The sequence below is a fragment of the Deinococcus budaensis genome, assembly GCF_014201885.1.
Classification (GTDB): Bacteria; Deinococcota; Deinococci; order Deinococcales; family Deinococcaceae; genus Deinococcus; species Deinococcus budaensis.
The window spans coordinates 56,407-110,844 of record NZ_JACHFN010000010.1 but is presented as its reverse complement, the minus strand read 5'-3'; the positions used below and the strand labels follow the sequence as shown (position 1 = coordinate 110,844).

Genomic DNA, 54,438 nt, shown 5'->3' with positions numbered 1-54,438 from the left:
CCTGCCCGCAGAGCCGCAGCTACCGCCGTGAGGTCCGGGAAGGCTCGGCGCGGGTGGAGCAGTACACCCTGGCGGGCTGGCGGCCCCGGGCGCTGTTTCCGGCCTTGCAGGCGGCAGGCTTCGTCTCGGAAGGTGGGGAAAACGGCATCTACGCCGACGAGGACGAGTACGCCGACTTCCTGCGCCGGGGCGGGGAGCAGCTTCAGTACGTGGCCGAGCGCCTGCCGGGCGAGGTGACCCGCGTCACGCTGAGCGGGCGGCCCGCTGCCCCGCGCTGACGGTCCACGCCGAAAGGTTCTCCAGCGGCGCTCAGGTCTCCTGCTCCTCGCGCACCATCTCGACGTAGAGCGCCTCCACCCGCGCCCGCGCCCAGGGCGTCTTGCGCAGGAACTTGAGGCTGGAGGCCACGCTGGGGTCGTGCTGAAAGCAGCGCACGGGCACCCGCCGCGCCAGCCCGTCCCAGCCGTAGCGCCCTTCGAGCCGCTCCACGACCCGCTGGAGGGTGACGCCGTGCAGCGGGTCAGGAGAAGAAGAACCGGTCATCCCGCCATGATGCGGGGCCGGAGCGCGGGTTCACAAGCGGCTCCCCCCCTTCCCAGGCCCCGGCGCCCCGTGTGCGAACATGCCAGGGATGAATCCGCTGCTGCGTTCCATAATCGTGACGGGCCTGATGATCGCGGCCCTGAACGTGCTGTTCGCCGGGGTCGAGTACGGCTTCGGCAACTTGCCGCTGTGGTTCTGGCTGGCGCAACTGCTGCTGCTGCCCGCCATGCTGCTGCCCGCCCGGCTCTTTCCGCAGGCGATGGCGACCCGGCCCTACCTGCGCCGCGCGGGACTGTTCGCACTGGGCTGGACTGCCCCCTACGGCGTGTTCAAGCTCACGGGCGACGCGCTGCGCCCGGACTTCAGCCTCGACGCTTCCCTGATCGGGCTGGTGCTGCTGTGCCTGATCTTCGGGCTGATCTTCGCCGCGATTCGCAGGCCGCTGTAGGGAGGACCCGGAGTTGAGAAGGTGCCTCCCATGAGCGACGAGGCGCGGCCCCAGCGCATTCTGTTCGTCTGCACACGAAACAAGCTCCGCAGCCCCACCGCAGAGGCCCTCTTGCGCGCGACTTGCTGGTGTGGGCGGACGTGGGCCGTCTGCCTGGAGAAAGGAACCTCCCCACGCTCAAACTTCCGAGGAAGTCGCCCGCAGATTTCTCGGCGGGCGACCCATGTGGCAGGACGCTCTGACTCAGCGGCCCGTGCGGGTGAAGGTCAGGGTCTGGCCCCCTGCCTGGAGGGTCAGCCCGCCCGCCGTGACAGTCAGGGTGGGCCGGGCGCGCAGCAGCGCCTGGAGACCGGTGACTGCCTCCGGCTCGGGGCAGGCGCGCAGGGTGCCGACCAGCGGGCCGGTCAGGCTCAGCCGCCCGCCCACCAGCCGGTACTCGCCGCCAAAGCTGTTGCAGCCGTCGTTGCCGCCGAGGCGCGCGCCCTCCAGGCTGAGGGTCACCGGCTGAGGGGTGTGCGGGACCGGCTGGCCGTTGACCCCGGTCAGGCGGTAGAGGCCGTCGCGGGCGGTCGGGGCGGGCGCCGCCGGGGGGGTGGGGTCGCGCAGGGCCGCGCCGCCGGTCAGCCCCGCCCGGCGAAACACCAGCGTCTGTCCGGCCAGCGGGCCACTCGGCACGGTCAGGGTCAGCCCCAGCCCCTGCACGTTGACCCGCAGCCCGGGCGTGCCCAGCACGGTCAGGAACGTTTGCTCCTGGGCGTTCACGGCGGGGGCGCAGGCCATGCGGGTGACCGCGAGCGGCCCGAAGGTCAGCGCGTCGCCGCTGGCGCGGACGCTGCCGCTCAGGCGGTTGCAGCCGCCGCTGCCGCTCACCCGTCCCTGGGTCAGGGTCAGGCTGGGCGCGTTTCCGGCCAGCGGGCGCAGGGCCGTGCCGCCAGTCAGGGTCCAGTTGCCGTCCAGGTTCACGCTGGCCTCCGGGCGGGCGGATGAGGAGGTCCCGCCGCTCTGCCCCACCACCCCGCCCGACGAGAAGACCAGCCGGTCGTCCTGTCCTGCAAAAAGGGTCAGCACCGGCCCGCTGAGGCGGTAGCGGGTGACCCCCTCCAGCAGGTTCACGAAGCGGGCTTCGAGCGCCCCCGCGCCGCCCGGACAGGCCCGGCGGGTGGTTCCCAGGCTACCGAAGCGCAGCACGTCGCCGCGCAGGGCGTAGGGGGCGCGGTACACGTTGCAGCCGGTGGTGCCCGCCGCGACCCGGCCGTCAAGCCGCAGGGTGGGGCGCGCCGCCCCCGCTTCGGGCGCGATCAGCCTGCCCCCGTCGGTCAGGCCCGTCAGCGTCCAGGTCACCCCGGTCGGCGCCGGGAGGGACGGGGCCGACTGGGCGCCCGCGAGTCCGGCAAGCGCGAGGGCAGTCAGGGGCAGCAGCGGCGACAGGCGTCTCATAGGTCCCGTTCTACCCGGCGGGCCTGACGGGGACGTGAGGCCCCGCTGACCGGACGGCGGCCTCCCCGCGCCGGCTCAGCCGCGCGGGCCGGTCTCGAACACCGCGCGCCAGGGCTTGTACACGGTGTCCACCTGATCGGTGCGGGTGCCCGCCGCGTCCTTGATCGTGCGGGTGATGTGCAGCTGGTAGCCGTCTTGCGCCCAGTCCACCTGCCGCACGGCCCCGGCAGGCAGGTTGGGGTTGAAGACGTACTGGGCGGGCGGGTGCGGCGTGCGCGCCAGGATGGTGGCGGGGCTGACCGTGACCTGGCGCTGGGGCTTGATCCCCCAGACCTGCACCTCCAGCGTGCTGTTCGCCTCGTCGTTCAGGGTCTTGATAAAGATGGGCGCCCTGGTGTCGTTGTTCAGCCGCAGGTCGAGGCCGGGGTCGTAGACGGCAGCCTCGAAACCCACCTGCGGCTCGTAGTAGCCCACCCGGTAGGAGTGCTGGTGGCGCTCCACGACCGGCAGCCCGGCCTGGTACAGCGCCCGGAAGACGGTGGTGGACACCTGGCACACGCCCCCACCCAGCCCGTCCACCGTGCGCCCCCCGCTGATGATCAGGCCGCCCACAAAGCCGTTCTCGGACGTGATGCTGCCCAGCGCCGTCAGGAAGCTGAAGTCTTCCCCGGCGGGCACGACCATCCCGTGGATGCGGGCCGCCGCGTTGGCGACGTTGACCCGCCGCTCGGGGCTGCTGCCGAAATAGGTGCTCTTGCCACTGGCGATCAGCTTCAGCCCGGCAGGGTCGGGCAGCTCGGCCAGCGTGAGGGTCGGGCGGCTGACCTTGCCCGGCAGCGCGGCCGAACGGGTTGCCGGGTCCAGCACCGCCTTGCGAAAGGCCGCCAGCGCCGCCGGGCGGGCCGTGACGCGCCCGGCCCGCTCGGCCACCTTGACCAGCTTGCCGCCCTGGCCAGTGAAGCGGGCATTCTGCGCCGGGCGGTCCAGCTGGGCCGTCAGGCGGTCAAACGCTGCGCGCAGGGTCTGTTCGTCGGGTTCGATGCCGCCGGGACGGACCCAGTAGAGGTTGGCCACCTGAAGTGCCGTCAGCCCCGCGCGGCGGTCGGTGCCCTCCAGCCGCACCGTGAAGGGGCGCATCAGCGCGTTGCCGCGCTCGGCGTGCGGGCGCAGGGCAGCGGCGGTGTACCGCGCCTTCCACTCGGTCACGGGCAGGCTCAGGGTGGTCAGCGCGGGGTCGGCGGCGTAGCGGGCGGCGGCGGCGGGCGCGTCGGCCCGGCGGCCCGGCGCGTCGGGTGTCACCACGAACCGCTTGCTGGCCTTGTCGAAGACGATGGCCGCGTCGCGGGGCTGGGTGTTCAATTCGGCCGTCAGGCGCCCCAGCGCCGCGCGGGCCGCCGCCGGGTCCACCCGCGTGACCAGGGGCAGCTCCTGCACCGGGGCCTGGCCCACCAGCCCCCGCACCCGCTGCACCAACGAGCGGTTCTGGGTGGCGCGCCGGGCCGCTTCCAAACTCGCCCGCGCGTCGGCCTGCCAGCCCAGGCGCGAGGCTTCCACCGTCCAGCGGCGCTCGCCCGCCTGCACCGTCACCCGGGGCGGGGTCGCCGCACGCGCCGAGAGCGCCGCCAGCGCCTGATCTTGGCTCAGGCCCCCCACGTCCACGCCCGCCACCCGCAGGCCCGGCGCGAGCCTGTCCCCGCCCTCGGTCGCCAGACCCATGGCGAGCGCGCCGCCCAGCAAGGCGGCGGCCGAAAGACCCACTCCCCACAGCTTCATCACACCGGGCAGTGTAGGGAAGCCTGGAGCCGGGCGGGTGAATGCCGGGCACACTCGGCCGGGGGCGCGCCGGGGCAGGCCACGGCTCAGCCGCCCCGCCCCGGACCCTGCGCCGCCCCGGTTCTGTGGGGCGGGGCGCGCTCAGCGCCGCTCGGTGTCCAGGCCCAGCGCCTCGATCACGGCTCCGGCCACCCGCTTGGGCCGGTCTTGCACCGGGGCGACAATCCGCTCGCCGTCCTCGAGGTCCATCACGAAATGGTCGCCGTCCAGCCGCACCCGGCGCAGGATCTGCTCGTCGCCGTCCTCACGGGTGGAGGCGCACAGCTCGACGTAGGGCTGCATGGGGGTGCGGATCACCTTGGGCGCCAGCACCTCCTCGACCTGAAAGATGCCGCCGGAGTTGTTCATGGTCACGCTGATCAGCACCGGCTTGTCCCGCCCGCGCTCGATCACGACCTGATCGACCGCCAGCGCACTGATGGAGTGGATGTCCACGCTGCCCAGCGCAAAGGCCTTGCGCCCGCGCCCCTTGGTGATGTCGGTGCCGTCCGCGACCGCCGTGATGCCGCCTTCCAGTGTCAAGGGCGGCGGATTCAGGTCGTGGCAGTTGATCGCCCCCAGAATAAACGAGCGCACCTTGACCCGCTTGAAGGGGTCGGCGTAGAGCGGCCCCAGAATGCGGTCGAGAATCGGCAGCGCCAGCGCCACCCCGTGGCCCTCGTGGCCCACCCGGTGAATCTGGTTGCCGATGTCGTGCAGCATGGTGCCCAGGATCACCGCCAGAAACACGTCCTCGGCGTCTCCCACCCCCGATTCGATGATGTCGGGCCGCACCCCGGCTTCCAGCAACAGCTCGGTGATCGCCATGCTGGCCGCGCCCGTGATAAAGGCGTGGACGCGCCCGTGGTCGTTGTAGCCCAGCTTGCGCATGGTCACGTAGTTCGCCATGTCCCAGTGGGCCAGCGCCTCGGGGTCCCCGCGCAGCGCCTCGTAGGCGGCCAGCGCGCGCGGATAGTCGGCCAGGTCCGCCGAGATTGCCCCGTGCGCCTCCGCGATCAGCTTGGCGCGCGGGGTGGTGAACTCCACGACCCGGCCCGCGCTGGGCGCCTGCTCCAGCGGGGCGGCTTCCGCCTCGCCGTGACGCCCCTCCACGTCCCGCACGGTTCCGTCGGCCACGTTCAGCGTGAACTTGGACTCGCCCACCGCCTCTCCCTCCTGCACCGTCTGATTGGGCAGACCCGCGGCGCCCGCCGCCCCCGCCCCGTTCACAGGCTACTCACCCTTGAACTCCGCGCGGCGCTTGGCCAGGAACGCCGAGGTCCCTTCCCGGAAGTCCTGGGTCGCGACCAGCATCCCGAAGAGGTCGGCCTCGACCTCCAGCCCGGCTTCCAGGCTGGTGTCCATCCCGCGGCGCACGGCTTCCTTGACCAGCGAGAGGGCGATGGGCGCGTTTTTCACCATCTGCTCGGCCACCTCGCGCGCCTTTTGGAGGGGATCGTCGGCGACGTAGTTCACCAGCCCCAGCGCCAACGCCTCCTCGGCCCCGACCTGGCGGGCGGTGAGCATCAGGTCCAGCGCCCGGCCCGGCCCGATCAGCCGCGCCAGACGCTGGGTGCCGCCGAACCCCGGAATCAGGCCCAGCGTGACCTCCGGCAGGCCCAGCTTGGCGCGCGGGGACGCCACCCGCACGTCGCAGGCCAGCGCGAGTTCCAGGCCGCCCCCCAGCGCGAAGCCGTTGACGGCCGCGATCACCGGGATCGGCAGGTTGGCGATGGTCTGCATCACGTCCTGCCCGGCCAGCGCCAGCTCGCGCCCGGCGTACACGTCCCCCAGCTGCGCGAGTTCAGAGATATCCGCCCCCGCCACAAAGGCCCGGTCGCCTCCCCCGGTGATGATCAGCGCGCCGATCTCGGGGTTCTCGATGACGGCCTCGGTCGCCTGCGACAGCTCGCTGAGGGTATCGGCATTCAGCGCGTTGAGCGCCCCCGGCCGGTTGACTGTCAGCACCGCGAGCGGGCCGTGCTGGTCGAGTTGCAGGTGTTGGAAGTCGATCTCGTCGAGCATCGTCATGGGCCAATCCTGACACGGGCCGCGCGCAGGAAGAGGGAGGCGGGACGCAGTAGGTGGAGGAGGTAGCCGGGGGGACCGTCTCAGCGCCCGGCGAGCGCCGCCACGGCGCCGAGCGCCACCCGCACCATGCGGTCGACCCCCGAGGCGAGCACCCCGTCCGGCACAAGCTGGGGGTCCCCGATGTCGTTGCTGCACGCGGTCAGGCACCCGGCCCTCAGCCCGTGCTGGGCCGCAACCAGAAAGATCGCGCTGGCCTCCATCTCGAACCCCAGCACCCCGCGCGAGGCCCACAGCCGGGCGTGCTCGGGCGTACTGGCGTAAAAGGCGTCCTCGGTCATCACCAGCCCGACGTGGTGTGCCCACCCCTGCGCGCGGGCCGCTCCGACCGCCGCCTCCACGACCTCGAAGCTGGCGGCGGGGGCGTAGGGCGCGCCCCCCAGCAGTTGCCGGGTGGTGCCGTCGTTCGGGACGGCGGCGGTAGCGATCACCAGGTCGGCAGGCTGCACGGCGGGCGTCGCGCCGCCCAGGGTGCCCACCCGGATCAGCGTCCGGGCGCCCAGGCGCGCGAGTTCCTCGGTCACGATGGCGGCGCTGGGGCACCCCATGCCGGTGGTCTGCACGCTGATCCGCACGCCCCGGTAGGTCCCCGTGAACCCCAGCAGTTGGCGGTGCTCGGTGTACAGCACTGCGTCTTCCAGATACGTCTCCGCGATATGGCGCGCGCGCTGGGGATCACCCGGCAGCAGGACATATTCGGCAACGTCGCCAGGCTGGGCACGGACGTGAATCTGGGTCATGCGCGCGAGTATAGAGGGGGAGTCTGCCGCTCTCCTGGTCCCTCTGGCCCAGCCCGCTCGGCAACGGGCCGCAGAACCCTGCAGCGCTCCCCCGAACGGCCCCGCTGAGGGGGCATGAGCCTTTTCTCATGAGTTTGAAGCCTGAACCATGAGACAGCTTTCTCATTCTAAAGGGGTTTTAGGCTGCTGGCACGAGAGAGCAGCAACTCATTTAAAAACCCTCTCTTCTTAGATTGTACTCATTACAAAGAGGGCTTGGGGATTTTGAGAAGAATCTGGCACGTTTGGGGAACGTTCCAAGACTACAATTCACAGGACGCTCACGTGGCCTGCCTACGGTGTGACCATGCATCAGGACGGCGCCGCCGTGCCTGGGCGAACAAAGGAGAACCTCATGCGTAAGTCCCTGATCATCGCGTCCACCCTGGCCCTGAGCCTCGGCGCTGCCAGCGCCCAGACCACCCCGGCCACGCCCGCCACCCCCACGGCGCCTGCCGCCCCGGCAACCACCACCAGCGCGGTTCCCGCCCAGGTCGTCACCTTTACCGACGTGCCCGCCGGGCACTGGGCCAAGGACGCCGTCGACGTGATCGTGCAGCGCGGCCTGATTCAGGGGTACCCCGACGGCACCTTCCGCGGCAACCAGAACCTGACCCGCTACGAAGCGGCCCTGATTTTCTACCGCCTGCTCCAGAGCGGCGCGATCGGCAGCAGCACCCTGTCGCAGACGGATCTGGCGACCATCACGCGCGGCATGCAGGAAGTCAGCACCGAGCTGGCCGCCATCAGCACACGCGTGACTGACCTCGAGCGCCTCAGCGCCGAGCAGCAGGCGCGCATCGCCGCCCTGGAAGAGCGCATCAACGCGCTGGGCACGACCGGCACCGCCGGGGCCGACACCGCCGCGCTGACCGCCCGGATCGACGCGCTGGAAGCGGCCATCCGCAACATCCCCGCCGGTCCCCAGGGTCCGGCCGGTCCTGCGGGTCCCCAGGGTCCTGCTGGCCCCGCGGGCACGGCGGCGGTGGTCACGCCCCCCGCGACCGACACCACCGGCACGGTCACCACGACCCCCGCGCCCACCACGGTCATCATCGGTGACGTGGCTCCGGCCACCGACAGCGCCCGGGGCAACCTGTACGCCGGCGTGAGCGTCGGCGCGACGAGCGGCAACTGCTTCGTGCCCAACAGCAACGGCCGCGAGGTCAGCTTCTGCGCCAGCTTCGGCGGCATGGTCGGCAGCACCTCGGTCGTCGGCCCCTTCGGCGCCCGCGTCTCGGCCGAGTACCAGCCCGGCTTCAACGCCATCTCGGCGGACGTGAACGCCACCTACAACTTCGACACCGGCTCGAACATCCAGCCCTACGCGGGCCTGGGCCTGGGTCTGACGAGCAGCGACAGCCGCGCGGCGAACACGAACACCAACACCACCGACACCTACGTCAACGGGCTGATCGGCGCGGACTTCCAGATCACCAACAGCATCTCGGCGTTCGTGGAAGGCAGCGGCCGCTACTACCTCAGCAACAAGGGGACCGGCGCCCTCCAGAACACCGCCGACACTGGCGCGCGCGGCTTTGTCCCCGCCGTCAAGGCCGGTCTGAAGTTCTACTTCTGATCTTCGCCCCTGGCAAAAGAGGCCCCCACCGTGGGGCCTTTTTTTCGTGCCTACCCAGGATGCGGGCGGCGGGAGCGGCGCTAGACTGTGGCCATGCGACTCGTGCAGTTTCTCCAGGTGCTCTTGCTGCTGGCGCTGGGGGCCTACCTGCTGCTGGTCGCGCTGGAAAACCCCGGCCGGGTCCGGTTGCCGCTGCCGCTGGGACGGGCTGAGCTGCTGCTGCCGCTGGGGGGCGCGGTCGCGCTCTTCATGGGTCTCGGGGCTGCCTACGCGGCCCTGCTGCTGCTCCCCCCGCTGTGGCAGGCCGGGCAGCGCTCCCGCCGGGTGGCCCGCGAACGTGACCGGCTGGAAGGCCGCCTGAGCGCCGCCTTGCAGGCCCGGCTGGGGACCCTCTCCCCGGCTGTGCCCGCCGCCGGGCCCTCCGCGTCCGAGCGGCCGACGGGCGCAGCCGAGCTGGGGCCGAGCGTCCGGGAGAGCGCGTGAGCCGGCTCCCCGCCCGCCCCGAAGCCCGCTGGCTGCTGGCTCCCCCGGCCAGCCGCGAGGCGCTGCTGGAGAGCATGCGGACCTGGCGGGTCTCGCCGCCGCTCGCGCAGGTCCTCTCTGCCCGTGGCCTGACCCCGGCGCACCTCGACCCCCCGCTGGCGCTGACCCCCAACCCCGCGCTGCACGAGGCGGCCCGGCGGCTGGTCGCGGCCATCCGCGCGAACAAACGGCTGCGGATTCACGGCGACTACGACGCCGACGGCGTGACCGCCACCGCCACGCTGGTGCTGGGGCTGCGCGAGCTGGGCGCCGAGGTCCACGGCTTCATTCCCCACCGGCTCAACGAGGGCTACGGCATTCACCCTGACCGAGTCGAGGAGCACGCCGCCGCCTGTGACCTGCTGGTGACGGTGGACTGCGGGGTCACCAACCTGAAGGAGGTCCGCGCGCTGCTGGCACGCGGCACGGAAGTGATCGTGACTGACCACCACGCGCCCGGTCCGAACTTCCCCGACTGCCTGGTGGTCCACCCGCACCTGACCACCGGGTACGACCCCGAGCTGCACAACCTGACCGGGGCGGGAGTCGCCTACCACCTGCTGTGGGCCGTGCGTGAGGCGCTGGGCCTGCCCGAGCCGCGCGAGCTGGCGGGACTGGCGACCCTGGGCACGGTGGCCGACGTGGCGCCCCTGATCGGCGAGAACCGGGCGCTGGTGCGCGCCGGGCTAGAGGCGCTCGCCACCTCCACGCTGCCGGGCGTGCGCGCCCTGCTGGACGCCCGGAAAGTCGGGCGGCCCACAGCGCGGGACGTGGCGTTCTTGCTCGCGCCGCTGATCAACGCGGCCGGCCGGCTGGGCGAGGCCGACCTGGCGCTGCGGCTGCTGACCACTTCCAGCGAGCACGAGGCGCGCACCCTTACCGCCTACCTGGAAACGCGCAACCAGGAGCGCCGCGGCCTGCAAGACCGCATGTACCAAGAAGCCCTGGCGCTGGCCGACCCCCGTGACCCGGCCATCGTGGTGACGCGGCCGGACTGGCACGTGGGTGTGATGGGCATCGTGGCGAGCAAGCTGGTCGAGGCCTTTCACAAACCGGTGTACGTGGTCGCGCAGGGCAAGGGGTCGGTGCGCAGCACCCCCGGCATCAGCGCGGTGGGGGGCCTGCGCTACAGCGAGGACCTGCTGACGCGCTACGGCGGGCACCCGGGCGCCGCCGGGTTCGCACTGCCCGGGGAGAATTTTCCGGCCCTGCGCGAGCGGCTGCACGCCTACGCCCGGCAGTTTCCGCCTCCGGTCCCCGAGTGGCGGCTTGACGCGCCGCTGCCGACCCTGGGCGCGACCGCAGAGCTGGTGGCCCAGGCGGCGGCCTTTGAACCCTTCGGCACCGGCCATACCCCGCCGCTGTGGCATGTGCGCGAGCCGCTGACGGCGCCCCGGCTGGTGGGCAAACGCGGCGACAGCCTGCAATTTCAGGTCGGGGCGCTGCGCGGGGTCAAGCACGGTGAGGCGCAGGCCGCGTCTGGCGAGCATGACCTCGCCACCCACCTCGTCAGCAGCGAGTGGCGCGGGCAGGCCCGGCTGGAACTGCACGGCCAGGCGCTGCGCGCCCCCGCACGCCTGGGGCTGGCCAGCGGGGAGCAGACCGCGCCCGCCGTGCCCCGCCTCGACCCGCGCGAGGCGACGCGCCACCTGCGCGCCGGGGCGAGCGCCTACGCCGACGGGCCGGTCGCCGCGTACCTGCGCGATCAGGTGCCCGGCCTCACCCTGGTCGCGCCCGGCCAGCCTCACCCCGGCGGCGAGCTGATCCTCTACGCCCTGCCCGACGAGGCCAGCCTGACCCGCTGGCTGGAGGGTGGCCGGGTGGCCTTTGCGCTGGGTCCCAAGACCCTGGCCGAGCTGGAAGGCGCCCTGGGGCGCGCTCACCTCGGCCTGCCGCCCGCGCCCCTGGCTGACCCGGCGGCCGACGCCGAGCGGCTGGAAGCGGCCGCCGACGCCTACCGCCGCTGGCAGTGGGCGCACCTTTACCGCGTGCTGGACGACCCCGGCTGGAACGCCGCCGTCCGGCACCTGCTGGGCCTCGCCGGAGACAGTCTGGCGCCGGGCGAAAGGGAGCTGGCCGCCGCCGACTGACCCAGGCATGACGGCGCGGGCAGGGCGGAGGGCAACTTCAACCCCTTCCCCACAGGCAACAACGGCTTTTACTCTGCGGCAACGTTTGCTTAGCTGAGACTTTTCTAAGCTGCTGCTATGCCCAGGTTCAAGAAGGTGTTCCCGGTCAACGTTCCGAGCCTGGCCGCCGCGCCCGCTCTCTGCCCGGCTCCGGCGGCGCGCCGGGTCGCCGGAGGGACCCCCCGCTCATGACCGAACGCAGGCCGCTTCAGGTCGGTGAGGTCCGGCCCACCGCGAGCACCTCCGACGCTCCGGCTGCGCCCCCGGCGACGGCGGTTCACCTCTGGCTGTCCCCGCGCCGGGTGACCCGCCTGCTCGGCTGGACCGCCCTCGGCCTGGCGTTGATCAATATCGTGGCGCAGGCGGCCCACTTCTTTCTGCCGGACTTCTTCATGCGCGACTGGCTGCTCGTCATGTTCGACGCCAACGGCGAAGCGAATCTGCCCTCGGCCTTTTCGGGAGGACTGCTGCTGTTCAGCGCCCTGATTCTGGGCGCCGTCGCGCTGGCCAAGCGGCAGACGGCCGACCGGTTCGCGGTCTACTGGGGCTTTTTCGCGGCCGTCTTTCTGTACCTGTCGGTCGACGAGATCGCGCGGCTGCACGACAACACCATCGCGCCGATGCGCCGCCTGATGGACTTCGACGGCGTCCTCAGGTTCGCCTGGGTGGTGCCCTACGCGCTGGCAGTGCTGCTGATCTTGCTCGGCTCCATCCGGTTTCTGGCGCATCTGCCTGCGCCCATCCGCTGGCGCTTCGTCCTGGCGGGCGGCCTGTATGTTGGCGCCGCTCTCGGGATGGAGCTGGTGCAGGGCTACACCGATTCGCGCTTCGGTGATCTGGGCTTTGTCTCAGCGCTGAGCATCGGATTCGAGGAGCTGATGGAGATGCTGGGCGTGGTAGTCTTCATCCACGCGCTGCTTCTGTACATCGGAAGGCATCTGCCCGGCTTTGCCCTTCAGTTCGGGGTCCGTCCTCAGCCGGGTCGTCCCGACTCCTGACCGGTTGTTGCTGGGGGCAGCCGGGGCGCGGCGCGGCCCCCCGGCCCCGCTTCAGGGTTCCTCGCGGTCCTCGTCCAGGTCCTCGTCGAAGTCTTCTTCCCGATCGGAGGCGTCCAGGTCGTCTTCGGGCGTTTCGCGGTCAAAGCGGGGTGGGCGCCCCCCCTCCCCACCGGCGCCCCCCAGCGTGAGGGTATCGGGGCCTGACTCGCCCGCGAGCACGGCCTGGGCGCGGGTGAGCACCGGCAGGTCGCCCGCGTCCAGGCCGTAGCGCTCGGCCAGGTAGGCGGCGACCCAGGCCCCGAAGTACCACAGGGCGAGTTGCGCCGCGTAGCCGCCGGGGTGCGCGGGGTTGACGCCCTCCGGGTACGGCACCGCCACCACCTCGTCGATGCGCGAGTCGAGCACCTCGCGGGCGATCAGGAGGGCGGGGTCGGGGTCGCCCAGCAGCAGGGCCACCTTGGCGTCGCCCTTCTCGTGCTGGGCCTCGAACGCGCCAGTCACCAGCGCGAGCGGGTCACCCAGGACCGGGACCGACAGGGTCTTGCCCACCCGGGCGAGCAGCGCCTGCCAGGCGTGCGGCAGCGCCTCGGCGTCCGGGGCGGCCAGCAGCAGCGGCAGGCGGCCCCAGAGGGTCCAGGCCAGGTCACGGGCGGGGTTGCCGTCTTCCACTCCCGGCGAGCAGCGGCCGCGCAGCTCCGCCAGCAGCGTCTCGGCGTCGGCGGCCTGGTCAGCGTGGCCCGAAGCGTGGGCGAGGTACTGCGCGGCGTGGTAGGCCGTCAGGACTCCGCCGGGCACCAGCACGTCCACGTCGTCCACGGCGCCGCCCGTGCTGACCCGGCGCACGGCGGCGCCCGCCACCTCGGCCAGATCGGCGTAGTCGCGGGCGGCGTCGGCGGCGTCGGCGCTGGACACCACGAACTGGGTGCCGCTGCGGGTGAGCGTCCCGGGAATCAGGGTCGCGGCGAGGTGCGCGGCCAGGGCGCCCTCGCCCACGCCGATCAGCCCATGCGGGCCGGGTTCGGGCTGGGTGGGGCCAGCGTAGCTGCCGGGCAGGCGCTCAAGCAAAGACAGGAGCTTCATGGGCCCCAGCCTAGCGTGCCGGGGCCGGCGTGCTCGCTCGCCCCGGCAGATGAGAAAGCGGCGGAAAACCCGCGCCAGGTCAGGTTTTTTTCCTTCATGCCGCCTTGAGACAGCGTGCTAGAATCGCCCGTGTGCGCCTCCGAGAGCCTGCCCCCTCCCCCCGCGTTCGCGGGCAGCACAGCAAAAACACCACCCCAGAGGGTGGCGTCTTGCGGGTTGGTGGTGCGCTCGACAGGACTCGAACCTGTGGCCTTTGGCTCCGGAGGCCAACGCTCTATCCACCTGAGCTACGAGCGCAAAGCTCAGGTAACGTAGCACTTTGCCGGAAGGAGATCAAGTGAAGAACAAAAAGGTCGTGAACGTCCTGCTGGGCGTTCTCGCACTCATGCTGGTGGTCGGCATGGCCTACCAGTTCACGCCGGATGTCGGCTCGCTCTTTGGAAACCGCCAGCAGGGCACGCCCGCCCTGAAGGTCAACGGCCAGACCGTGACGGTGGAGGAGCTGGAGGCCCTGCGCCGCAGCAATCCGGTCCTGACCAGCGCCGAGAGCGGCGTGCTGGCCGACGACTTCAAGACCTACGTGGTCGCCCAGCAGGCCCGCCAGGTGCTGCTGACGCAGGCCGCCGGGGACATCGACGTGAGCCGCGCCGACGTGAACGCCGAGGTGCAGAAGGTCCGCGAGGCCAACCAGCTCACCGAGACCAAAGCCTGGACCGACGCCTTGCAGGGGGTGGGGCTGACCGACGCCGAGTTCCGCCGCCGCACCCGCGACCAGCTGGCCGTGGACCGCAAGATCGAGGAGATCAAGAAGACCGCCCAGCCGGCCACCGACGCCGAGGCGCGGCTGCACTACGACCTCAACCCGGAGGGCTTTCAGACCGACGCCCGCATCGTGGGCCGCCAGATCGTGGTGGGCGACAAGGCCAAAGCCGAGCGCCTGCTCGCCGAGGTCAAGGGCGGCGCGGACTTCGCGGCTCTGGCCTCGGCGAACAGCACGGAGTTCAAGGACCGGGGCGGGGCGCTGGGACCCATCGAGAACGGCGCTCCCCGCCCGGTCGCGCAGGTCGCCCTGCCCGGGGAGGTCGGCGCGGCCGCCTTTGCCCTGACCGGGGGCGGCGTGACGGACGTGGTCGAGAGCGGCGGCAAGTTCTACATCGTCAAGGTCGAGCGCTTCCTGGCGCCCGGCGTGCGGCCCTTCGAGCAGGCCAAGGCCGAGGCCGTCACCGCCGTGAACGAGCAGAAGAAGAACGCCGCCGTCGAGCGCTGGCTGACCGGGCTGGAAAAGGACCTCAAGATCGAGGTGCTCGACCCCAACTGGAAGACCGAGAACCCGGCTGTCGCCACGGTCGCCGGGCAGACCATCCCTTATTCGGACGTGGTGTCGCAGGTCGTGCAAAACCAGCAGTTTGCCGGGCTGCTGGGTCAGGTGCCGCCCGAGCAGGCCGCGCAGCTGGTCAACGGCCTGCTCAAGCCGCAGGTCGTGACTGGACTGATCCAGAGCTACGCCGCGCCCACCATCGCCGGGCGCGAGGAGCTGGCGCTGACCGGCACCCGCCAGGACATCGCGCAGGGGTTGGCCGCCTACGGAGCGCGTGACGTGAAGGTGACCGACGCCGATATCCAGGCCTACTACCAGCAAAACCGCGAGCAGTTCCAGACGCCCGCAGGCGGCACCGTCGCCGAGGCGAGCTTCGCGGACCGGGCGGCGGCGCAGGCGTTCCGGCAGGGCTGGAACGGCCAGGGCAGCTTCACGGCCGCGGCGGGCAAGGCCGGAGGCACCGTCAGCGAGCGCGGTCAGGTCGCGCCCGGCACGCCCGACGCCCCCGGTCCGCTGGACCCGGCCGTCGAGGCGGCCGTCTTCACCGCCCAGAACCTGCGCTCCGCCGGAGAGGGCAGCCTCAGCGACGTGGTGAAGGTGGGAGACCGCTTCGTGGTCGCCTACGTGACCGACCTCCAGCGCGCCGCCGTGCAGCCGCTGTCGGCCGTGCGCGAGCAGATTCGCCAGCAGGTGCTCGCCACCAAGAAGCAGGAGGCGGGTCAGGCCTACGTCGCCAAGCAGGTCGAGACCCTCAAGCCGGTCAACAACCTCCAGAAGGTGCTCGACGCGCAGCAAAAGCGGGTCGCCGCCGCCGCGCCCCCCCCCGCGACCCAGCCGAAGGCCGGGGAGGGGACGGACACCGGCGCCCCCGCCGACGCTGCCGGGGCGCCCGCGACCACGCCGGATGCGGACACGGCGGCGGAGAGCGGTGAGGGCAGCGCCGCTCCCGCCACCCCCGGGGGCACCAGCGACCGCTGAGCATCCCCCTTTTTCCGGGGCGGCCTTTCCCAGCTGGGAGGGGCCGCCTCTTTGGCGTGGCCCCCCACGGCCAGCGGGTTGGACGGGGAGAGGCGCCGGGCCGTTAGAATCGGCGGGTTATGCCGCGCGTGTTTTCAGGAATCCAGCCGACCGGGGACCCCCATATCGGCAACCTCTTCGGGGCCATGAAGAACTATGTGCGGCTGGGCGAGCAGTACGGCAAGAACTCGCTGTACTGCGTGGTGGACCTGCACGCGATCACCAACCCGGCGTCCCACGACCCCTCCCGGCTGGCCGAGCGGACCTTCGAGATGGCGGTGGCGAACTTCGCGGTGGGCCTCGATCCGGACAAGGTGGTCTTTTTCGCGCAGTCGCAGGTGCCCGAGCATTTCGAGCTGAACTGGATCTTCACCTCGCTGACCCCGGTGGGCGAGCTGGAGCGCATGACCCAGTACAAGGACAAGTCCGCCGAGCTGGAGAGTGTCCCGGCGGGCCTGCTGATGTACCCGGTGCTGATGGCCGCCGACATCCTGCTGTACAAGGCGGACACCGTGCCGGTGGGCGAGGACCAGACCCAGCACATCGAGCTGACGCGCGAGATCGCCCGCAAGTTCAACCACCTCTACGGCGAGACGTTTCCCGAGCCGCAGGCCGTGTATGCCAAAGACGCCCTGCGGATTCCCGGCGTGGACGGCCACGGCAAGATGGGCAAGAGCAAGGGCGAGACGAGCACCCTGGGGATTCTGGAACCGCTCGACTCGATCTGGCAAAAAATCCGGGTGGCGCCCACCGATCCCGCGCGGGTGCGCCGCACCGACCCCGGCGACCCCGACAAGTGCCTGATCGGGGACTACCACAAGCTCTTTTCCGACCTGCCGACCATCGAGACGGTGTACCAGGGCTGCCGCACCGCCGGAATCGGCTGCGTGGACTGCAAGAAGCTGCTGATGGAGGGTGTGCGCCGCGAGCTGACGCCCATTCAGGAGCGGGCCGCCGACTTGCGCGCCGACCCCGACCGGGTGCGGGGCGCGCTGGAGCAGGGCGCGAAGGAAGCCCGCGCGATCGCCCGCCCGGTGATCGAGGAAGTGCGCGAGAAGGTCGGGTTCCTGAAGCGCTGATGGAGGCGGGCAGTGGGCCGTGGGGTGCGGGTTGTGGAGTGGGGGGGTGACCATCCTCGCGGCTCCTCCCCCACCTTCCCTGGCGGGATTCGCCGTTCAGCTGCCCGCCTTCGAGGGGACGCTTTCGGAGCTGGCCTCGGCGCTGCGGGCGGGGCGGGTGGCGCCGGGGGAAGTGCCGCTGCTGACGCTGACGCGCGAGGTGCTGGCCTGGGCGGGGACACTGGCCGGGAGCTTTGAGGCGCACCCGGAAGCGCTGCCCGCCCTGGCGAACGTGATCGCCCTCAAGGCCCGGTTGCTGCTGCCCCAGCCTGGGCCGGACGACCTCGACCCCGACGACTTCGCCGACGACCCCCTCGACGACGTGGTGGAGGGAGTGGAAGCGCTGGCCGAACTGGGCGCGCTGGTGGACTTTCTGGCGGCCCGCCGCCGCGAACGCGAGGGCCTGTTGCCCGCCCGCCCGGCCCCGCTGGAGCTGCCGCGCCGCGAACGCCGCCCCAATCCGCAGGGCAGCCTGGCGCGGCTGGTGCGGGCCGCGCAAAGCGCCGTGCGGCAGGTCGAGGTGCCGTTGCTCGCGCGCGACCGCCTGACCCTGGCAGACGCGCTGGGCGCGCTGCGGGCCTTCGGGGGCCGGTTGCGGACCTTTACCTTCCGGGGCATTCCCGCCCAGGACTGGGGCGAGCGCACGACCTACTTCGCGGCGCTGCTCGAAGGCGTCAAGGAGGGCAGTTTCAGCGCCGAGCAGGACGGCGTGTACGGCGAGATTCAGGTCACGTCGCACGTGGCGGCGGACTGAAGTTCAAGCGACTCAGCGGCAGCCGCGCAGGCTCACGAAATCCTGGGCAGGCACCACGAGTTCGCGCACCGTCCCGGGGTCGCCGAAGCGCAGCACTCGGCCGGGAAGACGCAGGCGCAGGGCGTCGGCTTCCCAGATGACCTCGAAGCCGGGCCGGGTCCAGATCGCCTCGGAGGCGGGTTCGCGGCCCGTCGAAGTTCCAGGGAGACGCCAACCCCGTCCAGGGAGGCCGCCGCACCGAACCTCCAGAAAGCGGTCGAAGTCCATCCGGTTCGGCCCGTAGCCGCCGTATTCCGCGACCCCCTGAAGCCGCGCTCCCCGCAGCGGATGGAACGCTCCGGGCGCCTGCCACACAGTCTCGACCCGGTAACGCGGCTGGAAGAGGAACTGGAAAAAAGGCGCGGCCAGCATTCCGAGCAGCCCCAGAACGCCGAGCATCACAAGTCCCTTGAGGCGCATGCTTCCACGCTAGAACGGCGCCCCAGCCCACCTCATCCCCCTTTGGACGGAGCCTGGCCTACACCCCTTCCGGCACCCGGTAGTCGTGCCCGGCCCCCTCCAGCCCCAGCATCACGTCGAGGTTCTGCACGGCGGCGCCGCTGGCCCCCTTGCCGAGATTGTCGAGCCGTGAGACGAGCAGGGCATGTTCGCCGCCCGGGCTGGCGTAGACGAACAGTTCCAGCTCATTGGTGCCGTTGAGCGCCCGCGGGTCGAGGATGGGGTCGGCGGGCTGGCCGTCCTCGAAAGGCATGACGCGGACGAAGCGTTCCCCGGCGTAGTGGTCGGCCAGGGCCTCGTGCAGCCGCGCCGCCGTCACGCCCAGCGGCCCCAGATGCAGCGGAAGCTGCACCAGCATCCCCTGCCGCCAGCCGCCGACGTGGGGGGTAAAGAGCGGCGCATGCTTCAGCCCGCCGTGAACGGCCATCTCGGGCTGGTGCTTGTGCGTCAGGCCCAGGGCGTAGCTCTTGAACGGCCCGGCCATCGGGTGACGGGGTTCACCGGGATTGGCCCGCCCCTCGTGGGCGTCCACCAGCGCGCGGCCCCCGCCCGAGTAGCCGGAGAAGCCCTGCACGCTGAGCGGGGAGTCGGGCGGCAGCAGCCCCGCGTCGGTCAGCGGGCGCAGCAGCGCAATCGCCCCGGTCGCGTAGCAGCCCGGGTTGCTGACAAGGCGGGCGGCGCGAAGCTCCTCCCGGCTCCCGGCGGTGAGTTCGGGAAAGCCGTAGGCCCAGTCTGCTGCGGTGCGGTGGGCGCTGCTGGCGTCCAGCACGCGCGTCTGGGGATTCTCGATCATCGCCACCGCCTCGCGCGCCACGTCGTCGTGGAGGCACAAGATGGCGACATCGGCGCTGTTCAGCAGCTCGCGGCGGGCTTCCGGGTCCTTGCGGCGGGCGGGGTCGATGCTCAGGAGATGGAGGTCGCCTCGGCCCTCCAGGCGGGCGCGGATTTGCAGGCCGGTGGTTCCGGCTTCTCCGTCGATAAAAATCTGGGACGTCATGGGCTGGGGTTCTCCTGGGTGTGGTGCGCGCTCCACTCGTGAGCCAACAGAGCATAGGTCGCCTCATCTGTCCACTGGCCCCGGTGCAGATAACTTGCCAGGGTGGTACCTTCATGCCGGAACCCTGCCCTGGAGAGCAGCGATGCGGCGCGGCGATTGCGCGGGTCGATGCTGGCGTAGACGCGGCGCAGTCCAGGCGAACCGAACAGTTGCGCCAGCAGCCGGCACAGGCCTTCCAGCGCCAGGCCTCGCCCCTGCGCCTGCGGAGCGAGAGTAACGCCGATCTCGGCCTGTTCGCCCTCGCCGCGTACGGCGAAGTCCCCCAGCAGTTCCCCGCTGAGCGCGTCGGCAAGGGCCAGCTGCGTCCAGCCCTCCTGTCCGGGGACGCGGTTCCGCATGGCGCTGATCAGGGCTTCGGCCTCCTCCAGGGAGTACGGCAGCCTCCAGCCCTGATACCGGGCAACGTCGGGATGGTTGCGGTACGCGGTCAAGGCGGGCGCGTCGGCCAGTTCCAGGGAACGCAGGACCACACGGCTCATGCCCGTCCCCCTACCACCGTGGCCGCATCTCCCCCATCAGGTGGTACAGCAGCGCCTTTTGCGCGTGCAGGCGGTTCTCGGCCTGATCGAAGACGCGCGACTTGGGGTGCTCGGTCGCTTCCGGCACCGTCTCCTCGCCGTAGTGGGCCGGGAGGCAGTGCAGGAAAATACCGTGCGGGGCGATGGTTTCCAGCATGGCGGGCGTGACCTGATAGCCCCGGAAGGCGCGGCGGCGCATGTCGGCCTCGGCCTCCTGGCCCATGCTGATCCACACGTCGGTGTACAGCACGTCGGCGCCCTCCACGGCCCCCAGGTCGCTGGTCAGGGTCACGTTGGCGCCGCGTTTCACGGCGTCCATCAGCACCGAGCCGTTGGGTTCGTAGCCGACCGGGGTCACGACCGTCACGTCGGTCCCGGTCAGGATGCCCAGGTGGATGTGGCTGTTGGCGAGGTTGTTGCCATCCCCGATGTACACGACCCGCCGCCCGCGCAGGTCACTGCCGAACTCCGCCTCGATGGTCTGGTAGTCGGCCAGCAGTTGCGCGGGGTGCAGCATGTCGGACAGGCCATTGATGACCGGGATGGAAGCGTGGTCGGCCAGTTCGTGCAGCGTCTGCTGGAGGTAGACCCGGCCCATCACCCCGTCGACCCAGCGCTCCAGGTTGCGCGCCACGTCGCTGACGCGCTCGCGGGTGCCCAGGCCGATCTCCTGGTTGCTGAGGGTGATCGCGTGCCCGCCGAGCTGGTACATGCCCACGTCGAAGGTCGTGCGGGTGCGCAGACTGGCCTTCTCGAACACCAGCGCCAGGCTGAGGCCCGCCAGAGGCTTGACCCCGCGCCACTCGCCCCGGCGCATGGAGTGGGCGGTGTCGAGCACCACCCGCAACTCCTGAGGCGTCATGTCGAGGTTGCTCAGGAAGTCGCGCCCGGCCATCACGGGAGCAGGCAGGGTCTCGGGGGTCAGGAGGGCAGAATTATGCGCCGGGGCAGTCGGCGTGGGCACAGGCTCCGGCGCCTTGACGGCTGCGGAGGCAGGACTCTTGCGGGGGCGGGCGGCCTTCGTCATAGAGCATGAGTATACGCAGCGGGCGAGTAAAGATGCAGCGCGGCCTGGCCCTTCCCCGTCCCGGCTCGCCGCACATCCACCGCCGGAGGAGCGTACACTCCGGCGGTGCCTCCCGCCGCCCCCCTGCCCCTCCGGAGCCTGCTGCTGGCGCTGCTGATCACCTTCGTCTGGGGGGTGAATTTCGTGGTGATCAAGTGGTCGGTGGCGGACGCCTCGCCGCTGCTGGTCGCCGCGCTGCGCTTCGCGGTGGCGGCCTTTCCCGCCGTGCTGTTCGTGCCGCGCCCCCAGGTTCCGGCGCGCATCCTGTGGGGCTACGGCCTGGCGGTGGGCGTGGTGCAGTTCGGGTTGCTGTATCTGGCCGTGCAGCTCGGCATGAGCGCGGGCGTGGCCTCGCTGCTGATGCAGACGCAGGCGTTTTTCACCGCGCTGCTGGCCGCGCGCTTCCTGGGCGAACCCATCACGCCGCCGCAGCTGCTGGGGATGACCCTGGCCTTTGGCGGCATGGGCCTGATCGGCGCCTCGGCGGGCGGGGACGTGACGGGGCTGGGGCTGGGGCTGACGCTGGTCGCGGCGCTGGGGTGGGCGATCAGCAACCTGCTGGTCCGGGCGTCCGGCGGGGCCAACGTCTTCGCGCTGGTGATCTGGAGCAGCCTGATCGCGCCGCTGCCGCTGACGCTGCTGGCGGGTCTTACGGCCGGGTGGGAGGCGGTGGCGCACACGCTGAGCTCCTCCGGCCCCGCGTTCTGGGCGGCGGTCCTCTTTATGGGCCTGGGCAACACCGTGCTGGGCTTCGGGATCTGGAGCCTGCTGATTCAGCGGCACGGGGCGGCCCGCGTCGCGCCCCTCTCGCTGCTGGTCCCCGTGTTCGGGATGCTGGCGAGCGCCGCCGTCTACCGTGAGGGCTTTCCCGCCCTCAAGGCGCTGGGGGCCGCGCTGGTGTTCGGGGGGCTGGTGCTGCATGTGCTGGGCGGAAGACTCAGAACGCGGGCGGCGGTGCGCGGGGCGCGGTAGGGCTTTCGCTGCGTCCGGCCTCCCCGCGCGCCGCTTCCCCCAGCCCGCAGGCTCTACCCTGTCTCCCATGACCCTGCCCCCTCTGTTCGATTCTCACCTGCACACGCCGCTGTGCAACCACGCGACCGGGCATCCGCGCGAGTACGCGCAGGCGGCGCTGGACGCGGGCCTGGCCGGGCTGTGCTTCACCGACCATATGCCGATGCCCGCGTGGTACGACGCGGGGTGGCGGATGCGGCTGGGCCAACTGGCCGAGTACGTGGACACCGTGCGGGGGGTGCAGGCCGAGTTTGCCGGGCGGCTCGACGTGCGGCTGGGGCTGGAGGCGGACTTTCACCCCGGCACCGAGCGCTTCGTGGAGCGCCTTCTCGCGGCGCACGACTGGGACTACGTGATCGGCAGCGTGCATTACATCGGCGCCTGGGGCTTCGACAATCCCGAGTACGTGGCCGAATACGGGGAGCGCGACCTGGGCGGGATCTACCGCCACTACGCGGCGCTGGTGGAGGGGGCGGCGCGGACCGGGCTGTTCGACGCCATCGGCCACCTCGACCTGCCCAAGAAGTTCGGGCACCGTGACCCTGACGGCTCGGCCTTGCGGCGGGTGCTCGACGTGGTGGCGGGACTGGACCTCGCTCTCGACTTCAACACGGCGGGCTGGCGAAAGCCGGTGGCCGAGGCGTACCCTGCGCCCGAGCTGGTGCGGGAGGCGGCGGCGCGCGGCATCCCGTTCGTGCTCGGCTCGGACGCGCACGCGCCGGGCGAGGTGGGCTTCCGCTTCGGGGACGCGCTGGCGCAGATCGCGGCGGCAGGCGGGCGCGTGGTGACCTACGCGGGGCGGGTGCGCCGTGAGTGAGGTCACGCGCAAGTCCCTGATCGGGGTGCTCAAAACCACCGCCGATCTGCTCGACCTGCTGGGCCAGGAAGCCTTCCGGGCGAACGCCTACCGAGGCGCGGCGCGCAGCCTGGAGGCGCTGGACACGGACGCGGCGGAGCTGCTCGCCTCGGATTTCGCGGGCGTGCCCAAAATCGGCAAGGGGATCGCCGCCGACCTGCTCGCCTACGCCCAGACGGGCAGCTTCGGGCCGCTGGAGGACGCCGCCAGCCAGGTGCCGCCGGGCGTGCTGGGGCTGTTCCGGGTGCGCGGGCTGGGGCCGAAAAAGATCCGCGCCCTGTGGGACGCCGGAATCGACTCGCTGGAGGGGCTGCGCGAGGCGGCACGGGACGGGCGGGTGGCCGCCCTGAAAGGCTTCGGGCCGAAAAGTGCAGGCGCGATGCTGGAGGCGGTCGAGTTCGCGCTGGGGGCGCAGGAACGCCAGCACCTCTCGACCGGGCTGGACGTGGTGGAGGCGCTCGCGGGGGCGCTCGCGGGTCTGGAGCCGCGCCCCGCCGGGGACGTGCGCCGGGGCCTGGAGACGGTGCGGACCGCCCGTCTGACGGTGACCGGGACCGCCGGGGAGGTGGCCGCGCGGCTGACAGGCCGGGTCGAGGACCTCGCCCCAGTGGAGGGCAAACCGCTGCTGGCGGGCCGGGTGGACGGCGTCCCCGTCGAGATCGCCCACGCCCCGGCCCAGGCTCGCGGAGCACTCGACCTGATGATGGGCGGGAGCACCGACTACCGCGAGGGGCTGCGGGCCGAGGCGAAGGCCAGGGGCTTTGACCTCAGCGGGCGGGGGCTGACGCGCGGCGGCGAGGTTCTCGCCACCCCGGGTGAGGCGGACGTGGCGCGCGAGCTGGGCCTCGCCCTGCGCCCCGCCGAGTACCGCGACCCCGAGCACGACGCCGTGTGGGAGACGCTGCCGCCGCCGGAGCAGCTCATCATGGTGGGCGACCTGCGGGGCCTGCTGCACACCCACTCCACCTGGTCGGACGGGGCGGCGAGCCTGCCGGAGATGGTGGCGGAGACGCGGCGGCTGGGCCACAGCTTCCTGGGTACCGGGGACCACTCGCGGGCGGCGAGCTACGCCAATGGCCTGAGCCTGGAGCGGCTGCGGGCCTACGTTCGGGAAATCCGCGAACTCCAGCGCGCGGGCCTGCCGATCCTGGCCGGAGCCGAGGTGGACATCCTAGGCGACGGCTCGCTCGACTACCCCGACGAGGACCTGCTGAGCCTCGACTACGTGGTCGCCAGCGTCCACAGCCTCTTTACCCTCGACCCGGCGCGGCAGACCGAGCGGCTGATCCGGGCCGCCTCGCACCCGCTGGTCACGGTCCTGGGGCATCCCACCGGACGGCTGCTGCTGCGCCGCCCCGGCTACGCGCTCGACCTGGACGCCGTGCTGGCCGCCTGCGAGGCCAACGGGACGGTGGTCGAGATCAACGCCAATCCCTACCGCCTCGACCTCGACTGGCGGGACGCCCTGCGCTGGAGAGCGCGCCTGACCTTCGCGGTGAACACCGACGCCCACGTGCCCGCCGGGCTGGGGGACACCCGCTACGGCGTATTGATGGCCCGCAAGGCCGGGCTGACCCCGGCGCAGGTCGTGAACACGCTGGAGCAGGCCGAGTTTCTGGACTTTGTGCGGCAGCAGCGGGCGGCGCGGGGCTGAGGGGAGCAGTCAGCCTTCAGTCGCCAGCCGAAAAACAGCAGGGGCAGAAGAGCCAGAGCTTCTGCCCCTGCTGGCAGCTTAGGGTTGGCTGCCCCCTACCCCCGCGCGGCGGGCGGCTGGGTGCCGCTGTCGGCGAGCTGGATCAGCCAGGCCATCAGCTGCACCAGCGCCAGCGCCAGGGCGGGCAGTCCGGCCAGCATCATGATCAGGCCGCTGATCTGCTGGTTTTGCAGCGGGGTCAGGTCCCACAGGCACAGCGCGGACACGTAGGGCGTGTACAGCACCTGGCGTGAGTAGAGCCACACGGCGGCGACCGCCATCATCGGCAGGGCGGCGATAAAGCCGAACCAGCCGCGCGAACCGATCCCGGCAGGCTGCACGCTGGGCAGGGGCCGCAGCACCACCCCCCAGACCAGCAGGCTGCTCAGCAGGTACAGCGCGGGCAGCAGCGCCGAGGCCGTGTTGGTGACCACCGAGGCGTTGAACCCGGCGGGCACGTTCCAGAAGACGATCACGGCCGTCCAGACCGCCAGCGCCACCCAGGGGTCGAGCAGCACGCCCAGCACCCGCCCCAGCGGGCGGCGCGGGTCGATGTGGACTCGCGGCAGCCCCAGCACCAGCAGCGGCGGCACGATCTCGGCCAGGACCATCAGGCGGCCCATGTACAGCGCCATGCTGTTCAGCGTCAGGGTGGTCGCCGCCGACTGGGTGACCAGGATCAGCAGCGCCATGCCGAGGCCGAACAGCACGGCCTTCCAGGCGGGCCAGCTCCTGCGGCCTTCCGGGTTGCGGCGGGCGCGCAGAAAGTGCCAGAAGTACAGCCCGGTCACGGCGAGGACCGGCAGCCACACCAGCGGATCGAAGCGCAGGGCCAGCAGGTCGAGCAGGCCGGGGTTCAGGTCGGGGGGAGGGGTCATCGCTGGGGGTTCTCCATGACGTGCGTGAGGTCGCGCACCACCCGGTCCACCTGGGTGAGCTGGGTGTAGTCCCACAGCACCCGCAGGCGGCCCGAGGCGTCGATCAGGTACGTGGCGGTCGTGTGGTTGATCTGGTAGTCCTGCGGGCCTTTCATGTCGGCCCTCTGGTAGGCCACCCCGTAGTCGCGGGCCACCTTCGCCAGCGCGGGTTCGGGCACCCGCACGCCGGTCGCGTCCCCGAAAAACTCGACGTAGGACTTCAGGCGCGCGGGCGTGTCGCGGTCCGGGTCCACGCTGACCAGCACGATGTCCAGCCGCTCGCGCTGGGCGGGAGGCAGCGCCTGACGCGCCTTTTCCAGATACGCCAGGCTCAGTGGACAGATGTTGGGGCAGTGGGTGAAGCCGAAAAAGAGCGCGGTGGTGCGGCCCTCGCCCCCGGCCGCGCCGCCCGGCTGAAAGCTCCAGGGCCGCCCCTCCTCGTCGGTGCCGCCAAAAGGCTGGGCGGGGAGGGGCGGCGTGTAGGCCGTGCCGTAGTAGGGAAAGGGACTGCGGACGCGGGCGTAGACCCAGGCTCCCCCCAGCACCAGCCCCACCGCCAGCACGGCAAACAGCGCCGACACGTACCAGGGCCGGGCGGCGGGCGAGGAGGCAGCGGGGGCGGGCAGATCGGTCACGGCTTGTCCTTTCGGGGAAAGACTCAGGGCTTGCGAACCACGGCGTTCACCACCAGCGGCGGACCGCCGCGCACCCGCAGGGTCAGGCGGACCGTCTCCCCGACCTTGAGGGTACGCTTGAGGCCCATCAGCATCAGGTGGTCGCCCGACGGCTCCAAGCGCAGGGTGCCGCGCGCGGGCACCGTCAGGGTCTTCACGGCGCTCATGCCGCTGCGGCCCTGGGCGTCGCGGCGGGTGGTCATCAGCATGGCGTGCCCGGCGACGGCCGTCTGCGCGCCGGTCAGGACCACGGGCTGCGCGCCCGGGTTGCGGAGGATCATGACCGCGCTCGTCTCAGTCGCGCCGGGCGGCACGGCGACCACGCCCGCGCCCTGCACGTTGAGCAGCGGCCGGGCCGGGGACGCGGTGGGGGCGAGGTTCGCGGGGGCCGGTGCCGCGCGGGTCTGGCCGGACTGTGCCGGGCTGGCCTGCGCCTGGCTGGACTGTGCTTGGCTGGACTGTGCTTGGGTGGACTGGGCCTGCCCGGCGCGCAGGGCCGCCGCCGGAATCAGCACAGCAGCCAGCGCCAGGGCCGCGAGCAGGGGGGTGGGTTTGGACATGCGGGGAGGCCTCCTGGGAAGACGGGAAAAGCGGTCTGGCCCGTTCTCCCGGAGTCTAGGCGGGGGGGCGGGGCCGGATTGTCCCCCCCTCCTTACCCGGGGCGGCCCTTGTGCGGAAACGCGCTTTCACGCCGCGCGCTATGGTGAGGCTTACAGAGGTCCGGGCGGCACAGCGCTTGAAGGCCCGCCGACCTCCCTGGAGCTTTGTGTATGCGTAAACCCACCATTCAGGATGTCGCCCGGCAGGCGGGCGTGGGCGTCGGCACGGTGTCGCGGGTGCTCAACAACCACGCCGCCGTGCGGGGCGCCACCCGCGAGACGGTCCTGCGGGCCATCGCCGACCTCGACTACACGCCCAATCCCCACGCCCGGCGCATCGCGGGCGGCAAGAGCTACACCATCAGCGTGCTGCTGCCGGTGGTGACCACCGAGTTTTACGTGCGGCTGCTCGACGGGCTGGAAAGCGCCTTTCTGGAGGCCCGCTACGACGTGGCGATCTTTCCGCTGCTCGACCGTTCGCGGCTGGAGCGCTACCTGGGGTCGCACACCCTGGCCTACCAGGCCGACGGGCTGGTGATGGCCACCTACAACCTCACGGCGCTGCTGCGGGAACGGCGGCTGCGGACCCAGCAGCCCACCGTGCTGGTCGACGCGCACGCCGAGGGCGTGGACTGCGCCTACATGGACAACGTGCGGGGCGGGCGCCTGGCGGGCGAGTACGCGGCGCGGCTGCCGGGCGACCTGTACGCGATCTGGGTCGAGACCGAACTCGACCAGCTGTTCACCACCCGCGTCTTCGAGGAGCGCCGCGCCGGATTCCTGGAGGCGCTGGCGGCCGCCGGGCGCACCGTGCGCGCCGAGTACAACGCCAGTTTCGACGCGCTGGCCGCGCGCAACGCCGCCGTCACGCTGCTGGACGCCGCCGAGTTTCCCTGCACGGTCTTCGCCTCGGCCGACCTGCTGGCAGGCGCCCTGCTCGACGAGGCGCGCAGCCGGGGCCTGGAACCCGGCCAGGACCTGCGGATCATCGGCTTCGACGACCAGCCCTGGGCGGCGGCGCGCGGCCTGACCACCCTGCACCAGCCGGTCGAGCAGATGGGCTTCGAGGCCGCCGGGCTGCTGCTGACCCGGCTGAGCGGGCACCGGGGGCCGCCGCGCGCCCGCCGCTTCGAACCCCGCCTGATCGTGCGCAGCACCGCCTGACCCCGCCTGCCTCTTCTCTCTGCCCCCCCCCGGGTCAGTCTTCAGCCAGCTGCCCCGGTACCCCGGGCGTGGTGGAGGAGGGGTCGGCGTGGTGAACGTCGTCGCGGCCGCGCTGCTTGGCGGCGTACATCGCGGCGTCGGCGCGGGTGAGCACGGCGTCGGGATGCTCTCCCGGCCGCGCGGACGCCACCCCGAAGCTGGCGGTCACGCCCGTCACCGGCCCGTGCCGCCCGGCGCTCAGGCGCGAGCGCAGCGTATCCAGCGTGGCGCGCAGCTGCCGGGTGCTCAGCGGGGGCAGGATCAGGAGAAACTCCTCGCCGCCCCAGCGGGCCGCGTGGCCTCCCAGCGGCAGGCTTTCCTGGGCCGCGCGGGCCACCCCCCGCAGCACCTGGTCCCCCACCGCGTGGCCGAAGGTGTCGTTGACCGCCTTGAAATGGTCGAGGTCGAACAGCACCAACGTGAAGGCCTGGCTGCCGTCCGCCAGCACCGAGAGGCGTTCTTCGGCGGCCCGGCGGTTGGCGAGGCCGGTCAGGGCGTCGCGGTAGGCGGCCTCGCGCGCGGCGAGCAGCTGCACGCGCTGCATGCCGAACGTCGCCTGCACGATGATCATCACCACACCCACCAGCAAAAACTGCGCGGTCGAGGCGGCCAGCCGCAGCTCGCCCGCGCCCGGTCCCAGCAGGTGAACGAGGCACAGCGCCAGCGTGAGCAGGTAAACGCCCCCGGCAATCACGCCCGCCAGCCGGGGCGGATAGAGCAAAAAGGCCACGGCGTACAGCACCGTAAACCAGTAGGTGCTGGGACTGAGGGTGTGCGCCTGCGGCGCGAACACCTGAAACTGCTGCCGCAGCGCCAGCAGCAGGTACAGGGTCGCCAGCCCGTAGCCGACATTGATCGCCACCCGCATGCGCAGCCGGCCCAGCGCCAGCGCGAGATGCAGCCCCAGCAACGTGAGGCCCAGCACCGGCAGCGCCACCCGGTCCAGCGGATCGAAACGGGGCGCCTGCATCCACAGGCCGCCCGCGCAGGCAAAGGCGACCACCCAGGCGACCAGACCGAACATCCGCCGCTGAGACATGGCCCAGGCCGTGTGCTCGGCGGACGGGGGCAGACTGCGCGGGGCGGGATTCACCGTCTGACCTCCTCGGGGCCTTCCCCAGGGCAGCTGAAGATGAAAGAAGTTTAACCCGCTGGGGGGCGCCCCTCTTCGCAAAAAGCCACAGCCTTTCCCCCACCTGCCACCCTCAGCCCCGCCAGGGCCTTTAGCGCCGCACCGTGTGATGCACCCGGCAGCGGGCCTCGTAGGCTTCCTGCGCGCCCACCAGCACCACGGGGTCGTCGAAGCGGGCAGGCTGACCCCCGATGAGGCGCTGCGAGCGGGTGGCGGGCGCCCCGCAGACGGTGCAGATGGCGGTCAGTTTCTCCACGCTCTCGGCGCGGGCCAGCAGGTCGGGCATACAGCCGAACGGCTCGGCGCGGAAGTCGAGGTCCAGCCCGGCCAGAATCACCCGCACCCCCGCTCCCGCGAGTTCCAGCACCAGCGGCCCGAGTTCAGGGCCGAAAAACTGCGCCTCGTCGATGCCCACCAGGTCGGGCAGGGCCTGGCCGGGGTCGGGCAGCAGCGCGCCTTCGCCCAGCAGGTGCGCGCGGATGGCCGCCGCGTCTTGCACCGCCAGCGCCTCGATGGCGCGCCCGGCGTGGCTGGCGACCTGCGCGGCGTGGTAGCGGTCGTCCAGGGCAGGCTTGAACACCGCCACCCGTTGACGGGCGATCACGGCGCGGGTCACCCGCCGGATCAGCTCCTCGCTCTTGCCGCTGAACATGGGACCGACGATGACTTCCAGGTGACCGCCGTGGTAGGGGGACTTCAGCACGCGGGGAAGTATGGCACTCCCGGAACGGACGGGAAGGCCCCGCCGTCACGCACGGGTCAGGGCGGCTGGGTAGCATCGTCGTATGAGGTGCCGCGCCCTTCTGCTGATGTCCTTTCTGCTTGCTGGCACGGCGCACGCCGGTCCCGCGTAGACGAACTGGCCCCGGACCAGTGGCCGCACCTGCTGCGGGCCGCGCGGGCTGTCCCCGGTTTCGCGGGGCTGGCGTTCGTTCCGGTCGAGGGGACCAGGGTGTTGGTTCCCGCCCTGACAAATCCAGACCGGGAGGAGCAAGCCCGGCGCTGGCTTCAGGCCGACCCTTTCTGGCGTAAGGTCAGGGCGAGACAGCCGGGAGTCATGCGCGGTGCCCAGCCAGTGCAGTACAGCGGCATGCAGCTGGTCGAAGCGGCGCAGGCCCTCAAGAGGCGCAGCCCCAACCTGACCGTGCGGGTGAACACGACCCTGAACCGCGTGACGGTGTACGCCCCGGCGGGCGTGTTCCGGCCCGTTGCGAGGGCGGCGGGCGTGGAGAGGCTCGTCGAATCCGCCTACGAGCACGAGCGAACGCCCCGCGTGCGGTTCGACGTACAGCCCCGCACGGTGAGCCTCGCGGCGATCCGGGTCGCGAGAAACCCTTACCAGGTCGTGCCGCGCCTTCAGGTCCGCGTCACAAATCCTACCGGAGCACCGCTCATCTTCACCTACAGTTGCGGCGGGAGCCTCCCAGTCCGCGTGGCTGACCGCATGGGCCGCGTGATTCCCGAAAACAGCGGCGGAGCCTGCACCGAGGAGCTGAACTCGGCTCTGATCCAGCCGGGGCAGACGCTGACCTTTCCCAGCTTCCCCTTCACGAAGATGACCCACCTCAAGCCCGGGCCGTACCGCTGGCTGATCGAGGGACAGCTCATCCCCTTCACCCTGACACCCTGAAGCGGGCCACGAAAACCGCCCTGCCCTGTCGGGTGCCACTCCCATGAAGAAGACCCCCGGGCCGCCCGGGGGTCTTTTCGCTTCTCGCTCCGCTCGGCCCCTGGCGGGGCGGCGATCACTTCTTCTTGGTGCGGTAGCTGTCGCCGAAGCGCTTGTTGAACTTGTCGACGCGGCCCTCGGTGTCGACGAAGCGCTCCTCGCCGGTCCAGAAGGGATGCACGCCGCTCCACACGTCCACGTGAATCTCGGGACGGGTGCTGAGGGTCTCCATGACGACCTTGCCCTGGTAGATGATCTTGGTGGGGACGGCCTTGGGGTGGATGTCTTTTTTCATGTTTGCGCCTCCTCCGTCACGTCGGGGTGCGTGACGGGCAACCCTGGCAGTGTAGCAGACGGCCACACGAAGCGGGAGTGCCAGGGGTCACCCCGGCGCAGTTGCGGGGTGCGGGTGCCGGTGACCCGGTGCCCCCCCTTGACGGCGGCGCGCACGATCAGGCGGGGATCGAGGCCGGGATAGAGCGCGCGGGCAAACGCGACCTCCTCCCGCACGTCCAGGCTGCCGCCGCTGGCGACCGAGTCGGTGCCCAGCGCGACCTCCACTCCGGCCGCCACGAAGTCTGCCCAGGGGAAGGTGCCGCAGCCCAGGTGCGCGTTCGAGCGCGGGCAGCTCACGACCGCGCACCCGGCCGCCGCCGTGCGGGCGATGTCCTCCGGGGTCACGTTCACCATATGGACCAGGGTGGGCCGCGCCGCCAGCACGCCCAGCTCGTCCAGGTAGCGCACGGGCGTCAGCTCCGGCTGCGGCGCGCGCCCGATCACCTCCGCGAAGGTGGCCGGGTAGAGGGCGGGCAGGCGGTGTTCCCACAGCGGGCCACCTCCGGTGCGGAACAGCTCGCCCTCGGCGGGGTGCTCGGCCACGTGAATCTGGAGGGGCAGGCCCTCGCCCGCCGCGTAGTCGCCCACCAGCCGCATGAGGCGGTCACTGACCGTGTAGGGCGTGTGCGGCGTGAGGCCCACCCGGAGGCCGCCGGGCCGCTCCAGCCGCCGCCAGCGCTCGACCCGTTCGCGCATCCCCGCAAAGATGTCGTCGGCCTTCGCGGGAAAGGTGCCCAGCACCTCGAAGTACAGCACGCCGGTCAGGTCCTCGCGCGCCAGCAGCGCCTCCATCCCCTCGGGCGACCAGACGATGTCCCCGACCGCGCCCACGCCCAGCCGCGCGAGTTCGTCGGCCCCGGCGAGCGCACCTGCCACGCCGCGTTTCTCCCGCTGGGCGATCACCACCTCGGGCAGCCAGCGGAAGTAAGGCAGCGGCTCGAAGGCGTAGGCGCTCATGTCGAGGTGGGTGTGCGCGTTCACGGGCGGCGGCGCGATCACCTCGCCCACCCGGCGCTCCTGCGCGTGCGGAAAGCTCGCCCGCAGCGCGGCGGGGTCGCCGGTCGCCGCCACGACGCCGCCCGACACGACCACGCCGCCCGGCGCGTGCCCGCCGCCCACCCCGGTAAACAGCACGTCGCAGGTCAGCAGCTCGGGCAGGTGGGGATCAGGCGCGGGGGACATGACGCGCATTCTGCCCTGTCAGGACGGTACCCGCCAGGACAACACCTGCTAGGACAGCGCCTGCACCCGCACGGCGAGTTCGCGCGCCACCGCGTCCGGTCCGGCGGCCAGCAGCGCGGCGGGCACGAACCAGCGGCCCCGCTGCTCGAACTCGGCGGTCAGCAGGCTGGCCAAGCCGGTGGCGCGGCGGTCGACCTCCAACACCACGTCCAGCCCGCCGGTCGCCGGAAAGAGCATCATCTCCAGCTCCGTGAGGCGGTATTGCCCGGCGGGAGGGCGGAAGCTGAGTTCCTGCACCACCCGCCCGTGGCGGGACTCGACCTCGCTGCCCGCCAGCCGGAAACCCAGACGCTGCGCGGCGCCGATGACGGCCTCCATCTCGGGGCTGGGCAGAATCTGAAGCGGATCGGTGTCGCCGGGGTCAGCCGCCCCCGCGATGTCCGCGTCGGTGACCAGCCAGACCGCCGTGCCGGGCAGCGTCAGCGGCGTGCCCTGCGGAATGGGCAGCTGAAAGGGAAATTCGCGCCGCTCGCCCGCCCCGATGCTGAAGGCCGACACCACCGGCCGGGTGAACAGGGTGTGCGTGACGGAGTGGTCGTCCGCCTTGTAGCGGGTCGCCAGGCCCAGGTTCAGCCGCTCGATGCGCTGCTCCAAGGAGCCGCCCTGCACGACCACCACGCCCGGCAACACCTCACCGACCCGCACCGCCGGGTTGTGAACCTGCGCGTCCACCCGTGCCCCGCCCACCCCGGCTGCCACCATCATCCGCTTGAGAAAGCCCATACGGATCACGTTACGGGCCGGGTGGGGCGGCGGTTCCCATCGTCTGTCGGCTCGGTCAGGCCAAGGCGGCGGGCGATGGTTTCAGGACGCCTGGCCGGGCCGGGCCGCCATCATCGCCGCGCCCACGATGCCCGCGTCGTTCTGAAGGGTGGCGGGCACCAGCTTGGTCCGCTCGGGCTGGAGGTGCGGTCCCCACTTGTCGGCCCGCTTGCTCACGCCGCCGCCGATCACGAACAGGTCGGGGGAAAACAGCAGTTCGAGGTGCTGAAGGTAGGTGCCTGCCCGCTTGGACCACTGTTTCCAGTTCAGGTCGTCGCGCTCGCGGGCGCGGTCGGACGCCCAGCTCTCGGCGTGGCGGTCCCCCTTGAGCCACAGGTGGCCGAGTTCGGTATTCGGCACCAGCTGGCCGTCGTGGATCAGCGCGCTGCCGATCCCGGTGCCGAAGGTGAGCACCAGCACCACGCCCGGCACGCCCGCCCCGGCCCCGAAACGGGCCTCGGCCACGCCCGCCGCGTCCGCGTCGTTGATGAGGTGGACCTCGCGCCCGGTCGCCTCGGTAAAGAGGGCGTCGGCGTCCAGGCCGATCCAGCCCTTGTCCACGTTCGCCGCGCTGAGGGTCTTGCCGCGCTGCACGATGCCCGGGAACGTCACGCCGACCGGCCCCGCGTGCCCGAAATGCTGCACCAGCTCGGCCACGACGCCCTTCACGTCGTCGGGCCGGGCGCCTTCCGGCGTGGCGATGCGGTGACGTTCGGCCACCAGCGTGCCCGTCTGCGTGTCCACGGGCGCTCCCTTGATGCCGCTGCCGCCGATGTCGATGCCCAGGATCACGCTCATGGGCTACAGCGTAAGCGACCGGGACGCCCGGCTGATAGTGGCGGACCTTGACCGGTCCTGCCGAGTCGCCCGGCCCCCGGGAGACCACAAAAAAACCGCCCCCAGCAGGAGGCGGTTTGTTGACGGGGCGGGATTTACTGGTTGCGGGCGCTCTTGGCGGCGTCGACCAGGGTCTTGAAGGCCTCGGGTTCGCGGGCGGCGAGGTCGGCCAGCACCTTGCGGTTGAGGTCCACCCCGGCGAGCTTCAGGCCGTTGATGAAGGTGGAGTAGTTCATGCCGTGCAGGCGGGCGCCCGCGTTGATGCGCTGGACCCACAGGCGGCGGAAGTCGCGCTTCTTGTTGCGGCGGTCGCGGTACTCGTAGGTCGCGGCGTTCAGCAGCGTCTGGAAGGCGTTGCGGTACTGCTTGGAGCGGCTGCCCCAGAAGCCCTTGGCGCGCTTGAGCACCTTCTTGTGGCGGCGGCGGCGGACGATGCCGGTCTTGACGCGGGGCATTATTTACCGCCCTTGTAGGGAAGGGCGAGCTTCATGCGCGCCCACTCGCTCTTGGCGAGGACAAAGCCCTTGCCCTTGCCGCGAATCTCATCGCCGCTCTTGCCGGTGTTCTGGTGGCGCTTGCCACTCTTGAACGCCATGACCTTGCCGGACGCCGTGATCTTCACGCGCCGGGTCACGCTCTTTTTCGTCTTCATCTTGGGCATGGTGGCCCTCCTTCGCAGTCCGGCCGCGCTCCTGAGGAGGCGTGCCGTCTGGGGTGCGGGCCGCTTTCCGGAGAAAGCCGTTGGTCGCCCTGCCCCACTTGACCAAGGGGAGACTATACGCGAGGTCGCCGGGCCGGGACAAGGGGGCTGGGGCGGAGGACCCGGGACGGGTCAGCCGCGAAGTTCCGCGCCCAGCAGCCACAGCGCCCGGTAGCCCCCCAGGCGTAGGGTGGGCCGGTCCAGGCTGAAGGTGCTGCCGCTCAGGCGGTCCTCGGCGTGGTCTCCCAGGAGTTCCCGCAGCAGGTGGCCGGGCAGCGCCACCGTCTCCTCGCTGAAGTTGTAGACCTGCACCATCACGCCGAGGGGATGGTCGCGGCGCAGCAGCAGCACCCGGCCGTCGGGACTGGGCAGGGGGCGGCTCTCGACGCTGGCGTGCAGATGCGGCGTGTCCTGCCGGGCACGGAGCAGGGCGCGCAGCCCCGCGTTCACCCGTCCGGCAGGCGAGTCCGGCTCGGCCTGCACCCGTTCGGCCAGCGCCCAGTCCATGCGGGGGCGGTGGACCCAGCGGTTGTCGGCGGCGTGCTCGGGCACCTGCGCAAAGCTGTAGTCGTTGAGCAGCGCGAGTTCGTCGCCCATGTACAGCAGCGGCACCCCGCCGAAGCCCAGCACGACCGCGTGGGCCAGCAGCAAGCGGGCCACGGCGTCGTCCACCCGGCCGGGGTCGCCCGCCTCCAGCGCGGCCTCCAGCCCGGCGAGGCTCGCGCCCGAGCCGCTGATGCGGCGGTCCCCGGTCTGCGGGTTGTGCTGAAAGACCAGCCCACGCGCGAACGACCCCGGAAAGTCCCCGCTGTAGAAGTCCGAGAGAAAGTGGCGGTGCGCTTCTCCGGTCAGCCCCGCGCGGGCGGCGTCCTCGTCGGAGATCGCCCAGCCGATGTCGTCGTGGCAGCGCACGTACAGGCCCCAGGTCGTGGTGGTGGGCTTGGCGGGAAAGGCCCGCAGCGCCTCCCCGAACAGGCGGGTGTCGCGGCTCGCCAGCGAAGACCAGAGCTGCACCATCAGGCTGTTGTGGTAGGCCATGTCCGACACGCGCCCGTGATGCACGCCGCGCCCCAGATACCCCATCAACTCGGCCGGGGCCACGATGGCCTCGGCCTTGAAGGCCACCCCCGGCGCCACGATCCGGGCGGCGGCGCGCAGGGCGCGGGTGAGCCAGTGGACCTCCGGCTCGTTCTGGCTGCTGGTCCCGAGCCGCTTCCACAGAAAGGCGATGGCGTCCAGCCGGAAGACCTCCACCCCCCGGTTGGCGAGGTACAAGATCAGGTCCACGAACTCCAGAAACACGTCCGGGTTGCTCCAGTTCAGGTCCCACTGGTAGCGGTTGAAGGTGGTCCAGACCCAGGCCCGCGCCTCGTCGTCGTAAGTGAAGTTGCCCGGCGCGAAGTCGGGAAAGACCTCGGGGAGCGTCTGCTCGTAGGCGTCGGGCAGGGTGCGGTCGGGGAAGAGGTGGAAGTAGGCGCGGTATTTTTCTTCCCCGGCGCGGGCCTTGACGGCCCACTCGTGCTCGCGGGCGACGTGGTTGAGCACCAGGTCGAGAACCAGGCTGATCCCGCGCCCGCGCAGGTCGCGCGCCAGGGCCGAGAGGTCGTCCAGCGTGCCCAGGTCCTCCCGCACGGCGCGGTAATCCTGCACCGCGTAGCCGCCGTCGTTCTCGCCCGCGCGGGGCCGGAGCAGCGGCATCAGGTGCAAGTAGCGCACGCCCAGGCCCTGGAGGTAGTCCAGATGCTCGCCCACGCCCCTCAGGGTCCCGGCGAAGCGGTCCGCGTAGGCCACGTACCCGATCATGTCGGGCGCCTGCAGCCAGTCGGGACGGAGGAGGCGAGCCTCGTCGAGCCGCCGCAGGTCGGCCGGGCGGGCCTGGGAGGCGTGCAGCAGGACTTCCGTCAGCCGGTCCAGCACCTCGCCTGCCTGCTCGCCGTACACCGCGCGCAGGCTCTCCGCGAGGTCGGGGCCGTAGCGCTCCAGCCGCAGCCGGAAGGTCTCGGCGTCGCGGTCGTCGAGGGAGGCGGCTTGCAGCCGCGCGGCCAGATCGGGACTCAGCACAGCCCCAGCATACGGCGCAGGCTCGCCGTCTGGAACCGGTTCCAGAGTAGGGGAAGGGCAAAGGGCGGCGAGGTCTCCCCACCGCCCGGCCCCGGTCTGCGGCGCCCTACTGGACGGCGCTCCGCTCGACGTTGAGGTAGACGGCCACCTCGTCCATGCTCTCGACCTGCGAGAGCGGGACGTAGTGGTGCTGGCCGTCGGGGCTGTCGGTGCGCGTCAGCTTGAGCTGGTCGCCCTCGACGTGGTCCACCGTTCCGACGTGCTCGCCGTTCACGTCCTTGACCTGCATGTGCTCGCCCATGGCCTCCAGGCGCTGACGAAGGTCCTGTTCGATGTGGCTGGTGATCTCTCCGGCACCGTTCTGGGTCATGGGAAGAGCCTAGCTGCCGCCCGGTGCCGGAGGGATGACAGCCGGGTGCAGAGAGCGGTCACCGAACGTTGGGGGAATCTCCATCTGGCCGGGCGCGCCTGCTCCGGTCTCCGCCACCCGGCAGATGCGGCCGGGCCGGGGCCGCCCGCTATCATGCCCCCCATGACGAAGGCGGGCGGCAAACAGGAGCAGCACCGGCAGGACCAGGGCAAGCAGGACAAGAAGGCGCAGCAGTACGGCGTCACGCCCCAGAGCGTGGATTTCAACGACTGGTACAACGAGGTCGTCAAGAAAGCGGACCTCGCGGACAACAGCCCCGTGGCGGGCGCGATGGTCGTCAAGCCCTACGGCTCGGCGCTGTGGGAGAACATCGTGCGCTGGCTGGATACCCGTTTCAAGGCGACCGGGCACGAGTCGCTGATCTTTCCCACCCTGATCCCGATGGGCTTCATCACCAAGGAAGCCGACCACGTGGAGGGCTTCGCGCCCGAGCTGTTCACGGTGAGCAAGATCGGCACCGAGGAGCTGAGCGAACCCTACGTCCTGCGCCCCACCAGCGAGACGATCATCGGGCACATGTGGGCGGGGTGGCTGAACTCCTACCGGGACCTTCCCTTCTTGCACTACCAGTGGGGCAGCGTGTTCCGCGCCGAGCTGCGGACCAAGGCCTTTTTGCGAACGAGCGAGTTCTACTGGCACGAGGGCCACACCGCCCACGCCGACGAGGCCGAAGCCCGCGCGGAAGTCCGCCAGCAGCTCGACCTGTACCACGAGTTCTGCCGCAACGTGCTGGCCCTGCCGGTCGTGCGCGGCGAGAAGACGGCCTCCGAGCGGTTTGCGGGCGCGGTCGCCACCTATTCCATCGAGGGGATGATGCGCGACGGCAAGGCGCTGCAATCGGGGACCTCGCACTACCTGGGGCAGAACTTCTCCCGGGCCTTCGACGTGAAGTTCCAGACCCGCGAGCAGCGGGAAGAGTACGCGCACACCACGTCCTGGGCGATTTCCAGCCGCATCATCGGGGCGATCATCATGACGCACGGGGACGACTTCGGGCTGATCATGCCGCCTAACATCGCACCCATTCAGGTCGTGGTGATCCCGGTGGGCCGCAAGGACAACTTCGACGAGATGGTGGCCGAGGGCGAGCGGCTGGCCGCCGAGCTGCGCGCCCAGGGCCTCTCGGTGCGGGTGGACAAGCGCGACGGCGTGACGAACGGCTTCAAGTACAACGACTGGGAACTCAAGGGCGTGCCCGTCCGCATCGAACTCGGCCCGCGCGACCTGGAAGCGGGCGTGGTCGTGGTGAAAAACCGCAACAGCGAGGAGAAGGAGACGCTGGCCCGCGAGGAAGCCGTCTCGGGGATGCGGGCGCGGCTGGACGGCATCCAGGCTTGGCTGCTGGAGCGCGCGACGAGCTTCATGCTGGACAACACCGTCACGGTGGACACCTACCAGGAGTTTCAGGCCGCCATCGAGGCCGGGAAGTGGGTGCGGGCCTTCCACTGCGGCGACCCCGAGAGCGAGAAACAGATCAAGGACGACACCAAGGCGACCATCCGCAACATTCCCCTCGACGACGCGGAATTCTTCGCGGAGCGCGAGGAGGGCGGCGTGTGCGTGCATACCGGGAAACCCGCCGCGTACGGCAAACGGGTGATCTTCGGGCGGCAGTACTGACCGAGCCGTCAGCCGTCAGCGTTCAGCAGTCAGTAGGGGGCCATCCATTTCACCGGATGGCTCTTTTGCTGTCGAGGGCGGAAGATTTAGGCTGGCCGCGTGAATACCGTTCGCCCGTTCACGTCCACAGACCGCGAAGCCTGCCTGGCCCTCTTCGACTCGAACGTGCCCGGGTTCTTCGCGCCGCATGAGCGCGCAGAGTTCGAGACCTGGCTGGGTCAGCCTTTCGACTCCGGCGAGTTCGGCGAATACTTCGTGCTGGAAGATACCGGAAGGGTCGTGGCCTGCGGCGGCGTGTGGCTGGACCTGGCGCGGCCAGAACGTTCTGCGGGCCTGAGCTGGGGCATGGTCGCGCGGGAGGCGCACCGCCGGGGCTACGGGTCAAAGCTGCTGGCCTTCCGGCTGGAGCGGCTGCGGGAGCTGGGGGCGCGGGAGGCCCATCTGGACACCACCCCGCAAAGCGCGTCCTTCTTCGCCCGCTTCGGCTTCCGCGAGGTGGGGCGGGTGCCAGGCGGGTACGGGCCGGGCCTGGACCGGGTGGACATGGTGGCGGAGCTGGGCGGCTGATGGACCCTCCCTTTCTCTCGCCGCGCCAGTCCTTTACACTGTCTTCCATGATCCGCTCTGCGCTTGCCACCCGGGGACGACTCGCCTAGCCCAACGGCTTCCGCGTGCCCGTCCCCGGCTGTTGCAGGCCGGGGCGATTTTTTGCTTTCAAGGAGCCTTCCATGACCAGAATCGAGATTCAGGAACCGCGCGCCGAGCGCTACAACCCGCACGCCATCGAGCCGAAGTGGCAGGAGGCCTGGGAGCAAGACGGGCTGTACACCTTCCGCGAGGACCCGGCCAAAACCAAGCACTACGCCCTGACGATGTTTCCGTACCCCAGTGGCAACCTGCACATCGGCCACTGGTACGCCAACGTGGCGCCCGACGCCCGCGCCCGCTGGATGCGGATGCGCGGGTACAACGTCTTTTTTCCGATGGGCTTCGACGCTTTCGGGCTGCCCGCCGAGAACGCGGCGATCAAGCACGGCCTGAACCCGGCGACCTGGACCTATTCGAACATCGAGCACATGACCGGACAGTTCCGGCGCATGGGCACCATGATCGACTGGAGCCGCCGCTTTGCCACCTGTGACCCCGAGTACTACCGCTGGAACCAGTGGTTTTTCACCGAGTTCTTCCGGCGCGGCCTGGCCTACAAAAAAGGCGGGCTGGTGAACTGGTGCCCCAAAGACCAGACTGTGCTGGCCAACGAGCAGGTCGTGGACGGCGCCTGCGAGCGCTGCGGCACCCCGGTCGAGCGCCGCAACCTGAGCCAGTGGTACCTGAAAATCACCGACTACGCCGACGAACTGCTGGATTTCTCGGGAACCGACATGCCCGAGCGCGTGCGGCTGATGCAGACCAACTGGATCGGCAAGTCGGTGGGCGCGGAGGTCACCTTCCCCACCCCCGCCGGACCCGAGACCGTCTTTACCACCCGCCCCGACACCCTGCTGGGCGCGACCTTCCTGGTGCTGGCGCCCGAGCATGCCAAGGTGGAGGCGCTGACCACCCCCGAGCAGGCGGAGGCCGTGCGCGCCTATGTCGAGGCGGCGGGCCGCAAGACGGACGTGGAGCGCCAGCAGGACGTGGGCGAGAAGACGGGCGTCTTTACCGGCAGCTACGCCACCCACCCCGTCAGCGGCCAGCCGCTGCCCATCTGGGTCGCGGACTACGTGCTGGTGACCTACGGGACGGGGTCGATCATGGCCGTGCCCGCCCACGACGAGCGCGACTTCCAGTTTGCGCGCAAGTTCGGGCTGCCCATCAAGGAGGTGATCCGGCCTGAGGGTGGGGAAGCGATGGACCCGAGTGGCGCCGAGACGAGCTACGCGGGCGAGGGATTGATCGTGAACTCGGGCGAGTTCGACGGCCTGCCCGGCGGCAAGGCGAGCATCGCCCACGTGGTCGAGCGGCTGGAAGCGCGGGGGGTGGCGCAGGCCAAGACCACCTACCGCCTGCGCGACTGGCTGGTCAGCCGTCAGCGTTACTGGGGCACGCCCATTCCCATCGTGTACTGCGCCGAGCACGGGGCGCAGCCCGTTCCGGCCGAGCAGTTGCCCGTCCGCCTGCCCGAGAACGTGGAGTTCACGCCCACCGGGCAAAGTCCGCTGAAGCTGGACAGGGAATGGACGCATGCGACCTGCCCGGTCTGCGGCGGCCCCGCCGAGCGCGACACCGACACCATGGACACCTTCGTCGATTCGAGCTGGTACATGTACCGCTACCTGTCGCCGCACGACGGCGCGAGGCCCTTCGACCCGGCGCACGCGAACCTGCTGCCGGTGGACCTGTACACGGGCGGGATCGAGCACGCGATCTTGCACCTGCTGTATTCGCGCTTCTGGACCAAGGCGATGCGCGACCTGGGCCTGACCACCCAGCGGGAGCCGTTCCGCTGGCTGCGCAACCAGGGCATCATCCTGGGACCCGATGGCGAGAAGATGAGCAAATCGCGCGGCAACGTGGTCGATCCCGACGATCTGGTGCGCGAATACGGGGTGGACACCGTGCGGGCGTACCTGATGTTCATCGCCCCCTGGGAGGTCGGCGGCCCCTGGGACCCCAGCGGCATCAACGGCCCCGCGAAGTGGCTGGGGCGCGTCTGGGCGCTGTATTTCGACGCCCAGGTGCCCGGACCACAGGAGAAGGTCACCGAAGCGGAGCTGCGCTACGCGGTCCACTCGGCGCTGCACAAGGTGACGGGCGACTTCGAGCGCCTGAGCTTCAACACCATCATCGCCGCCCTGATGGAACTGACAAATACGCTGGTCAAGGCCAAGCGCTCCCCGGCCTTCGGCACCCCGGCCTGGCAGGAGGCGCTGGACATCTTTAACCGGATGCTGGCCCCGGTCGTGCCCCACATCGCGGAAGAAATCTGGACCCAGCGCGGAGGCCAGGAAAGCGTCCACGTCCAGTCCTGGCCCCAGGTGGACGAGGCCGCCGCTACCCGCGACACGGTGACGGTCGGCGTGCAGGTCAGCGGCAAGGTGCGCGGGCAGGTCGAGATCTCCAAGACCGCCAGCCAGGCCGAGGCGATGGCCGCCGCCCGCGCCCACCCCGACGTGGCCCGCTTCGTGGAGGGCAAGGAGACGGTGAAGGAGATCTACGTGCCGGGGCGGATCATCAATATCGTGGTGAAGTAACCTGCGCCAGAGCCGCGCCCCACCCGTGCCGGTCTGGCGGGGTGGGGCGCGGCCCGCTGTGGGGGAAAGCTCAGCGTTTGCCGCTGCCCGGCTCGATGTCGGGAATGTCGGGCGTGGCGCTGGCCGTGCCCTCCACGTGGTCTTGCACATACGCGTCCGAAAGCTGGGCGCCGGATTCCTGGCGGGCGCCGCGACCGGGGGTCGCGTTCAGCTCGGCGGCTTCCTGATCGCTCAGGCCGCTGCCGGTGTCCGGCTGGATGTCGCCGGTCGCGTCCTGCTTGTCGCCGCTGGCGTCGTTGCGTTCGTCACGGGTCATGGGGTACCTCCGGGAAAAGGAAGCGGGCGAGAGCGCGGCCGGGTGCCGCAGCGCTGCAAGGCAGCATACGTCCCGGCGGGGTGGCCACTCCCCCGACGTGACGCCTTGCTCAAGGCGCAAGGGCGGCCCCCCCGACCCCCGCAGCCTTCAGGAGGAGCGGACCGGCCCGGAGACGCCCGGGAGCGGGAGTGGGGCCGAGGGCGCCGCAGCGGTGGCAGGCGCTCCGGGGCGCCCGGCGGCGTCCGTTCCGGCCAGGGCCTCGCGCAGCAGGCGCAGCTGTTCGGCGTTGGCGCGGGCGTGGGCGTCGTCGGTCATGGGGAGCATGGTGCCACGGCCGGGCGCCGGGCGCTGCCGCATTTGCCTCATCCCCGGGCAGGGAGGCAGGAGCGGCTTTCGGGCCTGGTGCCCCTCAGCGGTTCGCGGCCCAGAAGGCGTCCAGCGCCGCCCTGACCTCCGCGAGCTTCTCGAAGTGCGGCAGGCCGTCGGTGCCCTCGATCCGGACGGCGCTCACGCCCGGCTGCGCGGTGAAGAGGGGCAGGCGGTCGAAGCTCACGAAGGCGTCGCGGTCGTACAGCACCGCGGCGGGTACCCGCAGCTTGCTGTAGAGGTCGCCGTAAGCGTCAGGGGTGAATAGCCCCCCGCTGATGAAGTACAGCGGAGCGTACTTGGCGCCGGGCTGGCGGGAGGTCTCCAGCGCGTACTCGACCAGGCCCGGGTCCACCGGCCCCCGGAAGGAGCGGCTCAGGAAGTACTCGATGCTGGGCCGGGTCCGCAGCGCGGCGTACAGGGGCGTCCCCACCGCGCTGAGGGTGCGGTAGAGCCGCGTGCCGCCGTCCGCGGCGTTCGCCTGCTGGGTTCCGTTGCGGGGCTGCCCCAGGCCGCTGGGGCTGAGCAGCGCCAGGGTGCGGATGCGGGGGTCGGCGAGCGCCGCCCGCGCCGCGAACTCGCCCCCCAGGCTGAGGCCCACCACGTCCACCTCCTGCCCGAGTTCGGCCAGCAGGGCACTCAGGGCCTGCGCCATCAACTCGGGCGTGTAGCGGATGTCCGGGCGGTCGCTGCTGCCGAAGCCGGGCCACTCCAGCGCGTAGACGGGGCGGGTGCCCGCGTAGGCGTCCCACAGCGGCTTCATCTCGTAGGCGCTGGCGGCGGCGTTGACCGAATGGGTCAGCAGCAGCGGGCGCCCCGTGCCGCCGGGCGCGGCGTAGTAGGCCACCCGGCCAAACCCCGGCAGGGTCAGGAAGCGCCGCTCGCCGCTGAGGGCCGGGCGCAGGCTGGATGCGGAGGTGGTCGCCGTCTCTGTCCCCGCCGTCTGCGCAAGCGCGGCGGCCCCCAGCGAGAGCGCGGCGAGGGCGAGCAAGCCCCGGGCGGTCCGGTTGATCTTCATGGGGGCATGGTCCTGGCCCGCCCTGGACAGGAATGTAGCTGGGTTCACGTTCAGGCTGTGGGGAAGTTCAGTTCAGCGCGGTTCCCGGACGGGGGGCCTCGCCCGCGTAGGCGGCGGCCACGTCGCGCAGCAGGCGGCGGGCCAGGGCGATCAGGGCGTCCTCGCCGGTCTCGTCCAGACGAAAGGTGCCGCCCTGGGCGTACTCGCCCACAAAGGCGCCGTCTTCCCAGCGCACCCGCACCAGGACCTCGCACAGCCCCAAGCGCACCCAGGCGGCGTGCCAGCCGCCCGGCGGCGGGGGGCGCAGGCGCAGGCCGGGATCGGGAATAAAGTCGAGGGTGACGTTGTTGAGGGGCAGGCCCGGGCCGCTGGCGGTCCGCAGGGCGTGGTACAGCGCGTTCAGCAGCGCCTCGCAGGCACGCTGCTCGGCCTGCCGCGCGCCCGCGTGGCGGCGGATCACGGCTTGCAGCGCGTCGAAATCGCTCACGGTCTATTCGTACCATGCCCCGCGCGCTTCCCACGCAAAGGGTCCGGCCCCGTTATCCTGCCCCGCGTGACCCCTGCCGCTGTCCCCCGGCCCGCCCTGCTGCTGTCGAACGGCGTGGCCGAGGACCTGATCGGCGCGCAGCTGCTGGCGCACCTGCTGGCAGGGGGCGGCGCGGCGCGGGCGCGGGTGCTGCCGCTGGTGGGGGCGGGGCGGGCCTACGCGGGGCTGGCGGGCGCGGCGCGGGTGGGCCGGGCGCTGGAGCTGCCCAGCGGCGGCTTTCCCTTCGGGAGTCTGGCGAACCTGGGCTCGGACCTGCGGGCCGGCCTGATCGGCGCGTCGCTGGGGCAGTGGCGCCTGGCCGCAGAGGCCGCGCGGGGAACGGGCGCGGTCGTGGTGGTGGGCGACGCCTACGCCCTGATGGTGGGCACGCTGGCCGCGCGCGCTGCGGCTGCGCCGCTGGTCCACGTCCAGCCGCTGCTGAGCGCGCACTACGCCGAGGGGCTGGGGCTGCGCGGGGCGCTGGGCGAACTCAACGCGCTGGGCGCCAACTACCCGCTGCCCTACGAGTTGCGGCTGGCGCGGCGGGCGCGGGCGGTGTTCGTGCGCGACGCGGCGACCGAGCGGTATTACGCCGCGCGGGGGGTGCGGGCGCGCTGGGCGGGGGGCTTCGCGCCCGACGTGCTGCCCGCCCCCGAACACGACCTGAGGGGGCTGACGGGCGGCAGGCAGGTCCTGGCCCTGTTGCCCGGCACCCGCGAGGACCACCGCGAGAGCCTGGGCCTGATGCTGCGCGCCGCCGCCCGGCTGCCGGAGGTGCAGGCGCTGGTCGCCTGGCCGCACGGGTGGGAGGCCGCCACGCTCCCGCCGGGCTGGACGCTGCGGGTGCAGGATGCGGAGACGGCCTGGGCGCAGGGCGAGGGCGCCCGGGTCGGGCTGCTGCGCGGCGCCTTCGGGGCGGTCGCGCGGGCGGCCGACGTGGCGGTGGGCACGGCGGGCACCGCCAACGAGCAGCTCGCCGGGCTGGGCGTGCCCGTCGTGGCCTTTCCCACGCGCGGCCCGCAGTTCACGCCCGGTTTCGCCCGGCGGCAGGGGCGGCTCTTGGGAGAGGCGCTCAGCGTGGTCACCCCCGACCCGGCCGCGGTCGCCGCCGAGGTGCAGGCGCTGCTGCCCGCCGGGCCGAGGCGGGCGCGCGCGGCGCTGGCGGGCCTGACCCGTATCGGCCCGGGGGGCGCCCTTCCGGTGATCGCGGCCGAGGTGCGGGCACTGCTGGAAGTGGAAGCGGCGGCCCCGCACGCGGCCCCGTATGGCCCGCCCTGACCGCGGCCACGCCGGGCGAGGGCCGGGCCGGAGAGGGGCGCGTCGAGACCCCCGCACGGCCTGGCCCGCCCCGGGTTCGGCCACGTGTGGAGTCCTGGGCACCCCCGATCAGCGTCCGTAGCTCGCGCGCAGGCGCCGCAGCCCCTCCCGCAGACCGATGGGACGCGGCGGCAGCTCGGCCAGGCGGACCGGCGTCAGGCCGCGCTCGCGCAACCCGGCGAGCACCCGGTCGAGCAGCTCGGGCGTCACGGCCGGGCCGTCGTGCAGCAGGACCACGCTGCCGGGGCGGACCTGGGCCAGCACCCCGGCGGCGAGGTCGGCGGCCGGGGCGGCAGTCCAGTCGCGGCCCTCCACGTCCCACAGCGCGACCTGACGCCGGGCCAGCCGGGCCAGCAGGCGGGTCAGCGGGCTGTGGCCCCCGTAGGGCGGGCGGTAGAGGTGCGGACCCGGCTCAGCGGCGCGCGGGTGCCAGCGGACCTGCGCCCACTCGCGCCAGGGGGAAAGGCGCAGGGCGTGGAGGTGCCAGCGGCCGTGCGCCTCGACCGCGTGCCCGGCCTCGCGGATCGCCCGCACCCCCTCCGGCCAGCGCGCAGCGGCGGGCGCCGTCACGAAAAAGGTGGCGCGGGCGCCGCGCCGCGCCAGCACGGCCAGCAGCTCGGGCGTGCGCTCGCCCGGCCCGTCGTCGAAGGTCAGCGCCACGCGCGGCACGCGGCGGTCTCCCGGCCCCAGCGCCCCCCACCCGGCCGCCCGGCCCCACAGGTCGGCCAGCAGCGCCGCGCCCCCGGCGGCGAGCAGGGCGCCCCCCAGCCACCGCCAGCGGCGAGGAGGCGTGGTGGACGGCCCGCGCCCCATTCCCGCTCTTCCCTGCCAAGCGCCTTTCCCGGCTTCTGGACGCACGCTGCCTCAGGCGGGGCGGGCATCCGCAGCGCGGGCGAAGGCGCGGCGAAAGACGACGTAGCCGGTGGCGGTCAGCAGCGCCAGCGCGGCGCCCGTCAGAAAGGGGCCGGGCACCCCCAGCTGGCGGTAGGCCAGCGCGCCCACCAGCGGCCCCAGGGCGGTCCCGGCGTTCTCGACGGTCATCAGGACGCCCCAGGCGGCGGGGCGCTCGGCGGCGGGCAGGGTGCCGGTCACCAGCGCGGCCCAGCCGGGCATCACAAAGGCGTAGCCCAGCCCGGCGAGGGCGGCCAGCGCGTACAGCGCCGCGACGGGGGGTGTGGTGGCGAGCAGGCCCAGCGCCGCCCCGATCAGGGTGAACCCCAGTGTGACCGAGAGACGGGCGTGGCCGCCGTCCGCGATGCGGCCCGTCAGCGGAAAGCTTCCCAGCGCCGCCGCCCCACCCACCGCCAGCACCCCGACCATGCCCCAGTAGCCCAGCCCCAGCTCAGGAAAGAGCGTGAACAGCAGTGGCCCCAGCAGCGTCAGGGTAAGGGTCTGCATAAAGGCGCCCGGCAGCAGCGGGGCGAGCGGCCGCCACACCGCCCGCACCCGCGTGGCGGGCCGGGCGGGTGCGGCGGCGCGGCCGTCCACAGCCCCCCCCAGCCGCCCGGGCGCCCCCAGCGCCGCGAGGAGTGCCGCCGCCTGCACCCCCAACACCAGCAGCGGCACGGTCAGGCCCCCGCCCCCGGCCAGCGCGCCCAGCACCAGCACGCCCGCCCCGATCAGGGGCATGACGCCCACGCTCAGCAGGGTCAGGGCGCGGCCCTGGTGCCCGGGCCGGGCCGCCTCGGCGGTCAGGTTCATGGCGGCGGGCCACATCACCGAGAAGCCGACGCCGTGCAGCGCGGCCATCAGAAGCAGGGTGGCGGGGTGGTGCGCCAGCGGCAGCAGCGCGAGGGCGCCCAGGCTCAGCGCCGCGCCCGCCAGCAGCGGGAGCCGCACCCCGCGCCGGGCGATCAGGGCGCCCGCCGGGCCGCGCATCAGGGTGTCGGCCAGAAAATGCACCGTCAGCGCGGCGGCGGCGGCAGCGACCGCCTCGGCCTTGGGCAGCCCCAGCAGCCCCGCGCTCGCCTGCGGCAGGTACGCCGCGTACAGGCCGCTGCGGACAAACTCGGCGCAGGCCAGCGCCGCCCCGGTCGCCGCCACGCCGCCCCGCGTGCCGGGGCGCAGCGGCAGCGGGGGACGCCGGGACCACCCGCGCGCACGCCAGCCGCTCAGGCGCCCCCTCATCCGGCGCCTGGCCTGCGAGCAGGCCCCGGCGGCCTCACCGCGCGCTCCGGGGCGGGGCGGGCTGCTAGCCTGGGCCGGTGCCGGAGTTCACCGTCGTCATTCCCGCGCGCAACGAGGCGAGCTACCTGCCGCTGACCCTGCGTGCCCTCGCAAGCCAGAGTCTGGCCCCCCACGAGGTGATCGTGGTCGATCACGCCAGCCGCGACGGCACGGGCGAGGTGGCGCGGGCCTGGGGGGCGCGGGTGGTGGACTGTGCGGGAGGCGGCATCGCCCGGGCGCGGCAGGCCGGGCTGGGCGCGGCGCGCACCACCTGGGTCGCCACCACCGACGCGGACTCGCTGCCCGCCCCCGACTGGCTGGCGCGGCTGGCCCACGCGGCCGCCCGGCCCGGTCAGGTGGCCCTCTACGGCCCGATGCGCTTTTGCGGCGTCTCGCGCCCGCTGCGCCTGGCTTCCGAGCTGGGCTACGGCGCCTTCTTGCACGCCTGCGAACTCGCCGGGCGGCCCAACCTGGCCGGGGCCAACATGGCCTTTTCGCGTCAGGCCGCGCTGCTGGCGGGCGGCTACCCCGAGGTCGAGGCCTACGAGGACGTGCTGATGGGACAGGCGCTGGCCGAGCTGGGCACCGTGAGCTACGTGCCGGGCGCCCTGGTCGAGACGAGCGCGCGGCGCCTGGCGGGCGGCTGGTTGCCCTTCTTGTGGCGGCACGCCCTGAACCTCAGCGGTCATAGGCGGGGGTATTTCGCGGAGTGACCCGGCCGCTGCCCACCTCGCCGGGCAGGGCCAGCTCGCGCGGCAGGCCCAGCACGCCCGCGTAGACCTCCAGCACCCGCTCGGCCACGCTGCCCGGCGTGCAGGCGGACCCGAAGACCCGCGCCCCGCGCGAGAGCCGGGTCCACAGCCGGGCGTCGGCCAGAATCTCGGCGGCGTGGCGGGTCAGGGCCGCCCCCGCCCGGTCGCCGGGCGCCACCAGAAAGCCGCTGCGCCCCGGCGCCACCCCGTCGAGGGTCCCGCGCGCCCCCACGGCGACCACCGGCACGCCCATCAGCTGCGCCTCTTGCAGCACCAGCCCCTGCGTCTCGGTGTCGCTGGCAAAGAGAAACAGCTCGGCCAGGCGGTAGTAGGCCCCGATCTCGGTCCAGGGCTGCACCCCCAGGAAGCTCACGCGCCCGGCGACGCCCAGGCGCTGCGCGTGCGCCTCCAGGTGCCCGCGCTCGGGGCCTTCGCCCAGCACGACCAGGTGCGCGTCGGGCAGGCCCGCCAGGGCGTCCAGCACAAGATCGAAGCGCTTCTCGCGCGCCAGGCGGCCCACCGTGAGCAGGCGGCGGCTTCCCTCCGGCCAGGGGGAGGTGATGGGCGGCGCCGAGCGCAGCACCGACGGCTCGATGCCGGTGGGAATCACGACCGCATTCGGCACCCCCATCTCGCGGGTCACGTCGAGCATCGCGGCGGTGGGCGTGATCACGGCGTCGGCGCGGCGGTAGTAGTGGCCCATGACGCGGGTCACGACCCGGGTGCGCCGTTGCAGCCCCGGCAGCCCCGGCACGTAGTGGGTGTAGGCCTCGATATGGGTGTGGTAGGTGGCGACGTGCGGCACCCGCCACTTGCGCGCCAGCCGCGCGCCGGCCAGCCCCAGCGTCAGCGGCGTGTGGGTGTGGACCAGGTCGTACTGGCGCTCGAAGTCCTTGCGGGTCGGCCACGCCAGGCGGTAGGTGGGCAAAAAGAGGTAACGCACGCTGGGCGCCCGGCGCACGTCGGGGCGGGTGTCGTGCAGCTCCGGGAAAGCGGGCGCCACCACCTCCACGTCGTGCCCGCGCGCCCGCAGCTCGTCGCTGAGCAGCGACACGCTGGTCACGATCCCGTTCTGGTCCGGCAGGAACGTGTCGGTAAACAGCCCGATGCGCAGGGGCCTCACGCGGCCCGCCTTCCGCCTGCGGCCGCCACGCCGCGCCGCCAAGAGGGTACCTGGATAAAGGAAAGCTGAAGCATCGCTAGACAGGAGCATACGACGGCCGAGATGAGAGGCGCGCCAGGGCCAGGGGGGGGCCTCCCCGGCCAGCGGGCGGCCGCTGCTTTACAGTCGGTGAATGGCCGCCGCACCTCCACCCATACCCTCCGTCTGGCTCCTCCTGCTGCGCGCGGGGGCCTTCGGGGCGCTGTGGGGGGGCGATCCCGGCGTTCCGGCCCTGGGGCTGACGGTGCCGCTGCGGACAGCCCCCGAGCTGCGCGCGGCGCTCGCGGCGCTGGAGGCCCGGGGCGTGCGGGCCACCTTGCTACTGCCTCCCGCCCTGGCCCGCCTCGACCCCGGCGGCCTGCGCGCCGCCACCCGCGCCGGGCACGAGGTCGCCGGGTGGGGAGAGCCGGGAGAGCTGCCCTTGCTGGAGGCGGTGGCCGGGCAGCCCGTGACCGTCTGGACGCTGGAGACGCCGGGGCCGGGCGGTGGACTGAGCCGCCCCCACCTCGCCCGGCTGGCGGCCTGGGGGGTGCGTCCGCTGCCGCTGCCCTCGCCCACGCCGGAACCCGGCGCGGTCGTGCGGGTGCCGGGCGCCCAACTGGGCGAGTGGTTGCCCCGCGTGGCGGCCCTGGGGTACCGCCCGGGGCCGGTGCGCGAGCTGCCGGGGTTGCGCGTGGCCGGGCCGCGCGACCTGGCGCTGCACCTCTACCGCCGCGCGGTGGACGACCGCTTTGCCCGCGCGCACGGGGTCGTCCCGCTCACCGAACGCGCCGACGCCGTGATGCGGGTGGCGGCCCGGCCTCTCCCGGGCGGCCTGGAACCGCAGGGCCTGCGCCTGACTCCCGGCACCCCCGCCGCCGAGCTGCACCTGCACTCCCCGCGTCTGGTCGGCCTGACCCGCCGCAGCGCCCTGACTGCCTACCGCGCCTATCAGCGCTCGCTGCGCGACGTGGCCCGGGCACTGCGCGAGCGGCCCGAGCTGCGCGGCGCGCGGGTGGTGTTCGCGGTCACGCTCTTTCACGGACCACTGGAAAAGAGCGGCTTTACCCTGGTGCCTCTGCCCCCCCTCACCGCGCGGATGTACGGCCTGGGCTTCCGGCTGATGCGCGCGGTGTACGGCACCGCGCAGGCTCCCTCAGAAACCGAACCGAAACTCGCCTGGATGGAGCGGGAGGCGTTTCTGGCGCGGCACGGGTAAGCGGGAAGCCGCAACGCGGGGCCAACCCAAGCCACAACACAGCTCCAGCGGTCACCGGAAGCCCGGACAACCGCTGGAGCTGAGAGAAAAGGCTCAGGCTGGAGGAAGCCTCAACGCTCGACCGTGAAGGTCCAGGTCAGCGCCGTGCCCGCCGCGCCGCCCCCGAACATCTTGGCAAAGGGCGTGACGACGATGCGGCGCTCGCCGGGCGCGAAGACACTGCGGTCACAGGCGTAGTAGTTGCCCTTCTTGCCCTGGCGGTCGCGGCCGTCCACGCACAGGGCGAAGGGGGCCTCGTTTTCCAGGGTGGTCTTGCCGCCCCCGAGGTCGAAGCGCACGCTGCCCACCCCGCCCGACACGTTGGCGCGCACGTTCAGGTGGCGCGGCAGGGCCGAGAGCCGCAGCCGGGCGCCCGCCGGGATGGGGTCGAAGCCGGGCACCGGGCGGTCGGTGTCGGCGTCGATCAGCGTCAGGCTGTTCACGGCGATCGCCGGAGCCTGCTGCGCCGAACGAACGACCGTGAAGTTCACCAGCACGCCTGCCCCCGCCGCGCCGCCCCCACCCGCCGCGGCGTGGGCCGTGGCCGTGATCTGGTGCGCGCCGGGCGTGAAGACGCTGGCCGGGCACGCCGGGTAGTCCCCGCCCTGATCGGCACACAGGGCGTAGGGCGCGCTGTTCTCCACCCGGAAGCTGCTCTGGCGGTCGAGGCCAAAACGCACGCTGCCCACCTGCCCGGCCGTGTTCGCCCGCAGGTTGAGATTTCGCGGCAGCCGCGAGAGGTCGAGGGTCGCGGCGGGCGCGATGGGGTCGTAGCCGGGGACCGGGCGGTTGGTGTCCGCGTCGATCAGGGTCAGGCTGACCACGGCAGGTCCGGCCGGATTGACCACGATGCTCTGGGTCTGCACCTGCGCGGCGGCCAGGGAGCTGGAGAGGCCGAGCGCCAGCAGCGCGAGGGCCGGACGGGCGAGCGGAGACAAAAACGAACTGGGCATGGTGGACTCCTTGAAGGCGGCAGGAAAGGAAGCGGGAGGCCCCAGCCGGGGAGCGGTCCCGGCGGCACGGTCTCCGACGGTGTAGCGGCCCGCCATGACGCCTGCCTGACGGCGCTCCACATGCGCCTCTCCTTTTTGACCCGCAGGGGGCTGACCGCCTTACGGATTTTCCCAGCTCACCCCGGCAGCGTGAAGGTCAGGGTGGTGCCCCGGCCCGGCTCGCTCTCCACGTCGAGGAGGCCCCCGGCCAGGGCCACGCGCTCGCGCAGGCCGATGAGGCCCAGGTGGCCGCCCTGGGCGCGGGCCAGCGCCTGCCCCGGCGTGAAGCCCTGGCCGTCGTCGGTGACGGCCACCCGCACGCCGCCGGGGCCGTAGGCCACCCGGATGGCCGCGCTGTGCGCCCCGGCGTGCTTGTCCACGTTGGTCAGCGCTTCTTGCACCAGCCGGAACACGGTGAGTTCAAGGGCGGGGGTCAGGCGGCGCTCGGGACCGCTGACCTCCAGCCGGGTGTCGGTGTGGGCCTGTCCGGCGAGCCATTCCAGCGCCGGAAGCAGCCCGAGGTCGTCGAGCACGCTGGGGCGCAGGTTGCGGGCAAAGCGGCGCACGCTCTCGATGGCCTGTTGCAAGTCGGCCAGGATGTCGTCCACACGGCCCTTGTGGTCGCCGTCCAGCTCGCGGGCGAGCCGCGCGACCCGGCGGCTGGTGGCGATCAACACCTGCGCGGTGTCGTCGTGCAGCTCGCGGCTGATGCGCCGCCGCTCTTCCTCCTGCGCCTGGGTAAAGAGGGCGAGGTAACTGCGCAGCTCGCTCTGGCGGCTGGTCGCGGCCTCCAGTGCCCGGCCCCGGCGCTGAATCTCGGCGGCCAGCGTCTGGAGTTCCGAGAGGTCGCGGGCGACAGTCAGGACACTGTGGGCCGCCGTGCCGTCCGGCCCCCCACCCGAGGCCCGCACCGCGCTGAGGCGCACCTCCAGCCGGTAGGGGCCGACCTCGATCTCGGCGCGGCCCCCGGCGGGGTGGGCAAAGGCGGCGTCCCAGGCGGCGTGCAGCGCCGGGCGGGTGGCGGGCGTGGCGAGGTCCAGCAGCGGCGCCCCCACCAGCGGCCCGCTGTGCGGCTCCAGCAGCCGGGTGGCGGCGGGGTTGGCGTAGGTCACCGTGCCGCCGGGGTCGGCGCTGAGAATCAGGTCGTGGGCGCCCTCGGCCAGTTGGCGGTAGCGCGCCTCCTCGCGGGCCAGGGCCGAGAGCAGGCGCTCGCGCGTCAGGGTCAGCGCCATCTGGTCGGCCACGCTGCGCGCGAGCTGAAGCGCCCGGTCGCCCGGCGCCTCGGTACCGGGGTCGTCGGCGTACAGGAAGCCCAGCAGGTCGCCCGCCCCGCCTGCGCCCGGATCGCCGCGCAGGGGCACGATCAGGGCGCTGCCCGCCACCGGCAGGGCGTGGCGCCGGGTCAGCGGCCTCGGCCCGCGCCCGAGCTGGGCCATCAGCGAGGCGAGTTCGGCGGGACCCGGCGGATGCAGATTGAAGGTGGCGCAGCGGGTGACCTCCCGGCCTGCCTCCCCGCTCGCCGCGTCCCCGGTCAGCGCGATCAACCCGCGCCCGGCGTTCAGCGCCAGGGTCGCCAGCCGCGCGGCCTCCGAGAGCGCCCGGTCGCTCTGGTCCTCAGCGAGCAGCCGCCCGACCCCCAGCAGCACGGCGGCCTCGCGCTCGCGGCGCAGCTCTTCTTCGTAGAGCCGGGCGTTCTCGATGGCGAGGCTGGCCTGGGCTGCGAACACCTCCGCCAGCGCGAGGTCGTCGGCGTCGAGGGGCAGCGGGGCCTGCCAGTAGAGGGTCAGCACCCCGAAGACCCCCGCGCGGGTCCCCAGCGGCAGCCCGATCACGCCCCGGTAGGGATACTGGCCCTGGGCGAGCAACTGGCGGGTGTAGCGGCTGCTGCCCCCCAGGTGCTGGTCGGTGAGGTCGCGGGCGACCACCATCTCGCGGCGCTGGGCGGCCCGCCCGGTCACCCCGGGGCCGACCTTGGCGCGCACCCGCAACACGTACTCGCTGGACAACCCCAGGGCGCTGCGGATGGTGAGGGTGCGGCCATCGGGTTGCAGCTCGTAGACGCCCGCCGCGTCGGCGCCGAACAGCGCGGTGGCCCGCTCCAGCAGCCGCGAGAGGGTGTCGCGCAGGTGCAGGCTGCTCGCCAGCGCCGCGCCCGCCTCGCGCAGCGCCTCGGCGGCCTCGCGCTTGCGGGTCTCGATGCCGTACAGCCGGGCATTGTCGATGGCGAGGCTGGCCTGCTCGGCCAGCGCCAGCACCAGCCAGGTGTCGTCCTCGCCCGCCCGCGCCCCCGGCGAGCGGCTGTCCACGTACAGCACGCCCAGGGGCCGCCCCCGCGCGCTCAGCGGCGCGATCAAGGCCACCTCGGGGTCAAGTTCGGCCAGCCCCTGCGCCAGCGGCGTGCCCGCGTCGCGCCCCCGCTCGTAGAGAATCACCTCGCCGCGCTCCATCAGCCGCCCGAACGACACCGGCCCCACGTCGATCCCCCCCGTGAAGGCCGAGTCGAAGCCGTGGGTAAAGACCTCGCCCGTCCGGGCACCCTGCGCTCCGACCTCGCTGAACAGCCCCACGAACGCCCGCCCGAAGCCCAGCGCCAGCGCCGCACTCTCGGCGGTCGCGGTCAGCACCTCGGCCAGGTCGAGGCTGCCCCCCAGCCGCCGCACCAGCTGCTCGACCGTCTCGGCCACCCGGCCCCGCCCCCGCCGCACCTCGCGCGCCTGCACGCCCTCCAGCGCCAGCGTCAGCAGCGGCGCCAGGCCCGAGAGCCGCTCGACGCCCTCCGGGTCGGCCCCGACGAACTCCAGCACCCCCGCGCCAAAAGGCAGGCACACCAGCATCCCCTCCTCCAGCACCCCGCCCGCCGCCAGCGACCGCGCCGCCAGCGTGCCGTCG

53 protein-coding genes and 1 tRNA gene (2 of these 54 cut by a window edge) are annotated in these 54,438 nt (G+C 72.2%); 20 read left to right on the top strand and 34 right to left on the bottom strand.

Going from position 1 to position 54,438, the window contains the following annotated elements:
* On the top strand, window positions 1-278 hold the 3' portion of the coding sequence (locus HNQ09_RS13455) for a hypothetical protein (protein WP_246363353.1). It extends 169 nt beyond the left edge of the window; the window shows 278 of its 447 coding nt (coding positions 170-447); the start codon falls outside the window, past its left edge; its stop codon occupies window positions 276-278.
* 31 nt (window positions 279-309) lie between these two features.
* On the opposite strand, the gene HNQ09_RS13450 is transcribed toward HNQ09_RS13455, so the two are convergent.
* Entirely contained in the window at window positions 310-543 is a 234-nt protein-coding gene (locus HNQ09_RS13450; RefSeq protein WP_184030242.1) for a VF530 family protein, read from the bottom strand.
* Between the two features lie 88 nt (window positions 544-631).
* On the opposite strand from HNQ09_RS13450, the gene HNQ09_RS13445 reads away from it, so the two are divergent.
* Window positions 632-991 (top strand): hypothetical protein, encoded by a 360-nt coding sequence (locus HNQ09_RS13445; RefSeq protein WP_184030240.1) that lies wholly within the window; start codon window positions 632-634, stop codon window positions 989-991.
* Between the two features lie 243 nt (window positions 992-1,234).
* On the opposite strand, the gene HNQ09_RS13440 is transcribed toward HNQ09_RS13445, so the two are convergent.
* From HNQ09_RS13440 to HNQ09_RS13420, 5 genes are all read right to left on the bottom strand, one after another.
* On the bottom strand, window positions 1,235-2,428 hold the full coding sequence (locus tag HNQ09_RS13440) for an META domain-containing protein (RefSeq protein WP_184030238.1): 1,194 nt from the start codon (window positions 2,426-2,428) through the stop codon (window positions 1,235-1,237).
* A 75-nt stretch (window positions 2,429-2,503) separates the two neighbouring features.
* Window positions 2,504-4,201: a VanW family protein gene (locus HNQ09_RS13435; protein ID WP_184030235.1), complete on the bottom strand. Its 1,698-nt coding sequence runs from the start codon at window positions 4,199-4,201 to the stop codon at window positions 2,504-2,506.
* Between the two features lie 141 nt (window positions 4,202-4,342).
* Window positions 4,343-5,437 carry a phosphohydrolase gene (locus HNQ09_RS13430; RefSeq protein ID WP_221269836.1) on the bottom strand — a complete coding sequence of 365 codons (1,095 nt, stop codon included), beginning with the start codon at window positions 5,435-5,437 and terminating at the stop codon, window positions 4,343-4,345.
* Between the two features lie 36 nt (window positions 5,438-5,473).
* Window positions 5,474-6,271: an enoyl-CoA hydratase/isomerase family protein gene (locus HNQ09_RS13425; protein ID WP_184030233.1), complete on the bottom strand. Its 798-nt coding sequence runs from the start codon at window positions 6,269-6,271 to the stop codon at window positions 5,474-5,476.
* Window positions 6,272-6,351: 80 nt separating this feature from the next.
* Window positions 6,352-7,068 (bottom strand): phosphorylase family protein, encoded by a 717-nt coding sequence (locus HNQ09_RS13420; protein WP_184030232.1) that lies wholly within the window; start codon window positions 7,066-7,068, stop codon window positions 6,352-6,354.
* Between the two features lie 394 nt (window positions 7,069-7,462).
* On the opposite strand from HNQ09_RS13420, the gene HNQ09_RS13415 reads away from it, so the two are divergent.
* The 4 genes from HNQ09_RS13415 (at window position 7,463) to HNQ09_RS13400 (ending at window position 12,335) form a co-directional block, all read left to right on the top strand.
* Window positions 7,463-8,686, top strand: a complete 1,224-nt coding sequence (locus HNQ09_RS13415; protein ID WP_184030230.1) for an S-layer homology domain-containing protein — start codon at window positions 7,463-7,465, stop codon at window positions 8,684-8,686.
* A gap of 93 nt (window positions 8,687-8,779) precedes the next feature.
* A complete protein-coding gene (locus HNQ09_RS13410; RefSeq protein ID WP_184030228.1) occupies window positions 8,780-9,169 on the top strand; it encodes a hypothetical protein in 390 nt (129 codons plus the stop codon).
* A gap of 74 nt (window positions 9,170-9,243) precedes the next feature.
* Window positions 9,244-11,298 carry a single-stranded-DNA-specific exonuclease RecJ gene (locus HNQ09_RS13405; protein WP_184030286.1) on the top strand — a complete coding sequence of 685 codons (2,055 nt, stop codon included), beginning with the start codon at window positions 9,244-9,246 and terminating at the stop codon, window positions 11,296-11,298.
* Between the two features lie 227 nt (window positions 11,299-11,525).
* Window positions 11,526-12,335, top strand: coding sequence for a hypothetical protein (locus HNQ09_RS13400; RefSeq protein WP_184030227.1), 810 nt, complete (start codon window positions 11,526-11,528; stop codon window positions 12,333-12,335).
* A gap of 51 nt (window positions 12,336-12,386) precedes the next feature.
* On the opposite strand, the gene HNQ09_RS13395 is transcribed toward HNQ09_RS13400, so the two are convergent.
* Together HNQ09_RS13395 and HNQ09_RS13390 are read right to left on the bottom strand one after the other, a co-directional pair.
* Window positions 12,387-13,415 carry an SIS domain-containing protein gene (locus tag HNQ09_RS13395; protein ID WP_184030224.1) on the bottom strand — a complete coding sequence of 343 codons (1,029 nt, stop codon included), beginning with the start codon at window positions 13,413-13,415 and terminating at the stop codon, window positions 12,387-12,389.
* A 220-nt stretch (window positions 13,416-13,635) separates the two neighbouring features.
* Window positions 13,636-13,712, bottom strand: a tRNA-Arg gene (locus tag HNQ09_RS13390).
* 40 nt (window positions 13,713-13,752) lie between these two features.
* Here HNQ09_RS13390 and HNQ09_RS13385 point away from each other — a divergent pair.
* The 3 genes from HNQ09_RS13385 (at window position 13,753) to HNQ09_RS13375 (ending at window position 17,622) form a co-directional block, all read left to right on the top strand.
* Entirely contained in the window at window positions 13,753-15,711 is a 1,959-nt protein-coding gene (locus HNQ09_RS13385; protein WP_184030222.1) for a peptidyl-prolyl cis-trans isomerase, read from the top strand.
* A gap of 119 nt (window positions 15,712-15,830) precedes the next feature.
* Window positions 15,831-16,829 carry a tryptophan--tRNA ligase gene (gene trpS / locus HNQ09_RS13380; RefSeq protein WP_184030220.1) on the top strand — a complete coding sequence of 333 codons (999 nt, stop codon included), beginning with the start codon at window positions 15,831-15,833 and terminating at the stop codon, window positions 16,827-16,829.
* A gap of 46 nt (window positions 16,830-16,875) precedes the next feature.
* Window positions 16,876-17,622 (top strand): ScpA family protein, encoded by a 747-nt coding sequence (locus HNQ09_RS13375; RefSeq protein ID WP_184030218.1) that lies wholly within the window; start codon window positions 16,876-16,878, stop codon window positions 17,620-17,622.
* A 12-nt stretch (window positions 17,623-17,634) separates the two neighbouring features.
* On the opposite strand, the gene HNQ09_RS13370 is transcribed toward HNQ09_RS13375, so the two are convergent.
* From HNQ09_RS13370 to argF, 4 genes are read right to left on the bottom strand one after another with little or no spacing between them, the layout of a single operon-like run.
* Window positions 17,635-18,081 carry a hypothetical protein gene (locus HNQ09_RS13370; protein WP_184030216.1) on the bottom strand — a complete coding sequence of 149 codons (447 nt, stop codon included), beginning with the start codon at window positions 18,079-18,081 and terminating at the stop codon, window positions 17,635-17,637.
* Window positions 18,082-18,139: 58 nt separating this feature from the next.
* The gene (gene argC, locus HNQ09_RS13365; protein ID WP_184030214.1) at window positions 18,140-19,117 is read right to left on the bottom strand and encodes an N-acetyl-gamma-glutamyl-phosphate reductase; all 978 of its coding nucleotides are present in this window, start codon (window positions 19,115-19,117) and stop codon (window positions 18,140-18,142) included.
* Window positions 19,114-19,656, bottom strand: coding sequence for a GNAT family N-acetyltransferase (locus tag HNQ09_RS13360; RefSeq protein WP_184030212.1), 543 nt, complete (start codon window positions 19,654-19,656; stop codon window positions 19,114-19,116). The genes argC and HNQ09_RS13360 overlap by 4 nt, the downstream gene beginning before the upstream one ends.
* A gap of 10 nt (window positions 19,657-19,666) precedes the next feature.
* Complete coding sequence (argF, locus tag HNQ09_RS13355; RefSeq protein WP_184030284.1) at window positions 19,667-20,590, bottom strand: ornithine carbamoyltransferase; 924 nt, start codon at window positions 20,588-20,590, stop codon at window positions 19,667-19,669.
* Window positions 20,591-20,845: 255 nt separating this feature from the next.
* On the opposite strand from argF, the gene HNQ09_RS13350 reads away from it, so the two are divergent.
* From HNQ09_RS13350 to HNQ09_RS13340, 3 genes are all read left to right on the top strand, one after another.
* Window positions 20,846-21,733 (top strand): EamA family transporter, encoded by an 888-nt coding sequence (locus tag HNQ09_RS13350; protein ID WP_184030282.1) that lies wholly within the window; start codon window positions 20,846-20,848, stop codon window positions 21,731-21,733.
* Window positions 21,734-21,800: 67 nt separating this feature from the next.
* Window positions 21,801-22,589: a histidinol-phosphatase HisJ family protein gene (locus tag HNQ09_RS13345; RefSeq protein WP_184030210.1), complete on the top strand. Its 789-nt coding sequence runs from the start codon at window positions 21,801-21,803 to the stop codon at window positions 22,587-22,589.
* Window positions 22,582-24,282 carry a helix-hairpin-helix domain-containing protein gene (locus tag HNQ09_RS13340; RefSeq protein WP_184030208.1) on the top strand — a complete coding sequence of 567 codons (1,701 nt, stop codon included), beginning with the start codon at window positions 22,582-22,584 and terminating at the stop codon, window positions 24,280-24,282. The genes HNQ09_RS13345 and HNQ09_RS13340 overlap by 8 nt, the downstream gene beginning before the upstream one ends.
* A 95-nt stretch (window positions 24,283-24,377) precedes the next feature.
* Here the strand turns inward: HNQ09_RS13340 and HNQ09_RS13335 are convergent, their stop codons facing one another.
* Genes HNQ09_RS13335 through HNQ09_RS13325 form a run of 3 tightly spaced genes read right to left on the bottom strand, consistent with a single transcriptional unit; the run spans window position 24,378 to window position 26,472 of the window.
* Window positions 24,378-25,199 carry a cytochrome c oxidase assembly protein gene (locus HNQ09_RS13335; protein WP_184030206.1) on the bottom strand — a complete coding sequence of 274 codons (822 nt, stop codon included), beginning with the start codon at window positions 25,197-25,199 and terminating at the stop codon, window positions 24,378-24,380.
* Entirely contained in the window at window positions 25,196-25,873 is a 678-nt protein-coding gene (locus tag HNQ09_RS13330) for an SCO family protein (RefSeq protein WP_184030204.1), read from the bottom strand. Before HNQ09_RS13330 ends, HNQ09_RS13335 begins: the two co-directional genes overlap by 4 nt.
* A 23-nt stretch (window positions 25,874-25,896) precedes the next feature.
* A complete protein-coding gene (locus tag HNQ09_RS13325; protein ID WP_184030203.1) occupies window positions 25,897-26,472 on the bottom strand; it encodes a copper chaperone PCu(A)C in 576 nt (191 codons plus the stop codon).
* A gap of 210 nt (window positions 26,473-26,682) precedes the next feature.
* Here HNQ09_RS13325 and HNQ09_RS13320 point away from each other — a divergent pair, with 210 nt between their 5' ends.
* Window positions 26,683-27,675: a substrate-binding domain-containing protein gene (locus tag HNQ09_RS13320; RefSeq protein ID WP_184030201.1), complete on the top strand. Its 993-nt coding sequence runs from the start codon at window positions 26,683-26,685 to the stop codon at window positions 27,673-27,675.
* Window positions 27,676-27,709: 34 nt separating this feature from the next.
* Here the strand turns inward: HNQ09_RS13320 and HNQ09_RS13315 are convergent, their stop codons facing one another.
* Window positions 27,710-28,807 (bottom strand): GGDEF domain-containing protein, encoded by a 1,098-nt coding sequence (locus HNQ09_RS13315; RefSeq protein WP_343057809.1) that lies wholly within the window; start codon window positions 28,805-28,807, stop codon window positions 27,710-27,712.
* Between the two features lie 130 nt (window positions 28,808-28,937).
* On the bottom strand, window positions 28,938-29,549 hold the full coding sequence (locus HNQ09_RS13310) for a thymidine kinase (protein ID WP_184030199.1): 612 nt from the start codon (window positions 29,547-29,549) through the stop codon (window positions 28,938-28,940).
* Between the two features lie 354 nt (window positions 29,550-29,903).
* Here HNQ09_RS13310 and HNQ09_RS13305 point away from each other — a divergent pair, with 354 nt between their 5' ends.
* Window positions 29,904-30,476 carry a hypothetical protein gene (locus HNQ09_RS13305; protein WP_184030197.1) on the top strand — a complete coding sequence of 191 codons (573 nt, stop codon included), beginning with the start codon at window positions 29,904-29,906 and terminating at the stop codon, window positions 30,474-30,476.
* 115 nt (window positions 30,477-30,591) lie between these two features.
* Here HNQ09_RS13305 and rpmE read toward each other — a convergent pair whose 3' ends face one another.
* The 8 genes from rpmE to HNQ09_RS13265 form a co-directional block, all read right to left on the bottom strand.
* Window positions 30,592-30,810: a 50S ribosomal protein L31 gene (gene rpmE, locus HNQ09_RS13300; protein ID WP_034354998.1), complete on the bottom strand. Its 219-nt coding sequence runs from the start codon at window positions 30,808-30,810 to the stop codon at window positions 30,592-30,594.
* Window positions 30,807-32,042 (bottom strand): amidohydrolase family protein, encoded by a 1,236-nt coding sequence (locus HNQ09_RS13295; protein ID WP_184030194.1) that lies wholly within the window; start codon window positions 32,040-32,042, stop codon window positions 30,807-30,809. The genes rpmE and HNQ09_RS13295 overlap by 4 nt, the downstream gene beginning before the upstream one ends.
* Before the next feature lie 39 nt (window positions 32,043-32,081).
* A complete protein-coding gene (locus HNQ09_RS13290) occupies window positions 32,082-32,816 on the bottom strand; it encodes a sporulation protein (RefSeq protein ID WP_184030192.1) in 735 nt (244 codons plus the stop codon).
* A gap of 81 nt (window positions 32,817-32,897) precedes the next feature.
* Window positions 32,898-33,653 (bottom strand): polyphosphate--glucose phosphotransferase, encoded by a 756-nt coding sequence (ppgK, locus tag HNQ09_RS13285; protein ID WP_184030190.1) that lies wholly within the window; start codon window positions 33,651-33,653, stop codon window positions 32,898-32,900.
* Between the two features lie 134 nt (window positions 33,654-33,787).
* Window positions 33,788-34,147: a 50S ribosomal protein L20 gene (gene rplT / locus HNQ09_RS13280; protein ID WP_184030188.1), complete on the bottom strand. Its 360-nt coding sequence runs from the start codon at window positions 34,145-34,147 to the stop codon at window positions 33,788-33,790.
* Window positions 34,147-34,353, bottom strand: a complete 207-nt coding sequence (gene rpmI / locus HNQ09_RS13275; RefSeq protein ID WP_184030186.1) for a 50S ribosomal protein L35 — start codon at window positions 34,351-34,353, stop codon at window positions 34,147-34,149. The genes rplT and rpmI overlap by 1 nt, the downstream gene beginning before the upstream one ends.
* A gap of 171 nt (window positions 34,354-34,524) precedes the next feature.
* Window positions 34,525-36,453, bottom strand: a complete 1,929-nt coding sequence (locus HNQ09_RS13270) for an alpha-amylase family glycosyl hydrolase (protein WP_184030183.1) — start codon at window positions 36,451-36,453, stop codon at window positions 34,525-34,527.
* A gap of 106 nt (window positions 36,454-36,559) precedes the next feature.
* The gene (locus HNQ09_RS13265; RefSeq protein ID WP_184030180.1) at window positions 36,560-36,823 is read right to left on the bottom strand and encodes a DUF2171 domain-containing protein; all 264 of its coding nucleotides are present in this window, start codon (window positions 36,821-36,823) and stop codon (window positions 36,560-36,562) included.
* Between the two features lie 162 nt (window positions 36,824-36,985).
* Here HNQ09_RS13265 and proS point away from each other — a divergent pair, with 162 nt between their 5' ends.
* The 3 genes from proS to leuS all read left to right on the top strand — a co-directional run bounded on the left by proS (window position 36,986) and on the right by leuS (window position 41,697).
* Window positions 36,986-38,503 carry a proline--tRNA ligase gene (proS, locus tag HNQ09_RS13260; protein WP_184030177.1) on the top strand — a complete coding sequence of 506 codons (1,518 nt, stop codon included), beginning with the start codon at window positions 36,986-36,988 and terminating at the stop codon, window positions 38,501-38,503.
* Between the two features lie 99 nt (window positions 38,504-38,602).
* The gene (locus HNQ09_RS13255) at window positions 38,603-39,070 is read left to right on the top strand and encodes a GNAT family N-acetyltransferase (protein ID WP_184030175.1); all 468 of its coding nucleotides are present in this window, start codon (window positions 38,603-38,605) and stop codon (window positions 39,068-39,070) included.
* 161 nt (window positions 39,071-39,231) lie between these two features.
* Window positions 39,232-41,697, top strand: a complete 2,466-nt coding sequence (gene leuS / locus HNQ09_RS13250; RefSeq protein WP_184030172.1) for a leucine--tRNA ligase — start codon at window positions 39,232-39,234, stop codon at window positions 41,695-41,697.
* 70 nt (window positions 41,698-41,767) lie between these two features.
* Here the strand turns inward: leuS and HNQ09_RS13245 are convergent, their stop codons facing one another.
* The 4 genes from HNQ09_RS13245 to HNQ09_RS13230 all read right to left on the bottom strand — a co-directional run bounded on the left by HNQ09_RS13245 (window position 41,768) and on the right by HNQ09_RS13230 (window position 43,884).
* A complete protein-coding gene (locus HNQ09_RS13245) occupies window positions 41,768-42,013 on the bottom strand; it encodes a hypothetical protein (protein WP_184030169.1) in 246 nt (81 codons plus the stop codon).
* 147 nt (window positions 42,014-42,160) lie between these two features.
* Complete coding sequence (locus tag HNQ09_RS13240; protein WP_184030166.1) at window positions 42,161-42,328, bottom strand: hypothetical protein; 168 nt, start codon at window positions 42,326-42,328, stop codon at window positions 42,161-42,163.
* 94 nt (window positions 42,329-42,422) lie between these two features.
* Entirely contained in the window at window positions 42,423-43,397 is a 975-nt protein-coding gene (locus tag HNQ09_RS13235) for an alpha/beta fold hydrolase (protein WP_184030163.1), read from the bottom strand.
* A 67-nt stretch (window positions 43,398-43,464) separates the two neighbouring features.
* Window positions 43,465-43,884, bottom strand: coding sequence for a hypothetical protein (locus HNQ09_RS13230; protein ID WP_184030160.1), 420 nt, complete (start codon window positions 43,882-43,884; stop codon window positions 43,465-43,467).
* Window positions 43,885-43,950: 66 nt separating this feature from the next.
* Between HNQ09_RS13230 and HNQ09_RS13225 the strand changes: the two genes are divergently transcribed.
* A complete protein-coding gene (locus tag HNQ09_RS13225) occupies window positions 43,951-45,201 on the top strand; it encodes a lipid-A-disaccharide synthase-related protein (protein WP_184030157.1) in 1,251 nt (416 codons plus the stop codon).
* Between the two features lie 108 nt (window positions 45,202-45,309).
* Here the strand turns inward: HNQ09_RS13225 and HNQ09_RS13220 are convergent, their stop codons facing one another.
* Complete coding sequence (locus tag HNQ09_RS13220; RefSeq protein ID WP_184030154.1) at window positions 45,310-46,053, bottom strand: polysaccharide deacetylase family protein; 744 nt, start codon at window positions 46,051-46,053, stop codon at window positions 45,310-45,312.
* Window positions 46,054-46,104: 51 nt separating this feature from the next.
* Entirely contained in the window at window positions 46,105-47,367 is a 1,263-nt protein-coding gene (locus tag HNQ09_RS13215; protein ID WP_184030151.1) for an MFS transporter, read from the bottom strand.
* 77 nt (window positions 47,368-47,444) lie between these two features.
* On the opposite strand from HNQ09_RS13215, the gene HNQ09_RS13210 reads away from it, so the two are divergent.
* The gene (locus HNQ09_RS13210; RefSeq protein ID WP_184030148.1) at window positions 47,445-48,119 is read left to right on the top strand and encodes a glycosyltransferase; all 675 of its coding nucleotides are present in this window, start codon (window positions 47,445-47,447) and stop codon (window positions 48,117-48,119) included.
* Here HNQ09_RS13210 and HNQ09_RS13205 read toward each other — a convergent pair.
* Complete coding sequence (locus HNQ09_RS13205) at window positions 48,085-49,281, bottom strand: glycosyltransferase (protein ID WP_184030145.1); 1,197 nt, start codon at window positions 49,279-49,281, stop codon at window positions 48,085-48,087. The genes HNQ09_RS13210 and HNQ09_RS13205 overlap by 35 nt on opposite strands.
* Window positions 49,282-49,453: 172 nt before the next feature.
* Here HNQ09_RS13205 and HNQ09_RS13200 point away from each other — a divergent pair, with 172 nt between their 5' ends.
* Window positions 49,454-50,518: a YkoP family protein gene (locus HNQ09_RS13200; protein ID WP_184030142.1), complete on the top strand. Its 1,065-nt coding sequence runs from the start codon at window positions 49,454-49,456 to the stop codon at window positions 50,516-50,518.
* A 110-nt stretch (window positions 50,519-50,628) separates the two neighbouring features.
* Here HNQ09_RS13200 and HNQ09_RS13195 read toward each other — a convergent pair whose 3' ends face one another.
* Window positions 50,629-51,630: a hypothetical protein gene (locus tag HNQ09_RS13195; RefSeq protein ID WP_343057806.1), complete on the bottom strand. Its 1,002-nt coding sequence runs from the start codon at window positions 51,628-51,630 to the stop codon at window positions 50,629-50,631.
* A gap of 56 nt (window positions 51,631-51,686) precedes the next feature.
* Window positions 51,687-54,438: the 3' portion of a GAF domain-containing sensor histidine kinase gene (locus tag HNQ09_RS13190; protein WP_184030139.1), read on the bottom strand. The gene runs 176 nt beyond the window's last position; only the last 2,752 of its 2,928 coding nucleotides appear in the window; its start codon lies off the right edge, out of view; it ends in the stop codon at window positions 51,687-51,689.

What these genes read in the sequence shown, in the direction of transcription:
- HNQ09_RS13450 (WP_184030242.1), bottom strand. Translation starts at nt 543, where the DNA reads ATGACCGGTTCTTCTTCTCCTGACCCGCTGCACGGCGTCACCCTCCAG.
- HNQ09_RS13445 (WP_184030240.1), top strand. Translation starts at nt 632, where the DNA reads ATGAATCCGCTGCTGCGTTCCATAATCGTGACGGGCCTGATGATCGCG.
- HNQ09_RS13440 (WP_184030238.1), bottom strand. Translation starts at nt 2,428, where the DNA reads ATGAGACGCCTGTCGCCGCTGCTGCCCCTGACTGCCCTCGCGCTTGCC.
- HNQ09_RS13435 (WP_184030235.1), bottom strand. Translation starts at nt 4,201, where the DNA reads ATGAAGCTGTGGGGAGTGGGTCTTTCGGCCGCCGCCTTGCTGGGCGGC.
- HNQ09_RS13425 (WP_184030233.1), bottom strand. Translation starts at nt 6,271, where the DNA reads ATGACGATGCTCGACGAGATCGACTTCCAACACCTGCAACTCGACCAG.
- HNQ09_RS13420 (WP_184030232.1), bottom strand. Translation starts at nt 7,068, where the DNA reads ATGACCCAGATTCACGTCCGTGCCCAGCCTGGCGACGTTGCCGAATAT.
- HNQ09_RS13415 (WP_184030230.1), top strand. Translation starts at nt 7,463, where the DNA reads ATGCGTAAGTCCCTGATCATCGCGTCCACCCTGGCCCTGAGCCTCGGC.
- HNQ09_RS13410 (WP_184030228.1), top strand. Translation starts at nt 8,780, where the DNA reads ATGCGACTCGTGCAGTTTCTCCAGGTGCTCTTGCTGCTGGCGCTGGGG.
- HNQ09_RS13405 (WP_184030286.1), top strand. Translation starts at nt 9,244, where the DNA reads ATGCGGACCTGGCGGGTCTCGCCGCCGCTCGCGCAGGTCCTCTCTGCC.
- HNQ09_RS13400 (WP_184030227.1), top strand. Translation starts at nt 11,526, where the DNA reads ATGACCGAACGCAGGCCGCTTCAGGTCGGTGAGGTCCGGCCCACCGCG.
- HNQ09_RS13395 (WP_184030224.1), bottom strand. Translation starts at nt 13,415, where the DNA reads ATGAAGCTCCTGTCTTTGCTTGAGCGCCTGCCCGGCAGCTACGCTGGC.
- trpS (WP_184030220.1), top strand. Translation starts at nt 15,831, where the DNA reads ATGCCGCGCGTGTTTTCAGGAATCCAGCCGACCGGGGACCCCCATATC.
- HNQ09_RS13370 (WP_184030216.1), bottom strand. Translation starts at nt 18,081, where the DNA reads ATGCGCCTCAAGGGACTTGTGATGCTCGGCGTTCTGGGGCTGCTCGGA.
- argC (WP_184030214.1), bottom strand. Translation starts at nt 19,117, where the DNA reads ATGACGTCCCAGATTTTTATCGACGGAGAAGCCGGAACCACCGGCCTG.
- HNQ09_RS13360 (WP_184030212.1), bottom strand. Translation starts at nt 19,656, where the DNA reads ATGAGCCGTGTGGTCCTGCGTTCCCTGGAACTGGCCGACGCGCCCGCC.
- argF (WP_184030284.1), bottom strand. Translation starts at nt 20,590, where the DNA reads ATGGCCGGGCGCGACTTCCTGAGCAACCTCGACATGACGCCTCAGGAG.
- HNQ09_RS13345 (WP_184030210.1), top strand. Translation starts at nt 21,801, where the DNA reads ATGACCCTGCCCCCTCTGTTCGATTCTCACCTGCACACGCCGCTGTGC.
- HNQ09_RS13335 (WP_184030206.1), bottom strand. Translation starts at nt 25,199, where the DNA reads ATGACCCCTCCCCCCGACCTGAACCCCGGCCTGCTCGACCTGCTGGCC.
- HNQ09_RS13325 (WP_184030203.1), bottom strand. Translation starts at nt 26,472, where the DNA reads ATGTCCAAACCCACCCCCCTGCTCGCGGCCCTGGCGCTGGCTGCTGTG.
- HNQ09_RS13320 (WP_184030201.1), top strand. Translation starts at nt 26,683, where the DNA reads ATGCGTAAACCCACCATTCAGGATGTCGCCCGGCAGGCGGGCGTGGGC.
- HNQ09_RS13305 (WP_184030197.1), top strand. Translation starts at nt 29,904, where the DNA reads ATGCGCGGTGCCCAGCCAGTGCAGTACAGCGGCATGCAGCTGGTCGAA.
- rpmE (WP_034354998.1), bottom strand. Translation starts at nt 30,810, where the DNA reads ATGAAAAAAGACATCCACCCCAAGGCCGTCCCCACCAAGATCATCTAC.
- HNQ09_RS13295 (WP_184030194.1), bottom strand. Translation starts at nt 32,042, where the DNA reads ATGCGCGTCATGTCCCCCGCGCCTGATCCCCACCTGCCCGAGCTGCTG.
- HNQ09_RS13290 (WP_184030192.1), bottom strand. Translation starts at nt 32,816, where the DNA reads ATGGGCTTTCTCAAGCGGATGATGGTGGCAGCCGGGGTGGGCGGGGCA.
- ppgK (WP_184030190.1), bottom strand. Translation starts at nt 33,653, where the DNA reads ATGAGCGTGATCCTGGGCATCGACATCGGCGGCAGCGGCATCAAGGGA.
- rplT (WP_184030188.1), bottom strand. Translation starts at nt 34,147, where the DNA reads ATGCCCCGCGTCAAGACCGGCATCGTCCGCCGCCGCCGCCACAAGAAG.
- rpmI (WP_184030186.1), bottom strand. Translation starts at nt 34,353, where the DNA reads ATGCCCAAGATGAAGACGAAAAAGAGCGTGACCCGGCGCGTGAAGATC.
- HNQ09_RS13265 (WP_184030180.1), bottom strand. Translation starts at nt 36,823, where the DNA reads ATGACCCAGAACGGTGCCGGAGAGATCACCAGCCACATCGAACAGGAC.
- proS (WP_184030177.1), top strand. Translation starts at nt 36,986, where the DNA reads ATGACGAAGGCGGGCGGCAAACAGGAGCAGCACCGGCAGGACCAGGGC.
- leuS (WP_184030172.1), top strand. Translation starts at nt 39,232, where the DNA reads ATGACCAGAATCGAGATTCAGGAACCGCGCGCCGAGCGCTACAACCCG.
- HNQ09_RS13245 (WP_184030169.1), bottom strand. Translation starts at nt 42,013, where the DNA reads ATGACCCGTGACGAACGCAACGACGCCAGCGGCGACAAGCAGGACGCG.
- HNQ09_RS13240 (WP_184030166.1), bottom strand. Translation starts at nt 42,328, where the DNA reads ATGACCGACGACGCCCACGCCCGCGCCAACGCCGAACAGCTGCGCCTG.
- HNQ09_RS13235 (WP_184030163.1), bottom strand. Translation starts at nt 43,397, where the DNA reads ATGAAGATCAACCGGACCGCCCGGGGCTTGCTCGCCCTCGCCGCGCTC.
- HNQ09_RS13220 (WP_184030154.1), bottom strand. Translation starts at nt 46,053, where the DNA reads ATGGGGCGCGGGCCGTCCACCACGCCTCCTCGCCGCTGGCGGTGGCTG.
- HNQ09_RS13215 (WP_184030151.1), bottom strand. Translation starts at nt 47,367, where the DNA reads ATGAGGGGGCGCCTGAGCGGCTGGCGTGCGCGCGGGTGGTCCCGGCGT.
- HNQ09_RS13200 (WP_184030142.1), top strand. Translation starts at nt 49,454, where the DNA reads ATGGCCGCCGCACCTCCACCCATACCCTCCGTCTGGCTCCTCCTGCTG.